At 43.3% G+C, this 57,671-nt stretch carries 47 protein-coding genes and 1 pseudogene (2 of these 48 cut by a window edge); 32 read left to right on the forward strand and 16 right to left on the reverse strand.

Going from position 1 to position 57,671, the window contains the following annotated elements:
• Nucleotides 1-269, reverse strand: a pseudogene (locus QNH28_RS03590) (IS110 family RNA-guided transposase); it reaches 972 nt to the left of the window's first position.
• A 430-nt stretch (nucleotides 270-699) separates the two neighbouring features.
• On the opposite strand from QNH28_RS03590, the gene QNH28_RS03595 reads away from it, so the two are divergent.
• The 5 genes from QNH28_RS03595 (at nucleotide 700) to QNH28_RS03615 (ending at nucleotide 7,917) form a co-directional block, all read left to right on the forward strand.
• Nucleotides 700-1,386 (forward strand): nuclease-related domain-containing protein, encoded by a 687-nt coding sequence (locus QNH28_RS03595; protein ID WP_283910199.1) that lies wholly within the window; start codon nucleotides 700-702, stop codon nucleotides 1,384-1,386.
• Nucleotides 1,387-1,432: 46 nt separating this feature from the next.
• Nucleotides 1,433-3,622 (forward strand): McrB family protein, encoded by a 2,190-nt coding sequence (locus QNH28_RS03600; protein ID WP_283910200.1) that lies wholly within the window; start codon nucleotides 1,433-1,435, stop codon nucleotides 3,620-3,622.
• Nucleotides 3,594-6,008, forward strand: coding sequence for a restriction endonuclease-like protein (locus QNH28_RS03605; RefSeq protein ID WP_283910201.1), 2,415 nt, complete (start codon nucleotides 3,594-3,596; stop codon nucleotides 6,006-6,008). The genes QNH28_RS03600 and QNH28_RS03605 overlap by 29 nt, the downstream gene beginning before the upstream one ends.
• Nucleotides 6,009-6,485: 477 nt before the next feature.
• Nucleotides 6,486-7,064, forward strand: coding sequence for a sigma-70 family RNA polymerase sigma factor (locus QNH28_RS03610; protein ID WP_283910202.1), 579 nt, complete (start codon nucleotides 6,486-6,488; stop codon nucleotides 7,062-7,064).
• On the forward strand, nucleotides 7,057-7,917 hold the full coding sequence (locus QNH28_RS03615) for a hypothetical protein (protein ID WP_283910203.1): 861 nt from the start codon (nucleotides 7,057-7,059) through the stop codon (nucleotides 7,915-7,917). Before QNH28_RS03610 ends, QNH28_RS03615 begins: the two co-directional genes overlap by 8 nt.
• A 75-nt stretch (nucleotides 7,918-7,992) precedes the next feature.
• Here the strand turns inward: QNH28_RS03615 and QNH28_RS03620 are convergent, their stop codons facing one another.
• Nucleotides 7,993-8,532, reverse strand: coding sequence for a PadR family transcriptional regulator (locus QNH28_RS03620; protein WP_283910204.1), 540 nt, complete (start codon nucleotides 8,530-8,532; stop codon nucleotides 7,993-7,995).
• Nucleotides 8,533-8,578: 46 nt separating this feature from the next.
• Nucleotides 8,579-9,766: a YhgE/Pip domain-containing protein gene (locus QNH28_RS03625; RefSeq protein WP_283910205.1), complete on the reverse strand. Its 1,188-nt coding sequence runs from the start codon at nucleotides 9,764-9,766 to the stop codon at nucleotides 8,579-8,581.
• Between the two features lie 169 nt (nucleotides 9,767-9,935).
• On the opposite strand from QNH28_RS03625, the gene QNH28_RS03630 reads away from it, so the two are divergent.
• Nucleotides 9,936-11,060, forward strand: a complete 1,125-nt coding sequence (locus QNH28_RS03630; RefSeq protein ID WP_283910206.1) for an NAD(P)/FAD-dependent oxidoreductase — start codon at nucleotides 9,936-9,938, stop codon at nucleotides 11,058-11,060.
• Between the two features lie 170 nt (nucleotides 11,061-11,230).
• Here QNH28_RS03630 and QNH28_RS03635 read toward each other — a convergent pair whose 3' ends face one another.
• Nucleotides 11,231-11,683: an Lrp/AsnC family transcriptional regulator gene (locus QNH28_RS03635; protein WP_283910207.1), complete on the reverse strand. Its 453-nt coding sequence runs from the start codon at nucleotides 11,681-11,683 to the stop codon at nucleotides 11,231-11,233.
• 249 nt (nucleotides 11,684-11,932) lie between these two features.
• Between QNH28_RS03635 and QNH28_RS03640 the strand changes: the two genes are divergently transcribed.
• The 4 genes from QNH28_RS03640 (at nucleotide 11,933) to QNH28_RS03655 (ending at nucleotide 18,153) form a co-directional block, all read left to right on the forward strand.
• Nucleotides 11,933-13,465 (forward strand): MFS transporter, encoded by a 1,533-nt coding sequence (locus QNH28_RS03640; protein ID WP_283910208.1) that lies wholly within the window; start codon nucleotides 11,933-11,935, stop codon nucleotides 13,463-13,465.
• A gap of 204 nt (nucleotides 13,466-13,669) precedes the next feature.
• Complete coding sequence (locus QNH28_RS03645; protein ID WP_076300262.1) at nucleotides 13,670-14,836, forward strand: DUF4317 domain-containing protein; 1,167 nt, start codon at nucleotides 13,670-13,672, stop codon at nucleotides 14,834-14,836.
• A gap of 472 nt (nucleotides 14,837-15,308) precedes the next feature.
• The gene (locus QNH28_RS03650) at nucleotides 15,309-17,225 is read left to right on the forward strand and encodes a hypothetical protein (RefSeq protein ID WP_283910209.1); all 1,917 of its coding nucleotides are present in this window, start codon (nucleotides 15,309-15,311) and stop codon (nucleotides 17,223-17,225) included.
• Nucleotides 17,226-17,430: 205 nt separating this feature from the next.
• Complete coding sequence (locus QNH28_RS03655; protein ID WP_283910210.1) at nucleotides 17,431-18,153, forward strand: MBL fold metallo-hydrolase; 723 nt, start codon at nucleotides 17,431-17,433, stop codon at nucleotides 18,151-18,153.
• Nucleotides 18,154-18,170: 17 nt separating this feature from the next.
• On the opposite strand, the gene QNH28_RS03660 is transcribed toward QNH28_RS03655, so the two are convergent.
• On the reverse strand, nucleotides 18,171-19,112 hold the full coding sequence (locus tag QNH28_RS03660; RefSeq protein WP_283910211.1) for an AraC family transcriptional regulator: 942 nt from the start codon (nucleotides 19,110-19,112) through the stop codon (nucleotides 18,171-18,173).
• A 405-nt stretch (nucleotides 19,113-19,517) separates the two neighbouring features.
• On the opposite strand from QNH28_RS03660, the gene QNH28_RS03665 reads away from it, so the two are divergent.
• Both QNH28_RS03665 and gnpA read left to right on the forward strand, forming a co-directional pair.
• Nucleotides 19,518-20,537 (forward strand): glycoside hydrolase family 88/105 protein, encoded by a 1,020-nt coding sequence (locus tag QNH28_RS03665; protein ID WP_283910212.1) that lies wholly within the window; start codon nucleotides 19,518-19,520, stop codon nucleotides 20,535-20,537.
• 12 nt (nucleotides 20,538-20,549) lie between these two features.
• Nucleotides 20,550-22,712 (forward strand): 1,3-beta-galactosyl-N-acetylhexosamine phosphorylase, encoded by a 2,163-nt coding sequence (gene gnpA, locus QNH28_RS03670; RefSeq protein WP_283910213.1) that lies wholly within the window; start codon nucleotides 20,550-20,552, stop codon nucleotides 22,710-22,712.
• A gap of 137 nt (nucleotides 22,713-22,849) precedes the next feature.
• Here gnpA and QNH28_RS03675 read toward each other — a convergent pair whose 3' ends face one another.
• A complete protein-coding gene (locus QNH28_RS03675) occupies nucleotides 22,850-24,646 on the reverse strand; it encodes a flagellin N-terminal helical domain-containing protein (protein ID WP_349655056.1) in 1,797 nt (598 codons plus the stop codon).
• A 243-nt stretch (nucleotides 24,647-24,889) separates the two neighbouring features.
• Here QNH28_RS03675 and QNH28_RS03680 point away from each other — a divergent pair, with 243 nt between their 5' ends.
• The 8 genes from QNH28_RS03680 to QNH28_RS03715 all read left to right on the forward strand — a co-directional run bounded on the left by QNH28_RS03680 (nucleotide 24,890) and on the right by QNH28_RS03715 (nucleotide 34,523).
• Nucleotides 24,890-25,630, forward strand: a complete 741-nt coding sequence (locus QNH28_RS03680) for a hypothetical protein (protein WP_283910215.1) — start codon at nucleotides 24,890-24,892, stop codon at nucleotides 25,628-25,630.
• A gap of 133 nt (nucleotides 25,631-25,763) precedes the next feature.
• Entirely contained in the window at nucleotides 25,764-26,669 is a 906-nt protein-coding gene (locus QNH28_RS03685) for a GNAT family N-acetyltransferase (protein ID WP_283910216.1), read from the forward strand.
• 156 nt (nucleotides 26,670-26,825) lie between these two features.
• Nucleotides 26,826-27,212 carry a VOC family protein gene (locus QNH28_RS03690; protein WP_283912042.1) on the forward strand — a complete coding sequence of 129 codons (387 nt, stop codon included), beginning with the start codon at nucleotides 26,826-26,828 and terminating at the stop codon, nucleotides 27,210-27,212.
• Nucleotides 27,213-27,249: 37 nt separating this feature from the next.
• Nucleotides 27,250-28,122, forward strand: a complete 873-nt coding sequence (locus QNH28_RS03695) for an aminoglycoside phosphotransferase family protein (protein ID WP_283910217.1) — start codon at nucleotides 27,250-27,252, stop codon at nucleotides 28,120-28,122.
• 171 nt (nucleotides 28,123-28,293) lie between these two features.
• Nucleotides 28,294-29,850 (forward strand): glycosyltransferase family 39 protein, encoded by a 1,557-nt coding sequence (locus QNH28_RS03700; protein WP_283910218.1) that lies wholly within the window; start codon nucleotides 28,294-28,296, stop codon nucleotides 29,848-29,850.
• Between the two features lie 31 nt (nucleotides 29,851-29,881).
• Nucleotides 29,882-30,130, forward strand: a complete 249-nt coding sequence (locus tag QNH28_RS03705; protein ID WP_283910219.1) for a hypothetical protein — start codon at nucleotides 29,882-29,884, stop codon at nucleotides 30,128-30,130.
• 103 nt (nucleotides 30,131-30,233) lie between these two features.
• Nucleotides 30,234-30,986 (forward strand): peroxide stress protein YaaA, encoded by a 753-nt coding sequence (gene yaaA / locus QNH28_RS03710; protein ID WP_283910220.1) that lies wholly within the window; start codon nucleotides 30,234-30,236, stop codon nucleotides 30,984-30,986.
• Between the two features lie 171 nt (nucleotides 30,987-31,157).
• Nucleotides 31,158-34,523, forward strand: coding sequence for a HEAT repeat domain-containing protein (locus QNH28_RS03715; RefSeq protein WP_283910221.1), 3,366 nt, complete (start codon nucleotides 31,158-31,160; stop codon nucleotides 34,521-34,523).
• A gap of 80 nt (nucleotides 34,524-34,603) precedes the next feature.
• On the opposite strand, the gene QNH28_RS03720 is transcribed toward QNH28_RS03715, so the two are convergent.
• Both QNH28_RS03720 and QNH28_RS03725 read right to left on the reverse strand, forming a co-directional pair.
• Nucleotides 34,604-36,379 (reverse strand): ABC transporter ATP-binding protein, encoded by a 1,776-nt coding sequence (locus tag QNH28_RS03720; protein WP_283910222.1) that lies wholly within the window; start codon nucleotides 36,377-36,379, stop codon nucleotides 34,604-34,606.
• Nucleotides 36,366-38,141 (reverse strand): ABC transporter ATP-binding protein, encoded by a 1,776-nt coding sequence (locus QNH28_RS03725; protein WP_283910223.1) that lies wholly within the window; start codon nucleotides 38,139-38,141, stop codon nucleotides 36,366-36,368. Before QNH28_RS03725 ends, QNH28_RS03720 begins: the two co-directional genes overlap by 14 nt.
• A gap of 274 nt (nucleotides 38,142-38,415) precedes the next feature.
• On the opposite strand from QNH28_RS03725, the gene QNH28_RS03730 reads away from it, so the two are divergent.
• Entirely contained in the window at nucleotides 38,416-39,117 is a 702-nt protein-coding gene (locus QNH28_RS03730) for an ABC transporter ATP-binding protein (protein ID WP_042184895.1), read from the forward strand.
• A gap of 13 nt (nucleotides 39,118-39,130) precedes the next feature.
• Nucleotides 39,131-41,776, forward strand: a complete 2,646-nt coding sequence (locus QNH28_RS03735) for an ABC transporter permease (protein WP_283910224.1) — start codon at nucleotides 39,131-39,133, stop codon at nucleotides 41,774-41,776.
• A 376-nt stretch (nucleotides 41,777-42,152) separates the two neighbouring features.
• On the opposite strand, the gene QNH28_RS03740 is transcribed toward QNH28_RS03735, so the two are convergent.
• From QNH28_RS03740 to QNH28_RS03750, 3 genes are all read right to left on the reverse strand, one after another.
• Nucleotides 42,153-42,599, reverse strand: a complete 447-nt coding sequence (locus QNH28_RS03740) for a GNAT family N-acetyltransferase (RefSeq protein WP_283910225.1) — start codon at nucleotides 42,597-42,599, stop codon at nucleotides 42,153-42,155.
• Nucleotides 42,600-42,619: 20 nt separating this feature from the next.
• Complete coding sequence (locus QNH28_RS03745) at nucleotides 42,620-43,612, reverse strand: DUF4003 family protein (RefSeq protein WP_283910226.1); 993 nt, start codon at nucleotides 43,610-43,612, stop codon at nucleotides 42,620-42,622.
• 84 nt (nucleotides 43,613-43,696) lie between these two features.
• Nucleotides 43,697-44,263 carry a TetR/AcrR family transcriptional regulator gene (locus QNH28_RS03750; protein WP_283910227.1) on the reverse strand — a complete coding sequence of 189 codons (567 nt, stop codon included), beginning with the start codon at nucleotides 44,261-44,263 and terminating at the stop codon, nucleotides 43,697-43,699.
• Nucleotides 44,264-44,459: 196 nt separating this feature from the next.
• Here QNH28_RS03750 and lpdA point away from each other — a divergent pair, with 196 nt between their 5' ends.
• The 3 genes from lpdA to QNH28_RS03765 are packed head-to-tail and all read left to right on the forward strand — an operon-like array spanning nucleotide 44,460 to nucleotide 47,627.
• Nucleotides 44,460-45,854, forward strand: coding sequence for a dihydrolipoyl dehydrogenase (gene lpdA / locus QNH28_RS03755; protein ID WP_283910228.1), 1,395 nt, complete (start codon nucleotides 44,460-44,462; stop codon nucleotides 45,852-45,854).
• Nucleotides 45,851-46,483 carry a biotin/lipoyl-containing protein gene (locus QNH28_RS03760; RefSeq protein WP_283910229.1) on the forward strand — a complete coding sequence of 211 codons (633 nt, stop codon included), beginning with the start codon at nucleotides 45,851-45,853 and terminating at the stop codon, nucleotides 46,481-46,483. Before lpdA ends, QNH28_RS03760 begins: the two co-directional genes overlap by 4 nt.
• Nucleotides 46,467-47,627 (forward strand): ABC transporter permease, encoded by a 1,161-nt coding sequence (locus QNH28_RS03765; RefSeq protein WP_283910230.1) that lies wholly within the window; start codon nucleotides 46,467-46,469, stop codon nucleotides 47,625-47,627. The genes QNH28_RS03760 and QNH28_RS03765 overlap by 17 nt, the downstream gene beginning before the upstream one ends.
• A gap of 1 nt (nucleotide 47,628) precedes the next feature.
• Here QNH28_RS03765 and QNH28_RS03770 read toward each other — a convergent pair whose 3' ends face one another.
• Complete coding sequence (locus QNH28_RS03770; RefSeq protein ID WP_283910231.1) at nucleotides 47,629-48,252, reverse strand: NAD(P)H-dependent oxidoreductase; 624 nt, start codon at nucleotides 48,250-48,252, stop codon at nucleotides 47,629-47,631.
• A 168-nt stretch (nucleotides 48,253-48,420) separates the two neighbouring features.
• Between QNH28_RS03770 and QNH28_RS03775 the strand changes: the two genes are divergently transcribed.
• Nucleotides 48,421-49,095 carry a MarR family transcriptional regulator gene (locus QNH28_RS03775; protein ID WP_283910232.1) on the forward strand — a complete coding sequence of 225 codons (675 nt, stop codon included), beginning with the start codon at nucleotides 48,421-48,423 and terminating at the stop codon, nucleotides 49,093-49,095.
• 2 nt (nucleotides 49,096-49,097) lie between these two features.
• Here QNH28_RS03775 and QNH28_RS03780 read toward each other — a convergent pair whose 3' ends face one another.
• The 3 genes from QNH28_RS03780 to QNH28_RS03790 all read right to left on the reverse strand — a co-directional run bounded on the left by QNH28_RS03780 (nucleotide 49,098) and on the right by QNH28_RS03790 (nucleotide 51,579).
• The gene (locus QNH28_RS03780) at nucleotides 49,098-50,411 is read right to left on the reverse strand and encodes a purine/pyrimidine permease (RefSeq protein ID WP_283910233.1); all 1,314 of its coding nucleotides are present in this window, start codon (nucleotides 50,409-50,411) and stop codon (nucleotides 49,098-49,100) included.
• Nucleotides 50,412-50,511: 100 nt separating this feature from the next.
• On the reverse strand, nucleotides 50,512-50,955 hold the full coding sequence (gene cynS, locus QNH28_RS03785; RefSeq protein WP_283910234.1) for a cyanase: 444 nt from the start codon (nucleotides 50,953-50,955) through the stop codon (nucleotides 50,512-50,514).
• Nucleotides 50,956-50,994: 39 nt separating this feature from the next.
• The gene (locus QNH28_RS03790; protein ID WP_283910235.1) at nucleotides 50,995-51,579 is read right to left on the reverse strand and encodes a beta-class carbonic anhydrase; all 585 of its coding nucleotides are present in this window, start codon (nucleotides 51,577-51,579) and stop codon (nucleotides 50,995-50,997) included.
• A gap of 138 nt (nucleotides 51,580-51,717) precedes the next feature.
• On the opposite strand from QNH28_RS03790, the gene QNH28_RS03795 reads away from it, so the two are divergent.
• The gene (locus QNH28_RS03795) at nucleotides 51,718-52,155 is read left to right on the forward strand and encodes an Lrp/AsnC family transcriptional regulator (protein WP_042124175.1); all 438 of its coding nucleotides are present in this window, start codon (nucleotides 51,718-51,720) and stop codon (nucleotides 52,153-52,155) included.
• A gap of 48 nt (nucleotides 52,156-52,203) precedes the next feature.
• Here the strand turns inward: QNH28_RS03795 and QNH28_RS03800 are convergent, their stop codons facing one another.
• Nucleotides 52,204-53,142: a helix-turn-helix transcriptional regulator gene (locus tag QNH28_RS03800; protein WP_283910236.1), complete on the reverse strand. Its 939-nt coding sequence runs from the start codon at nucleotides 53,140-53,142 to the stop codon at nucleotides 52,204-52,206.
• 96 nt (nucleotides 53,143-53,238) lie between these two features.
• Here QNH28_RS03800 and QNH28_RS03805 point away from each other — a divergent pair, with 96 nt between their 5' ends.
• The 5 genes from QNH28_RS03805 to QNH28_RS03825 form a co-directional block, all read left to right on the forward strand.
• Entirely contained in the window at nucleotides 53,239-53,688 is a 450-nt protein-coding gene (locus QNH28_RS03805; protein WP_283910237.1) for a VOC family protein, read from the forward strand.
• A gap of 198 nt (nucleotides 53,689-53,886) precedes the next feature.
• Nucleotides 53,887-54,468, forward strand: coding sequence for a TetR/AcrR family transcriptional regulator (locus tag QNH28_RS03810; protein ID WP_042184917.1), 582 nt, complete (start codon nucleotides 53,887-53,889; stop codon nucleotides 54,466-54,468).
• Between the two features lie 37 nt (nucleotides 54,469-54,505).
• Nucleotides 54,506-55,816 (forward strand): cytosine permease, encoded by a 1,311-nt coding sequence (locus QNH28_RS03815; RefSeq protein WP_076286137.1) that lies wholly within the window; start codon nucleotides 54,506-54,508, stop codon nucleotides 55,814-55,816.
• Nucleotides 55,817-55,820: 4 nt separating this feature from the next.
• Nucleotides 55,821-56,933 carry an S-methyl thiohydantoin desulfurase family protein gene (locus QNH28_RS03820; protein ID WP_481858352.1) on the forward strand — a complete coding sequence of 371 codons (1,113 nt, stop codon included), beginning with the start codon at nucleotides 55,821-55,823 and terminating at the stop codon, nucleotides 56,931-56,933.
• Nucleotides 56,933-57,671, forward strand: the start of a protein-coding gene (locus tag QNH28_RS03825) for a hydantoinase/oxoprolinase N-terminal domain-containing protein (RefSeq protein ID WP_283910238.1). It continues 842 nt past the right edge of the window; only the first 739 of its 1,581 coding nucleotides appear in the window; its start codon is at nucleotides 56,933-56,935; the stop codon falls past the right edge of the window. Before QNH28_RS03820 ends, QNH28_RS03825 begins: the two co-directional genes overlap by 1 nt.

Consider the following 57,671-nt stretch of genomic DNA (forward strand, 5'->3'; position numbering starts at 1 on the left):
ATACGCTGAGCGTTGGCCAATCTGATCTCGCAAGATTCCTCGAGTACATGGTAAACAGGTTTCCAATAAACTCCCGTGCTTTCCATAGCCACGTGAGTGCAAGAAGCAGTTTGAAGCCAGGCCGCAAGTTCATGTAAGCCCTTGGACATGGTTGAAAAGGTGCGAATATCTTTGTGGGGACGATCTTGGAGATTACCAGTTAAGAGGCAGGCCACGACCGTATCCCGGTGGACGTCGAGTCCACAGCAGTGTTCTAAAATAGCTTCCATAGAAATAACCCTCCAAACGAAAAGTATGGAGGGACAGAGTAGGCTGCTGAGAAAGTAAGGATTTTTTTACACGTGCTCATCCGAAGATGGCGACAATGGGTTGTACTCATGACCAGCCGTAGACGGTTTTTTGTACGGGGTTATACCACCATTAAAGACCTCGTGTTTCTTCTGTCCCTCTATTCATAGAATAGACAGAAATAGCTGGATTAAGACATAGATGGCAACGAGCGAATAACATTTTCATTCTGGGATGTGAGCCGATGGCTCATGAAAGTTTTTTGTATATATGTTTGGATTTTTTGCTTTTTTTGATGCTGTTCATTTAAAAAGCGAGCAGGCCTCCATTCATAATCTGAATAAAGGTAAACCTTCCCATTTTGTCGAATAACCATACATATTGTAAATCTATATCAGACGAGGTTTTGCTATGTTTAGAGCGCTAAAGTCCTTCTTTAGAAAATCCGACACTAAGCCACCACAGGCAGTGCGCAAGACACAAACTCCCAAGTCGAAACCGAAGGTTGCTTCCACACGAATTGGAGAGTTAGGTGAGCATAAAATCAATATTCAACTCGACCAGTTACCTAAGGAGTGTAAATCATTAAGCGATCTAATGCTCCCTAATCCCAAGTCTCGAACAGGTTACACCCAGATTTATCATATCGTTATTTCCCCGTATTGCTTATTTGTCATTGAGACGAAAAACTACAATGGAGAAATTAAAGGTGGGCGAACGGATCAACAATGGTCAGTGAGCAATCGTTACAAGATGTATAATCCGCTGAAGCAAAACTATGGACATATTAAGGCCATCGAAAGTCTGATTCAAGGTATAGCTGCAGTGAAGTTCATTTCTATGGTTTCATTCACGATGAGATGTCGGTTCAGTATTGATCCGGATCTTCGGAAAATCCACTCGGACGAACTGGTTGTCTATGATGTGGAACTAAGTGAGTTTATCTCTAGGAAGCTGATCAGTTTAAAAACAGGAACTCCTGAACCTTCTATCTCTCCGGCGCAAATACAAACGATTTATGAGCATTTGCTTCAGGCCAATATAACCGATGCGGAGATTCGCAAGCTTCACGTACAGAGAATAAAGCAAAAAAACTAGAAGTACCTGTAAGTTACCTATCATTGGACTAAGGGAGTTAACATAAATGATCAAACAACTACGAAGCTGGTGGAAGGATACAGAGATTACTAACCTAATTGGTCGGAAAAAGGTGGACTTTTCCATTTTTCGTGATGGCACTCATATTCCAGTTGAGTTTCATCCAGATTTTTTGGAAGCTAACCAAGGTCAACAGCCTAGTTTAGGTGAAGGGCGAAAAGTTAAGCTGATCCATGAAGATCGGAACTATGAAGCCACACTATTTAAAATTGATCAAGTATCTGCTAGTCGGGAAGCTCTTCAACTCCGTTATAACGGAAATCAAACGTTGAAGAATTTGTTAATTGAAACCTTCTCGCATTCATATTCCTACATTATGCAAAAGAGAACGAACCAACAAGCAGATGATGCGAAGAGACCTCAGGTTGTTGTTCCTGAAGATCAAGCTGAATACATAGATTTCTTTGCCACAGGAGTTCCTTTCGAATACCGTTTAGAGTTTATAACGTTTAAGTCGAAGCCTAATGTTTGGTGGGTGAATCAGGGAACGACTATTCAAGCGGAGAAGGAGGAGGGGATTCTGTGGGCGCCCCTACTGAATTCGCAAGGCCGAAAGCTATATCATTGGGAGACGATGAAGGATGTTAAACAAGGAGATATCATCCTCCATTATTCAAATAAAGCTATTCGTTATGTAAGCCAGGTAACAGATGCTGCGGTGGAAGCACCCAAGCCAGGCTCTATGGCCAATACGAACTGGCAAGAGGATGGCCGTTTGGTTCGAACAGAGTATGTGGAACTCATTCCGCCCATTATGCTACAACAGTTTAATCAGCAAATTATGCAAGTGAGCTTAACCCAAGGTCCGCTTCATTCTGGAGGCGGAGTTAATCAAGGATATTTGTTTCGCTTTTCAAGACAAGGACTTCAAGTGCTTCAATCGCTAACTCCAGAGGTCACTTGGCCTGATTTTACCATTCTAGATCAAGATGAGGCCGCCTCCAATACGGAGAGCCCGCATGAGGTGATTCCTATTCTACCACCATCAGATTCTAGTATTACAACATTGCTCCACCAAATCCAATCCCACATCCGCCGCAAAGGCTTCTTCTTCCCTGAGCACCTTATTGAAAACTTTTACCTCTCGCTTAAGACTAAGCCTTTTGTCATTCTGGCAGGTATATCGGGAACAGGAAAGACTCGGTTGGTGAAGCTGTTTGCAGAAGCTCTTGGTGCAACGGGGATTAACGGTCAGTTTACCTTGATCCCAGTGCGGCCAGATTGGAGTGATCCTGCGGATCTGATGGGGTACAAAGATCTTTCGGGCAGGTTCAAACCGGGTCCGCTCACGGAAGTATTAGTAGAGGCGCGGAATCAGGAGAATCAGCATAAGCCTTATTTTATCTGTATGGATGAGATGAATCTGGCGCGGGTAGAGCATTATTTCAGTGACCTATTAAGTGTGCTGGAAACACAGGACTGGCAGGAGGGGAGGATCCAAACACAGGATCTCATATCTTCTACTATGCTGGAAGCACCTGAGGATCAAGTGAAGTTTGGCAGCCTGGGTATCCCGGAGAATGTGTTCTTAATCGGGACTGTGAACATGGACGAAACGACACATCCTTTTAGCAAAAAGGTACTAGACCGAGCCAACACACTAGAATTCAATTACATCAATCTGCAACAGTATCCGGATTTGGGTGAGCAGGTAGAGAACAATGATAGTTCTGACGCCAGCAAACTAAATCATTTATTTCTTCGTTCTGATTATTTGCAGCTAGTGGATGCCTATGATACCAACAAAGAGCTTGTTGTACGGACGACAGAGAGATTGGTTAAGATCAATGCCTTGCTTGAGGATATCCACGCTCATGTAGGTTTTCGGGTACGGGATGCGATTTGCTTCTATATGATCTATAACGAACGGTACAAGCTGATGAGTGAAGAAGAAGCTTTTGACTGGCAACTGCTGCAAAAGATACTGCCGCGTATTCAAGGGAGCCATTCTTCGGTTCGCCGGGTATTGTTGAACTTGATGAAAGGGGCTCTTGGTACCGGATCTGGTGTTACAGTAGACTTCCAAGCTTTTATGGATGATGCTTCTCCACTCTACCTGAAATGGGCTGCTGGCCAAACTCCACCTACGGCCAAACATCCACAAAGTGCTCGAAAATTGGCTTTTATGCTTAGGAGGTTAGAGGAAGATGGATTTACCTCTTACTGGCTCTCTTAATCAGACGGTAGAATTGCTCCGTGTAGAAACGGAGCTCTTTACGCTTTTTCTTCAAGGACGGCCTTATCATCCTACTGTGGAGACATTGCAGCTTCATCGTTCTTCAGGTCAGGAATGGGTGAGTGCGCAGCTAGGGATTTTTTGCTCCGAACGGCTTGGTAATGTTCAGATTAAAGTCTTTTCCCCTGATGCCCATGGGATGGTGGACTGGCAGCAGAGGGAGTCTGCTTTTCCTTGTTTTTATGAGACACAGTCGTATGAGCTGGTGATTCAGAAGAAGACCGCTGCTAACCTATCTTTTTATCATGAAAATGTGCTGCTTCGGCAAGCGATTAAGCCCCTAGGTGAGTCTATTCTTGCGGGTGTGCTGAACTTTGGGAATGAGGTCGGTTTGACGGAATGGGAGATCCGCAGTTCGGGACAGGCTTTACTGCGGGTAGAGATGGAGATCTTCCCCTCTAAAATGGATTACAAGCTGGATTACCAGAATATTTTAAATGAAGTGAATGAGCAGATTTATAATTTGGCCTTTGATTTTTTGCGCAAAACCTACCAACTAACAGGCTTGCGGGAAACGCAGCATCAGAGCTTAACTGAGTTCTTCACAATACTACAGCATGTCTTTAGACAGCTCTTGGATGCTGTTGAGCGGATTAACAAAAATCCTAATTACGCTCTGCTTCAGGACCGCCGACTAGTGGACGCCAATCGGGTCAAAAAGGCCGGAAGAGAGAACATCCGCGAGCTCGCGAAGCATCCTGAACGATTAAGAGAAGACATGAACCATGGATTCTTGAGCATCGGCAGCCGAAATTACACAGCCACACATTTAATGGAGACACGAAGACGCCTCGCCTATGATACTAATGAGAACCGGTTCATCCGCTGGATGCTGGAACGCATTCATGGAAAGCTGAAAGAGCTCAAGAGTCGCTGGAAGATTAAAAACCGAACCCCAGATCCATTACTAATAAAAAGGATAGACACCATGCTCACTCAGCTAGAGCGGGTGCTCAAAATGGATTTCTTGCGTGAGGCTGGAGTACTGAAGCAAATGTCCGTTACGCTGGTGCTGCAGATGGCCCCTGGATACCGCGAAGTCTATCGCTGTTATCTAATGCTGCTTAAAGGCCTGTCCATCCAAAGCGATCTGTTTCGCTTATCCATGAAGGATGTCGCTCGGCTCTATGAGTACTGGTGCTTCTTAAAGCTGAATCAGCTCCTGGGGCAGAAGTATAAACTGGTGAAGCAGGATATTATTAAGGTGAATCGGAACGGTATTTTTGTTACACTTGACCGCTCGCAGAGCGCTAAGATGGTGTACGAGAATCCAGTTAACGGAGAGCAGTTCATCCTGTATTATAATGCGATTCCTAGCTCGGATAGGACCCCGACGCTCAGTCAGCGTCCGGATAATGTACTGACACTGAAGAAGAAGGATGCTGGCAAAATCAAAGAGTATAAGTATGTCTTCGATGCAAAGTACCGGTTAAATCCTGCTTATGAGGGGACTTCCTATCATCAGAAATATGGACAACCTGGACCGGAAGAGGATGACATCAACACGATGCACCGCTATCGGGACGCCATAGTGTATCAGGAGAAAGATTCGGGGGAATACGAACGAAGTATGTTCGGTGCCTATGTGTTATTTCCCTATCCGGATGAGGAGCGGTATAAGACCCACCAATTTTACAAAAGCATCGAGCTATTGAATATTGGCGCTTTGCCATTCCTACCGAATTCTACAAGCCTGGTGGAGCAATTCTTGGATGAGATTATTCAGGATAGTCCGGAAAAGGCTTATGAACGATCTACTCGTCCACGCGGTACGAAAGAATACTATGCCAACCAACTCGCGGGTAAAAATGTTCTTGTCGGCTCTGTTCGTGGCCCCAAACAAGTGGAGGTGGCCAGGCAGCATTCTTTTTACCATGTACCTGTGGAGAACCTTGCAAGCCAGAAGATAATAACCCAAATCGAATATGTAGCGATGTGCCAATCCAGAAGAAAATTCATCGATCCTGCAAAGACAGGGATTCATTGGGTGGGTAAAGTGGTAGATTGGGAAGTGGTGAAACGAAAGGAAATAAAGGAGATTGTCCCTGAGCCTCATAAGGAAGAGAAAGATTATGTTAGATTCACTGTCGAGGAATGGATACCTTTAAAGCCTCACATTGCTTTAGGGGGACAGGGAATAAATACAGTCCTTTACACAAGCAAATATGTCCTAGACCGAGCGCTGGAAATCGCGGAGCTTCGCTTGGAAACGGAGGAAGATCTTCGTGAATGGCGTGAGAAGCGCCGAAAGGGCAGAGTGAAGGTGAAGGTGGATCATGAGCAGTTTGTGGATTTAGGAAAGGTTGTGGAAGTTCGGAATATTTAAAGTTAGTGAAAATGAAGTAAGGTTATTGTCCTGCCATTTATCAAGCATCCCGCTGGATAATGGCAGGATTTTTAAATTGGGCAAATACAAAACATCCTGTTAATAGACGGTACTTGGAATGAACATGTTATGATAACAGTTATATAGAAAGAGATCACATGGAAAAGCTTATAGATGCACTGGATGTACAAGTGTTTTGTATAGATTCTGAAAGTCTTGAAGTACATAGTTATGAAATCATTGAATTATAGCGCTGAGATTCTCCCCTTCTCTCCCACACATATATCCACCCCGCAACTCAAGTATCGATGCTTTCGCGGATTGTGATCTTTCACCTGTTTCCCACCCTCCCACAATTATCAAAACATTTGTTAATGGTTTGGGCTTTTCTACGTATTAACTTATGTAAGTTTCTTCACAACAAATTGCGCAATTTGTTTAGCTTTTCGATGAAGGTGAGGTGGAAGGAGGGTGAAGATGGAAGTTATCCAAGGTACTGCGGACCGTTACAAGAATATCGAAAGATCACGTGGTGCCATGATGTCAAACGAGGAATTTACCCGGATGTACGATACGTACTACAAACGTGTTTACAAATATATTAGTTATCGTATTAATAACCACCACGTGTCGGAGGACATTTGTAGTCAGGTGTTTGAGACGGTGATGTGTAAGTATTACAGCTTTTCAGAAGAAAAATCGAATTTTGAGGTTTGGCTGTTTGCCATTGTAAGGAACGCTGTGACGGATTACTTCCGGGGGCAGAAGAAAAGAAGCTACACCTCACTAGATTCTTTGCTGGAGCTCATATTTCCCAAGCCGTCTCCGGAGGAACTGGCGATTCGTGAGGATAATAATCAAGCACTGTTTAAGGCGCTCTCCAAGCTGCGTGAGAAGGAACGTAATATCATTGCAATGAAATATGGGGCTGGGCTGAAAAATTCCGAAGTCGCACAGATCATGGGCGTCAGTGAGTCCAATATTGGTGTCGTATTGCATAGAAGTCTGAAGAAACTGCATATTTCCTTAAAAGCAGGAGGATTCAACCATGAATAAGAAAAATGATGATCTCACAAAATTCAGCAAAACCATAGAGCTGCTTGAGAATGTTGAACAGGATAACACTGCCGCCAAGGAAAGAATTTATAACCGTTTAGTATACAAGCTGGACCATGGAGCTCTTGAACTCAAATCAGAGAAAAAGGACGGGATAACGATGAAAAAAAGTAGCTGGAGAAATGCAATAGTGATTGGTAGTGCAGTAATTTGTCTAGGTGGAGCATTCTCTGCAACCTCCTATGCACAGGATATGTTCCAATCGATCATGGCAAAGTTTGAAGTAGGAAATCTCGAAATCACGCAATACGATAAGGAAATCCCTTCGGCTGCACAGTCAATGACTCCATCTGAAGAGGGGAAAGGCGGGGAGAATGTTGCCATTGAATTGCCGGTTGCAGCTAAGTTGAGCCTGGATGAAGCACGTGCGGAGCTTGGAATGAACTTCCCGGCACCAACCTGGATGGCAGACTATGAGTTTGTGAATGTTGTTCTTCAGGGGACCAGCATGGTTGAAGTGCAGTATAACTCCGGGGATAAAGCTGTCAATTTCCTAATTTCCAAGGGCGGCGACAATGGGATCAGTACTACGGAAGAAGTGAAGACAGAAGTAATTAACGGGACTAAAGTTTATTTTGCAAATGGAATTGTGATTTGGGAAAAAGATGGCTTTACCGTTGAACTGTATGCTCAAGAAGACTTTGACAAAGCTACACTTGGGAAGATCATCGGTAGTTTTAGCATCGGTGCTCCTGTGCAGTCCTTAGGGACTGAAGAAGTGAAAGAGAATTTACAGAAGAATGAAGGAGTAGTTGCAGCTCCAGCTTCTGTTCCGGTTGTAGATTCAAAATAAGATGGTCTACTTAGGGTAGAGATGCCCGTAGATACACATAAAGAAGACGCTAGGGGATTACCCTGAGCGTCTTCTTTATATCGTTTTCGTTTTCAGTTTTTCTAAAAGATCTTTCCACCAGTGAATAGATTGCTCTAGTTGAGAAACGTAGTAGCTTTCCATGAAATCTACGACTTCACGAGTGGAGCTAACTACATCTATTTGATGGTAAATTTGATTTAATTGATCTTTTCTTATCAGTGACTGTTCAATTTTCTTCTCGATAATAGGGATCACTTTATCAGTCTCTACAAAACGAAGATTCACAAGAGCGACAATCATCTCTGAAATAGATTCTGCATTTTCTATTACCTTATAAATTTTGAGCGGAAGTTCTTTACGCCCTTTATCAGTAATGGAAAACACCTGTTTGTCTGGGCGATGTTCTTCTTTGATAATCTCTACCTGTTCAACTAAGCCCTGTTTCGAAAGAGATTCAAAGTGATAATATAGCTTGCTTTCAGATAGATTGAGCAATTTATCAAAAGGAATAGGGGTGGATAGTTCTTTTTTTAATTTATAAGGATAATTATTTTCATCCATTAACTTACTTAAGATATAAATTTGAATTGACATCACAGAACCCACTCCTAATTGTTGGCTAAACTCTATCTTACCAAACCTAGGCGGTTATTTCAGCTGTATTTTTAACTTCAACGGGCAGTATAGCTTCTTTAGTCACAGGGACAGGTTTATGAACAAACCGGACGATTACAATGTTAATCATCATAGCCCCGGCAAATACGCCTGCTAATCCCCATAAGAAGGGTGCTGGACTGATGGAACCAAACATTTGTGCCAAATAAGCTTGTACAGAATAATACATCGGTGTGATGCGGCCGAACCAATCATATGGTGTATACATCATATCACGAGGCATGGTAGCACCATTGGCGATGGTTTGCATGAGCAGGATTGGAATATTTAAGACCATACCGCCTTCGCCAACTAGGAAGACCATAATCGCACATACGTTAAATGCAGCCATATACATTAGAATTTGCTGAGCACCAACTGGTAACAGTAAGGATAGGTCTACATCTGCAATAGAGAATGCTATGGCTAAAGCAACGACTGTTGATAATACAGCGATTAATAAAGCTGTTAATTGAACGAACATAAACAGTTTTGTCTTGCTCGCTTTCCCGCGGTTCGCTTTAAAAGAAGCAACTAATTGCATGGATGCAATCATTGCCCCAACATAACCAGCCATAGTTAAGAACATAGGTAGCATGTTGTTGTGCATGCCGTCCGGAACATCATTGATGACAACATAATTCCCGACATAACTATTTTCAATTTGTGTAGCCATTGCGGTTGCTTGTTCTTCTGGTACGTTAAAGTTCATTAACACACCTTTTGCGGTTTGCTCTGAGAAGTTCGCGCTTAATTGTTTGTTAATTTCTCCTACAACAGAAGACATGGCTGAAGATACCATGGTGGCAGAAGCTTCGTTGACTGTGAAATCAATACTAGCGGATACCTTACCGCTTTGAACGTTGGCGGAAAATTCTTCTGGAATATGGACAACTAGAGCTAACTTATTATGCTCTAATTCATCCATCGCCTTTTTATTCGACACATCGGTTTTTATCGTTTTGAATGGTAAGCTCTCCGAAAATTGACTCGAAATCTGAGCCCCATATTGACCTGCATCATCATTGACGATAGCAATTTTTAAATCATCCATGTTCCCTGGAAGTGCTGTATACCCTGGTAAGAAAATACCAAGCATCGCAATGGCATAGAACACACCCATAAAAATAGAACCAATGGCTCCTTTGGACTTCAAAAACTGTGAAAACTTCAACTGTATACCTTCTTTCTTCTGAATAACACTTTTATTTTAGTACTCTAATTAAAGTACTTTTAACTGAGTGAGATTTATAGTATGATAATTCATTAGAAATGTCAAATTTAAGATACAATGGGTAAGTAGTGAATGATTAAAAAAATGAATAACTGAAGGGACTTCGGACATGAACAAGGTTATTGTAATTGGTGCAGGGATATTAGGGGCTTCAGCAGCTTATCAGCTAAGTAAGTTAGGTGCTGAGGTCATCATTATAGATCGTAAGGATGTTGGACAAGCAACGGATGCAGCAGCAGGGATTATTTGTCCATGGTTGTCTCAACGCAGAAACAAAGCATGGTATCGTCTTGCTAAAGCGGGAGCAAGCTTTTATCCGGCACTTATTCAAGAGTTGGAAGAGGCCGGAGAAGCGAAGACTGGATACGCAAAAGTAGGAGCGATATGTATTCATGATGATCTGAAAAAATTACATGCGATGAAAGAAAGAGCGGAGCTTCGCAGAGAGGACGCCCCTGAAATAGGTGAGCTTACGATGCTGACGGATCTTGAAGCACAAGAGAAGTTTCCCTTATTATCGGAAGGTTATCATGCGCTGCATGTATCGGGTGCAGCAAGAGTGGATGGACGTGAATTACGTGATGCTTTGCTAAGGGCGGCACAACGTAACGGTGCGCAAATGATTGAGGGAGATGCAATTCTTGAGCATGATGATCATGAAATTAAAGGGGTTCGCGTAGGAGAACAGACATTCACAGCTGATGAGGTGATTGTGTGCGCAGGGGCTTGGTCCAATGTGGTGCTTCATCCGCTCGGGATCATGCTCCAGGTGCGTTATCAGAAGGCTCAAATTATGCACTTGAAGCTTGCTGAACAAGCGAGTACAGAGCAATGGCCTGTGGTAATGCCGCCTACAGATCAATATATCCTTGCATTTGCGGATCAAAATATCGTAGTAGGTGCTACTCACGAAAATGATGTTGTGGGTTATGATACCTCTGTAACCGCAGGTGGAATGCAAGAAATTTTAAATAAAGGTCTTCAAACGGCTTCCGGTCTTGCAGATTGCAGCCTAAATGAAATAAGAGTAGGCTTCCGTCCATTTACAGCAGATTTTCTTCCCGTGTTGGGCAGGGTTCAAGGATGGAATAAACTAATTGTTGCTAATGGACTAGGTTCATCGGGATTAACGATGGGACCCTTTCTTGGTGAGCAGCTATCCAAGCTAGCCATGGATCAACAGGTTGATATTCCGCTTGAAGATTATGCATTAGAGCATGCGATAAATGAGTAGTGAAAAAAGGAAGGTCAGCGATTCGATCCGCTAAGTGCCACCATACGTATTCCTCAAAACGACAGAGATGTCGTTTTTATTTTTTTCTAACTAAACATATATTCCTGCTTATTGTAAGACGCTCTCAAAAAAGCTATTTCTCTGCAAACTTGGTGCCCTTCTGTTTGGCATTAGTCAACTCTAGATGCCTCTTCGAGAGAATGAATGAGAAATCTATGATCGATCGGTGAAGACATAACAATCAGGATCGTATAGGTTCCATACTTATCACATTGATTGCCAAACTCTTCAAGAGCATGTGTAGATTCGGTCACTACTTTTAATAAATAGCTGTGTTCTCCACTTATACGGTGGCACTCGGCAACTTGGGGAGATGCATGGACGAAATCAAGAAATGCCAGGCAGTCTCTAGTCCGAAACAACATATAGGCTGCCGCATTTTTTCCGATTTTTTCAGGGGAGATGATGGTGCGATATTCCTCAATGATTCCTTTCTCTTCCATTCTTCTAACTCGTTCCGTTACAGCAGGTTGGGACAGACCTACGCATTTCCCCAGTTCTGTCATTGAAATCCTCGCTTGATTTTGAAGATAGAAGAGAATTTGTTTGTCTACATGATCCACTTTGGATGCCCTCCTTTAGATTTAAGGTAATTCATTAAAACTCCTTTAATTACTTTGTTAAATCATCATAATTGATTGATTTTAATATGTAAAATGAATAATTTACATTATATAATATGACTCTCACCAAAATGATGATCTACACTTGAAAAGTTAGAGAGGATGGCTACCATTGAGAAAGTTTGATTTAAATAAGGTAGGTACAGAAGATTTACAGGCACGTATTGATGAGTCTGGAGGAAACTCCCAATGAGGCTCTCCCACTCCCGCAATAATATAATCACATTAGCTGCTATATGTTTGTCCGCATTGATGTTTGGCCTCGAAATTTCCAGTGTGCCTGTGATACTCCCTACCCTGGAAAAGGTATTGCACGGCAACCTCAAGGATATGCAATGGATTATGAACGCCTACACCATTGCCTGTGCGACAGTTCTGATGGCTGTTGGAACGCTGGCTGATCGGTATGGAAGGAGGCGTATTTTTATTATCAGCCTCATCTTGTTCGGTATTACATCTTTGATTTGTGGCTTGGCGCAAAGCACATCGGTTCTGATCGTCAGCCGGTTTCTTCAAGGCGTGGGTGCTGGCGCGATGCAGATTTGCCAGATAGCCATTCTTTCACATCGGTTTCAGGAAGGAGAAGAACGCAGCAAAGCCTTTAGCACATGGGGGATCGTGTTCGGTATCGGTCTCGGTTTTGGACCTATCATTGGCGGTATGATAGTGGCTGTATTGAACTGGCATTGGGTTTTTCTGGTCCATGTCCCACTGACCATTTTTACTTTGATCCTTGTCTTCAGCGGCGTGGAGGAGTCCAGCGATCCACAGGCGAAAAAGCTGGACATTATCGGCATCGTCACGCTTTCGTTGACGGTTTTTGGCCTGGTCTATTTTATCACACAAGGGTCGGAACTTGGCTTTACCAGTACAGCATCCATCAGCACCCTTGTTGCAGTGGCGATAAGTTTCATTGTATTTCTATTTGCGGAGAAGCACAGTGCCCATCCAATGTTCGACTTTTCCGTATTCAAGATACGTAATTTTTCTGGTGCTCTCCTTGGCTCCATCGGGATGAATTTCAGTTTTTGGCCATTCATGATCTATCTTCCGATTTATTTCCAGAGCGGGCTTGGTTACGGCATCGTAATCGCCGGGTTGTCTGTTCTGGCTTATGCACTGCCCACCCTGGTAATTCCGCCTCTGGCAGAGCGATTTTCGCTCCGCTATCAACCGCGCATAGTTATCCCATTGGGTCTATTCGTTATCGGCTGGGGCTTCATTTTGATGAAGTATGGCAGCGGCGGCGATCACGCCAGCTGGTTGACTATGCTCCCCGGCTCTCTGTTGGCTGGTATTGGGCTGGGATTAACCAACACGCCTGTGACCAACACGACTACCGGCTCGGTACCTAGTACCCGTGCAGGCATGGCTTCCGGCATAGACATGAGTGCCAGATTAATCAGCCTAGCCATCAACATCGCCGTAATGGGCTTCATTTTACAGGAAGGCATCTTTTCTTATTTGAAGAGGGCTCTCCCTGAGACTGTCGATGCATTACAATTGCGATCTTTGGCCGAAAAAACAGCTGCCGGAAACACTTCGTCTCTCCATCAGGGTTTTCCAGAACTATCCTCACTGGATGCATCCGGAGCTATCGTCCATGCATCACTTGTACACGGCTTTGGTTTGGTGATGCTCTATGGCGGTATTGGTGTCTGGGTTTTGGCCGCGATCAGTTTTATTATTTTTGGATCCAAGAGAGCATTGTTGCATAAGTAGAGGGTCAAAACTATCGCGCCCACAGGCGATTCGTGAGTCTGAACTGATTAAACCGCCTAGTATTATGACGTAAAGTGCGTTGCATTATTGCTTTGGAACGGTACTGAAAAGAAGTAACCTATAAAAACCCCTTCTAGCGAAGGTTTTTTTTATCCTTTATACTGAAAAGACCAATTTATCTTCCTAGGAGTTGTCTAACGAATCATGATAAAGAAAGAAGTCGCGCATATACGCAAGCAATTTAAGCTAGATCACGATTTAATGAATATTTACGATATTCTCAACGTGTATATTATGAAGGAAAGCAACGAGATCTATCATTGGGAGCGCCTGCCGTTTGGAATGGTGGATAGAGAGAAGCAGGAGCTGTATATGGGCAATTTCAAAAAGCTCTTGACCGGCGAACTGGATCAGAAATTGTTCGAGTTGAAGTTTCAGGCGGAAGCGGAGGAACCAGCGCAGGTGATGCTTCACCAAGCTTTGGTGACAGGGGATCCAGATGAATGGCAGGACCTGATGCTGCTGTTGGTGGACAGAATGATGGCGGATACTCATTATGAACGGGATACGGTGATCACTTTCGTTCGCGGACAGTATTACCGCCCGACCAAAGATAGAAACGATGAAGCCGAGGAAAGTGAGAAAAACGAAATGTTCGCGCATCCGTTTATTCTATGCAGCGTGAATTCCACGGAGAAGCAACGGAAAGCTCTCTTATTTGATTATGTGGAAAGGGAATTTAAGTACAATGTCATTGTAGATCCGATCGTCAAGTTAAGTACGCCGGAGCAGGGCTTCTTTTACCCAAGCGTGACGGATAATTATTCCGATGTGAACCGCATTCTATATTGTACGGGAAAATCGAACTTTCCAGATCCGCATTTCATCGAGCAGGTCTTGAACGCCGAAAGATCCGTGACGGCACTGGAAGAGAGAGCTATTTTCGAAGACATTGTGAAGGAAGTGGCGGGCGAACAACTTGACGCGACCACCATTGCTCAGTTGTACGAGGAAATCCATCAGGTCATCGAAACCAATCAAGATGAAGAAGAACCTCCTAAGCTCGACTATAGAGATGTAGAACGTGTGCTGAAGGTAAGCGGGGTTGAAGACGTGACGATGGAAAAAGTGGAACGTGCGTTTGAAACCATCGTAGACGACAAGCACTATGAAATGAAGGCAAGTAGTGTGATGCCGAAATTCACTACAAAATCGATAAAGATCGAAACAAAGGTAGCTACGATTTCGGTCAGTCCGCAGGATTTGAAATATGTGAAGCAAGTGAATTATCAAGGTAGACGTTGCATTTTGATTGAGGTTGACGAAGATGCTGTGATCGAAGGATTTACACTCACTACAGAAACACTTTAGATTTTTTAATAGCGGGCTATCCTTAAAGTCTTTTATCAAGACTTGGGATAGCCCTTTTTGTATCAAATATGGTACTTAAAGATATAGTTGATATATTCTTTTGCACTAGTATTAATTTCTTCATCGCTGGCTTGAAATGAAGTTCCAAGCGTTGTAGCCTTTGAATAGGTTTGCGCGTCATTTGAATCAAACTGATTTTACAGAATTGTTATCAAACTATTAAAAAAAAGTAGGGTTGTTCAAATCCCATGGTATAGCCAATGAAAGCGTTTCTATTGATTTTGCGACCGTTATCCCCGAAAGAAATTGGCATTATTTAGTGCTTGAAGTTCCTCTGATTTGGATATTTTATTTAGTTATTGTTTTATTTCAATAGGATAATGTTACCTTACCGTCACTCTGTCCTATGTTTCTAGGAATATAATGAGATTGTATTCGACACCAACCTTTATAAACCATCGGAGGAAACACAATGAAAATTAAGAAAACATTATCCGTTGCATTATGTGTAGCAGCAGTCGCATCTTTCTCATCTCAAGCAATGGCCAATCCTGTCACAACGCCAACCAGTTCAACCGTAGCATCATCCACTAATCAAGTTGGACAAAAATTTACACTAGCTGGTGTTAAAACGAACGCCAATACAGTATTGATAGCAACAAGCACGGTTGATCTTGATTTGGATGGCGTGAAGGACACTTTATATCTCATCGGTGACAAAAATGAATCTCCTGATTTCGACAACATTAATCTCATCGTTGTAAACGGCAAAACAAACAAAGTGTTAAACGCAGGGATTAAAGACTTTGGTGGTTTGAACGCGAAAATCAGCTATGTGAGTGATTTCAATAATGACCATGCACTTGATGTGATGATTACTGCGTACTCCGGTGGTAACCAAGGTTCTACCAATGCTAGAATCGTAACTTTCAAGAATGATACCCCTTCTATTATTCTGGGTGGGGATTTGAAGGTAAAAGGCGAACGTGCATTATTCAGAACATTAGAAGCAGTCGATGTGGAAAATGATGGCGTGAACGAACTGCTTGGAATCAGAATCCTCCATGGTGAAGCTACTTCAGTGGTAAAAGGCTATGAAAAAGTATGGTTTGCGTACAAAAACGGCGAATTCCAAGTTAGCAAAACAGAAACTACTAAAGAAGACCCATTTAAACAACCTGCACTTGGTGAACTGACTGTTGGCCAACCTTTCGCATTGCAAGGTGTTAACACAACAGATAAGACTGTTCTTATCAGAAAACAAGTTAACGATGTTAATAAAGACGGTGTCCAAGATAAAATCTATCTGATCGGTGACAAAGCAGATGAGCTTGGTTATGTAAGCAACATCAACCTGGTTGTTGTCGATGGCAAAACAAACACATTGAAGGATGCAAAAATCAGCGGTTTCGATGGCTTTAAACCAGAAATTCAATGGATTGGTGATTTCAACGGGGACAAAGCAAATGATGTAATGTTTACAGCATTCTCCGGTGGTAACAATGGTACAACAGATGCTTACATATTGTCTTTCACAGGTGATAAGGTACAACCACTTTTGAGTGTAAAACCTGTTGTGGATGGTAAACCAGCATTTTTCAATACTTTAGAGCAAGTAGATCTTAATAAAGATGGTGTATATGATCTGGTAGGGACTAGAAAAATTCGCGGTGACGCTGAAGCTATAGTTCTAGGTGAGGAAAAAACAACATTCACATTCAAAGACGGTGCTTTCAAGGTTGTGGGTACAGAAACCATTAAATCCGATAGCAAACCAGCGACTACACCATCAACTACAACAAGTGATTTCACCGTTGGCAAACGTTTTGAGCTTAAGGGGATTACAACAACAGCAAAAACAATCCTGCTTGCGAAACAACAAGTGGATGTAACTGGTAATGATGTTGCGGATAATGTCTTACTGATTGGTAACAAGGATGCCGCAAATGGTGGACTGGTTACAGATATCAACATCATCGTTATTGAAGGAAAAACTAAAAAAGTGATCAACAGTAATCTCAAAGGCTTCACGGGTTACCAGCCAAAAATTAACTTCGTTGGAGATTTCAACGGAGATAAATCTAAAGATGTCATGATTACTGTATACTCTGGCGGTAACAACGGCAGCACTAATGCTTACGTAGTATCCTTCAAAGATAGTGGTGTGAAAGTTCTTCTTAACGAGTACGTGAAAGTGAATGGCAAACGTTCACTCTACAATACAATGAAAGCATCTGATGTAGATAAAAATGGAGTCTATGAGATTGTTGCAACAAAAACGATTCATGGTGAAGCTACTTCCGTAATTAAAGGCGAAGAAACCGCTGTTCTTGCTTACAAAAATGGAGCATTTCAAGTTCGTTCGACAACTATGAAGAATTCGAAATAATCTTATAGCAAAAACCTAATTGTGAGGGAGTCTCCTAGTAGCCATAAAAAAGTGGCTACCGGGGGACTCTCTTTTTTGGAGTTGGATTGACTTGTGCTCTTGGTGAGAACGCCTAAAACTAAACTCTCCCTTGCTCAATGAGCTATCCGGATTCATTATTAAATTACAAAATGACCCGCTGTTCTAAAGGAGAGAAAACAATCTTATGGAACTGAAAAAAATAAATGAATCTATTTATTATTCAGAAAATGTTAGAGAAACAGACAGACCTGTTTTGGGATATGTTGTAGGTGAGAACTTTTCAATTATGATTGATTGTGGCAATTCAAAATCGCATTTTGATGCCTTTATAAAGGGTTTGGATGATCACAATCTACCACGTCCCAAATATGCTTTGATTACGCACTGGCATTGGGATCATACCTTTGGCATGCATGCTTTTGAGGGGGAATCCATAGTATCTTCAGCAACGAATGAGGTACTAAAACGATTGAAAGCGTGGAAATGGGATGAAGAGTCCGTTGTAAAACGTTTAGAGACAAAAGAAGAAATAGAATTCGCCTATAACTGTATGAAAAAAGAATATGATACGTTCGATAAGATTTCGGTCAGCACAGGATCGATTATTTTCGAGGATTCTTTAACATTGGATTTAGGGGGCATCACTTGCCAAATCCTCAAGGTAGGAGGGCCGCATGAAGCAGACTCTTGTGTTGTATATGTTAAAGAAGCGGAGGTTTTATTTGCAGGTGATGCACATAGTGGAGATTATTATCATGGAGAAGGTAAAATTGATCCCATAAAAATGAAGGAATATGTTGAGTTTTTAAAAAATCTTTCATTCACTACGTATATCCCAGGGCACGACGCCCCTATGAGCAAGGAGCAAATCATTCATGTGTTAAGTAGATTTTGTGAAGTGAAGTAAACAGGGACTCCCTTTCCCTATACCCACCCCGTAAACTCCAATATAGATGCTTTTGCAGATTGGGCTTCGGAATGTGCGGCTTTACGCCATTGTTTGGGAGATTCGCCCATAAGCTTGGAGAAACATCGGTTGAAGCTGGAAATGGACTGAAAGCCGACTTGTTCAGAGATGGAGAGGATGGAAGCATCCGTGCTTTTTAACTGCTTGCAGGCCTCTTCAATGCGGGTACTGTTTAGGAAATCTAGAGGTGCGGTCCCCATGATCTCATGGAATTTTCTGCGAAAATGAGTGGTGCTTAGATGGCACAGATCAGCCAGATCATCAATGGTGATAGGTGTCATATAGTTTTTGGTGATGTACTCCAGAACCGGAGAGATGACAAAATCACCTTTCAGGTTATGCTCTATTTCTTGCTCTGCCAAAGGTTCATTCCGGGAATGGATTCTAAGCAGTTCTATATAAAGGGATAATAATAAGCCGTAGGCGCTTTCCTGATAGTAAGGATTTTTGTGCTTCAATTCCTCTACGACCGATGTCGCAAGGGTATAAACCTTGGGATGTTCCTCCTTGTTCAAAATACAATTCATTCCCTTGATCGCCCACAAATTTGGCTCGAAGTCACTATAAGCGCTTTTGAATGAATGCTGAAAAAGGTCCTCTGGCGAAAAAAAGATATAAGACCAAAGACTAGCTTCATTTGGCGAACTATACGTGGTATGAGGCAGATACCTAGGGATGAAGGTCACATCTCCGGCTTTAAAGGGTACGGATTCACCTTTGATCTCCATGATGCCGCTATCCGAATGACAAATGCCAATCTCTAAATGGTTATGGAAATGGAGATGTTCACTTTTGATATCGGAAATCTTCCAACGTTCACCGCTTAACAGTAGAATAGGGAAGTTTATCGGCAAGCTGTAGTGGCGGTATTCAATGACGGGCTTCTTTTTTCTGGGCATATTCTCAATACTCCCATTCTTATTACGTAGGTTGAGTAGATTATAGGTTAAAGTGATTTCAAGTTCAACAATATAGATGTACTTTACAACTTGAGGAAAGGGAAAGAAGCGGTGGAGGGGAATTTTGGAACTGTAGGAGCGTTAGCGTCCGCCTTTGTCTCCGGATTTCAACCGCTAATAGCGGTACAAATCAAGAAATCTGGAGACAACAGCGGCCGGAAGTCCAACATTCCCCGGAATTGCGACTGACCCTGTACTCTTAATGGTTGAAATTGCACAGTTTAGTTATGAATATGCTTAGAATCAGACCATTTTACTCCTTACAATAGAGTTAGTAAAGCGTTTACATAGGACGGACAGCTCTCAGCGCCAATGGGGGCGTGTGCGAAAGAGAGGAGAATCAAGATGCTTCAATTAACTTATGACAGAGAAGAGATTCTAAGCGTCATCGACAAAGTAGTTAGAAAAACAATGACGATGGATTTAACATGGGACTGGCCTTGTGGTGTGGCTTATTATGGGGTATCCAGAGCTTATAAAACGACAGGTAATAAAGAGTATCTGGATATGCTTGTCGAGTGGGCAGATGAATATATCGAGCTGGGCCTGCCGGACTGGACGGTAAACACCTGTGCCATGGGCCATATGCTGATCACCTTGTATGAAGAAACAGGCAATCAGAAATATTGGGATATTGTAATGAGCAAGGTGGATTATCTGCAGAACCATGCGCTCAGATTCGGAGATCATGTGTTGCAGCATACCGTATCCGTCTCTAATGATTTTCCAGAGCAGGCATGGGCAGATACATTGTTTATGGCGGCATTTTTTCTGCTCCGTGTTGGAAGCAAATTAAACGATCAGGAAATGATCCAAGATGCCTTGAATCAATATTACTGGCATATTAAATATCTGCAAGACCCTAGCAGCGGCCTCTGGTACCATGGCTACAATAATGTGAAGCAGGATCACATGTCCGGATTATATTGGGGTAGAGCAAATGCTTGGGGCGCATATACCATGTCGCAAGTCAAAAAGCTTTTGAAGGAATGGTATTTGTATCCGCAGTGTATGGACGTGGAGTGTTCGCTGCGCGATCAATTGGCGGCACTTAAGCTTGTGCAAACGGAGAACGGCCTGTGGCGGACCGTACTGGATGACGAAGAATCCTATGAAGAAGTATCTGCCTCTTGTGGGATAGCGGCTGCAATGATCAATAACGGCAATCCGCTGCATACCAAATATGTGCAAAAGGCCCTGAAGGGTGTCCTAAGCAATATCAGCGAGGATGGACGTGTACTGGGAGTATCGGGCGGAACAGCGGTTATGAAGGACCGGGAAGGCTATCGCAATATTCCAAAAGACTGGATTCAAGGCTGGGGCCAAGGCTTAGCACTGTCTTTTCTGTCCGATATGCTTAAATAGGAGGGATCCAAGTTGTCCAAGCAAACAACGGGGGCCTTTACACTACCGGGCGAATCCGGTTATGAGGCACTGACCTTAGAGTTAGCTGAACGGTGGGGTGCCGATGTCATCCGTGACAGTGACGGTACACAGTTGTCCGATGAGATTATCAACGCAGGATACGGCATTTATTCTACAATCTGTATCATCAGAGATCATAACGAATGGGCTTCTCAAAACCCTGATAAGCTACAGCAGAGCTTTTTAATAACCAATCCTAAGGTAGCGGTCGAAGATTATTTATCGATCTATTTAATGGAAGATTTTTTCGCTGAACAATTCCGAGTGAATGACTCCAAAGAGGCGTTTAAATACTGGCAGGTTTTTGACCGAACGACCGGCAATGAGATTCCAAAGGAACAGTGGAATTATGAACGGGAATCAGGAAATGTAGTCATTACTGGAATTGCGCCTTGGCACAAATATACGGTCAGCTTCATGGTCTACCGGATTTGGGAAGAGATCTCCATGTACAATCACACCACGAATCACTGGGAAAAAGAACATCTGATGCAGATTGACCCCATCTATGTTGAAACGCAAAAGTATCTGCTCAACTGGATCGAAGATTGGTGTCAGCATCATAAGGAAACAACGGTTGTTCGGTTTACATCCCTATTTTATAATTTCGCCTGGATCTGGGGCAGCAATGAGCGTAACCGCCATTTGTTCTCGGACTGGGGTTCATATGATTTTACCGTAAGCGCTAGAGCACTTGATCTGTTTGCTCAAAAATATGGGTATTCGCTCACGGCCGAGGATTTTGTGAATGGTGGAAAATATCGTGTCAGTCATATCCCGGCGCAGCAGCGCAAGCTGGACTGGATGGCATTTATCAATGATTTTGTCATCGAATTTAGTAAGAAATTAATTGATATTGTGCATGGACACGACAAGCTGGCATATGTCTTCTATGATGACAGTTGGGTTGGCATGGAGCCTTACAATGATCGTTTCGAGGAGTTTGGCTTCGACGGGATGATTAAATGTGTGTTCTCAGGGTTCGAGGCAAGAATGTGTTCAGGTGTAAAAGTAGATACCCATGAGATTCGGCTGCATCCCTACTTATTTCCGGTTGGGTTAGGTGGACTGCCTACCTTTAAGGAGGGAGGGAACCCTACATTAGATGCCAAAAAATATTGGATTAATATCCGGCGTGCTCTACTCAGAGAGCCTATAGATCGAATTGGATTGGGCGGATATTTGCATCTTGTAGAGCCTTATCCGGATTTTTGTGATTATATCGAAAAGATTGCGGGTGAATTCAGAGAAATTAAAGAGCTGCATCATAAAGGTAAACCGTATCATATAAAGACGAAGGTAGCCATTCTGCACGCTTGGGGTAAATTGAGATCGTGGACCTTGTCCGGGCATTTCCATGAAACGTATATGCATGATTTGATTCATATCAACGAGGCTTTATCCGGATTGCCGATTCAAGTACAGTTCATTGATTTTGAGGATATCCGTCAGGGAATTTTAAAAGATTATGATGTGGTGATCAATGCCGGATCTGCTGGTTCAGCATGGAGTGGTGGAGAACACTGGAGGGACAACAAGTGCGTGGATCTACTGACAAAATGGGTCTATGAAGGTGGTACTTTTATAGGTGTGAATCAGCCTTCGGCGCTTGAAGGGTATGACAGCTTTTTCAGAATGGCACATGTGCTCGGTCTGGATGAAGATACAGGCTCCAGAGTAGCGCATGGAAAATGGACATATGAAGTGAAGGATGAGTTTGGTTTAGTGCCTGCTGGGGCTAGCATAACACCCAAAAATAACATTTATCTTACCGATGGAGCAGCAGCGGTTGTGAATGAAACGGATGGGCTGATCACTCTATCCACGCATGACTTTGGTAAAGGAAAGGGGATCTACCTTCCTTCTTTCACATTCAGTTTTGAAAATACAAGGTTGCTGCTGAATTTGATTCGGTTTGCGGGTAATGAGTTCACGGAGACCAAGTACATTACGGATAACTTATATACAGAGTGTGCTTATTATCCAGAAAGCAAAATCCTCGTGATGATTAACAATAGCGATCAGCTTCAAAAAACTACGATTCATACGGAATATGGACAGCAAACCCTGGAATTAGATCCTTTTGACACGATGATTAAAATGATTGGGGATTAATAATATCGGCATAGGAACGGAAAAACCATTCATGGTTATAACATTTAAAAGCTCAAGCTGCGGCTAACCTGCCGATGCTTGAGCTTTTTGCTGTAAAGCGAATATGCTATACGTTGAGTTTGCAGTCTATTTTAATACTAATTTAGGAGTTGCAATACAGCTTGAGGATTCTGATTTGCTTGTGCCAGCATTGCTTGGGCAGCTTGAGTTAATATGTTGGTTTTTGTGAAATTCATCATTTCTTTAGCTATGTCCGCATCACGGATACGTGATTCTGCCGAAGCTAAGTTCTCTGCAGAGTTTTTCACATTGTTCAATGTGTGCTCCATACGGTTTTGTAATGCACCATACATCCCTCTATAGTTTATTACTTTTCCTATGGCTTTATCTATTTGAGCTAATGTCTTATCAGGTATACCGGGTGGCAATATTCCCATATTTGCAATGCCCAATCCTTGAGAGGTTACATTGAACAGGGGGATGATGATTGTTTGATTATGATTAGCCCCTGCTTGAATATCGAGACTTGGTGGAACATAGTCAATATCCTTTATATCCGTTTTCACTGTTGTTTCAATATGCTTAGTTTCTACTAGTTCATGTGTTAGTTCAAATACATCAAGATTTAATGAAAACGGACCATAATTGAAGCCCAATGTTACACTCGTACCAGAGGGTATAGTGAGTTGCCAATCAAAATTTATTTGTGGTTGACCTGCTGCCGGATTATTAATCGTAAGCTCTGTAGGCGCCAGAAATCCAAGTGAATCATCAAATTTTAAGCCAGCGTTGGCATCTGATCCCGTTAGGTTAAATGAACTTCCTGAAGGTGGATTTATTATGGTATTTCCGGTAGCTAACGGATTTCCTCCTGCATCAGTGATAACTGAATTTATTGGAGGGGCGATTATATTATCTAGTTTAATATTGGCATCGGTTGGATCCATATTATTAATTACATATTTGATTTCCATGGAGTTATCAGCCAGTACAGTCCTATGTCTCATAATTGATAGGTTTGTGCCGGGGAACCACATATGATCCCAGGCAGGATCTGATCCTGAACCACTGCGAGATGTATACTCGATGGGTCTGAAACTTCCATTAACTTCAATATTTTCGTGCATTGAACCGTATACATCACCAAGATCTTTGGGTCCAAAACTGGTTTTATTCATTCCAACAGAGAACCAGTAGGCAGGTGTAGCATATTGTGGATCGTTTGATGCTGTTAACGTTTCATAAACAGTATTATTTATGTCCGTCTTAGTTGTTGTTTCAATATCAATATTATATTCATTATAGCCTGCTCTTCCATCTGGAGAGGCGATTGGAGAAATATTATTGGTATTTGAATATGTATTGGTCGTTACTGATGTATCTGAACTACTAATTACATGTCTTGTTTCTGCTGATGTTCCTTGAGGTTTGTAGACTATACTGTTAGTTACTCTAGTAGTTGGTGGCGGGTCACTGATAGTATAGGCTGTATTACTGCTCGATCGATCAGCAAGTATCGTATAATCATCTCTAGCCAACAAGTTAATTGAATTAAATTCTGTTCTCCTTGAAAGGCTGTCTATTTCTTGGGTAAGTTGTTGTATTTCAGCCTCAATCTGTTGCCTGTCGTTATCCGTATTCGTATCATTTAGACCCTGAATAATCAATTCCCTTTGTCTTTGTAATATATCATTTATCTCTTGTAGGCCGCCCTCTGCTGTTTGAAGGAGTGAAGCGCCGTCCTGTATATTTCTGGATGCCTGATCCAGTCCTCTAATTTGTCCCCTCATTTTTTCAGATATTGACAATCCTGCAGCATCATCAGAAGCTTTATTGATGCGTAAGCCTGATGATAGATTTTCCATACTACTAGAACCAGCTTTAGCATTTTTCCGTAACAAGTTATTTGTATTTAGAGCAGACAAATTGTGCATTATTATCATAATTGATACCTCTAGGAGAAATAATGTGAATTCCCATACATATTATCACAATAATAGATATTGCGTCCATGAATGCATTAAAGCAGCTTTGCAGAATGAATCGGCTTATTTTTTTTTGGATTTTTTTAAATCCTTACTATATTTGAAAAGTTTTATTTATATGAAGACCCGGGTTAGCCATTCCGAAATTAGATAATCCCTATCCGATGAAACTCTAGGAGGTGTTTTTTTATTATGAAAAAAGGAAAGAGCATGCTCTCAAAGATGAACCTTATTAATGAGGTAGGCGCTTACGTTAATACAATCGATCAATTGTATAAATCTAGCATCCTTAATCGTAGAGGTAAGACAACGAATGGCGAATTATTCACAGAAGTAATTGCTGAAGAATTGTTGAGATTGGATATAAAAAATCGGCTGAAAGAGATCAATGAAGTAGTTAGAGAGAGTGGGTATCGTGTGATCACGCATGACGGGGTTGTTACTACCGGGCACAAGGAAGAGGATTCTAATCGAAAAGAAGAGAGAGTTGCTATTCAATTATTTAACTTAAGTCAAAGTGGAAAAATATTTAATGGTATTGGAAGGATTATGGACTATCAAGTCCCTTTGAAAAATAGTAGTGCGGATAAGGGACTAGGTAAGATTGATTTAATTTCTTTGGTGGATGATTGTATGGTTCTGATCGAATTTAAAATTAATGAAAATAGAGAAACCCTCTTAAGATGTGTGCTTGAAATCGCTACATATTATCAGGTGCTGTCAAAGTCCAAGTTTTTGAATAGTTATTCGAATGAATTTGGATCACCTAAACGCATAAAGAAAGCGGTTTTGATCGTTATAGATTCCTTACATTATAAGGAAATGTTGGAACTTCGTAATGGGGAAAGAAGGCACTTGGAAAAGCTTATGGATACGCTGGAAGTCCAAGTGTTTTGTATGGATCCTGTAAGCTTCGAAGTGCAGACTCTATAAAAATATGTTCACAATATCTTTCGCAATTATGAATATAACTAAACTCTCCCTTGCTGAGCATAGCCTGCCTCATCCATTATTTAACTAAGAAATGATTTGCAGCGCCATAAAAGATTGGAGACGATGTTTATTCATGAGGGACTTTGTAATCCGAAATCCGAAGGATGAAGATGCGGAGCAAATTGAAAGCATGGACTTTGTTCTAAAAATGCTATATCTGTACCATGGAGATCTGGATAAGCGAAATATGTTCTGTGCAGTGAGTGGCGACGGAGAGGTTCTGGCCGTTGCTCATCTGATGGAGCATGATACTTTTCATGCGGTTGGACATGATAAAGACCCAAACTTCAAACGATATCTTAATTACGAAATTATATTTGCAGAGAACGCAGAGGATGAAGGTATCAAAGCTGCACTGATTGAAGCATTAATCGGACGGGTCAAAGAAATTAAAGCTGGGTATCAAGAGAAACGCATTATCATGGCTCAATATCTCGACACAGATGATCTCGAAGAGTTGAGCTTCTGTCTAGCGCGTGGATTTACGATTTGCGATACGATTGTCGTATATAAATATGACTTGAGTAGGGAGATTCCTAAGTATCCTTTACCAGAAGGGGTTCTGGTGAAGCCAACTGCACTGAACAATAGTGAAGCTCAGGAACAATATCGTCAAGCTGAACTTGCTTCCTTTGACGGTGTGGCTTGGAGCTTGAATCACTTGGGATGGATGCAGGGATCTCCCGAAATCGTTAATTTCTGCGCGTTTCATGGCGATCAATTGATCGGCAACACCTCAACCTGGAGAATCACCGACGAGAGAAGTGCAACGGAGAATGTATTCGTCATTCCTGAATGGCAGAAAAAAGGTGTCGCTCGTAACATCATCTGCACCGCACTGAATTATCTAAAGCAGCAGGGCAAAACAATCGCTACTTTGGGCACGCATGGAGATAATAAGAAAGCTATTAGGCTATATACTCAGATCGGTTATGAGTTGTGCTGTTCAAGATTTACCGTTGGCTATGAAATCGATTAAGTAAGTTACTAGTTGAACAGCGATTGCTTGCTACTAAGCTCTGTAGAGTTTCTACAGAGCTTTTTATTATTGTTATAATTCATTTCAATATTTTACCGCCTATGTTACTATGTCTACGATCATAAAAGGAATAATTTAGAAGATTGGGTGGATTTAATGGAAATCGGTGCTGTAACTTTGATTGTAAAAGACATGGAAAAGATGGTCACATTCTATCGGGACGTCATGAATATGGCTATAGAATGGGATGGTGGCGTATTTACCGGGGTTCAGCTAAAGAGTGGTGTATTTTTTAATTTGTGTCAGCGGGATGCGCTGAGTATTTCAGGACTAGGTTATCCCAATGGGTTGAATGGGACAATGGAAGTCTCATTTGGCGTTCTCTCACCTGAAGAGGTCGACAAGGAATTTGAGCGTCTGGTGAAGGCAGGTGCAACTCCTATAAAAGAACCTATTTCACAGCCCTATGGGTTGCGTGAAGCTGTTGTGGCTGACCCAGAAGGCAATTTGCTTGAGATCGTAGCTGGCATTCCACAAGAATAATTGGATATATACAATCACCAGAAAGGAAGAATTGCTCTTGAGAACCTCTATAACTAATGTAAACTGGCTTGAACACCATGAAATCATGGATGAGCTACTCTATCATGAAGCCAGCTTAACCACGCATCCGATGGATGATGGCTTTGAAGCTGAGGTTCTAAAGATCAACCTAGATCAGGAAAGCTATGTCTTGAAAACATGGAGTAAGAGCTCCAAACCAGATGTTCAGCTTCAATACCGTTTATTGGAAGTCCTGTCCGAACGAGGGGTAGCCGTCTCTAAACCAGTGGGTTGGGGAATCAATCCGGATGGGAATAAGGTGTTGTTAACAAGCTTTGACGGAACGCCAATTCATAAAGTGAATAATAAGACAATGAAGGAGCTCGCGAGCATTTTAGCCAGAATTCATCAAATAGATATCGCTGAGCTGGAACATATACAACTACCTAAGTACGATTTCATCGACTACTTTTTTCCTGAAGTGAGAGAGCATACAGACCTTAATCAAGCTGTGATTTCTCTAGTGGAGCAAACGCCTATGAAACAAGATCGTATCATTCATGGAGATTTTCATTTAGGAAATATAGTAGAGGAACAACAGCGATTTACCGTCATCGATTGGACGAACGGCCAGTTGGGAGACCCTAGATATGATTTTGCATGGTCACTTATTCTGCTGAAAGTCCACATCTCCGAGCGTTACGCTGATATGTTCCGTTCTGCTTATCTATTGGAGAATTTTATGGAGCAGGAAGAGCTTGAGGTCTTCGAAGCATGGGCTTGTCTTAGATGGATCTTGCTGAATAGACGAGGTAGTACACCCAAAGGGCCTAATGTAACGAAGAGGGTAAAGAGCATACTAGGAAGTAATCGCTTCCTGAAAGATTTGGATTTCCAAGGGTTTAAATGAACTTCATCTTAAAAAGAATTACAATACAGACCGCAACCCTTTGCGAGGGCGGCGGTCTATTTACGTTTGTTCGCTGCTTTCATTCAATATTCAGTTTGGGTGTTTATAATGCTTTTTATGAATCGGGGGATGTACTTGTGTAGGACTTCAACTGTGTAAAGGAGGTTTTCCATGGTAAGGGCAATTCAAAAAACATTGTATCTCATACTGGCATGCTTCATAGGACTGTTTATCGCTTCCTCCTTTTTTATCCGGGCGAAATATAATTATTTCGTATATGGGGACACGCCCGTTTTGGAGAAGCAACAGCTCGGCCTTTTTATTCTAGGGATTGTGGTGGTGCTGGCGTTAAGCGTTATTTTGTATAAAATATGCCTGAAGCTTAATCAGTACAGTTGGAAAATCGTCATTCCTGTCACATTTCTATGTTCTTTTGCCATTCAGCTCGTGATCATTTTTCTATCTCCTCGCTTGCCGACGGATGATTCGCAGACGGTGCTTTCACTGGCACTTGATATGCTGTACAGGAATGATTATTCATCTTTTGACACGACGGGTTATCTGCATATGTTCCCGTTTAACTTCTCGATTGTTGTGTACTTAAAGACGTTGCTACAGTTATTTCCGGATAATTACTTGGTGATCAAAGTATTCAATATTCTATTTACACTCTTAACCTCGTTAATGATTTACCTGCTGTATAAAGAGCTCAAGGGTAAGTCTAAGGATCATGATTATGGCATTCTCGTGTTTGCCGCTACCTATATCCCTTCTTTGTTTATGAGTAATTTAATTTATAACGATGTGATCGCGACTGCCTTTCTGACAAGTGCTTTATATTTTGCCGTGAAATTTATCAAAAGAAAGTCCTTAAAGGATATTGTCTTCGCAGCCATCTTCCTGGCAGTCGGCAACTATTTCCGAAGTATCGGTGTTATTTTTCTGATTGCTGTGGTAGTCAGTCTTTTGTTCAACATGCGTGCGATCGGGGTGAAAAAGGCTCTAAGCGCGTTGTTTATTACGGCTTTATTGTTTAATGTTCCAGGTTGGACGCAAAATGCTGTGCTGCAGGCGACGAATGTCGTAGATGAACCGATTAACGAAAATTCCGCACCGGTCCATATGTGGCTGAATATGGGGATCAATCTGGAGACGTTTGGATTCTGGGATAACAGGGAGAGCTACGCTATCTATCAGCAGGATGCAAATTATAATAAGGCAGAAAGTACGCAGCTATTTAAAAAGGAAATCAGCCATAAACTCTCTGAGGCGAGCCTAAGCGACGTAGTGAAAATGTATTATAAAAAAATCGTTTGGACCTGGACAGAAGGAACCTACCAGATGGAACGATATGGACTTGGGAATGATGGATCATCCAGTAACGGTGGAAGAATGGGCTTTGTCATGGACCATTATAGCTACACTAATGCTGCTACGGATCTATTTAAGGGGGATTCGAGCTACCGCAGCGGGCTACTGTGGTTGCTGTATGTCCTGAATTTTCTGATGTATGTTTGTATACTCGTTTGCTTAATCGGTGGAATAAGAGCCAAAAGATTTGAAGAGACCTCTTTGATTCTTGTGGTGCTGGGCTTTATCGGATTTTATCTACTATGGGAGATTAAGTCTCGATATATTTACCCGGTATATCCGCTGCTGATCGTGTTATCCTACATGGGTTTTAAAGATGTATATGATTATATGTTAAAAAGATATTTTCCACGTTGACCATGTTTGCTCGGAAAGAGGGGGTTCAAAGATGCGGATCAAGCGATATCTCGCTTTGCTCATAGTAGTGCTTAGTTGTTCCATGGTGCTCGTCTCCTGTGATGCCATTACCGCGCAGAAGATATCAAGTACAGATTCTGGTTCAAAGGCGAACGGGGGACAGGGCTTTAACGGTGGTCGGGGTAAAGATGGAGGTAGCTCTCCCGGCATGAATGGCGGGACAAGAAGAAACGGCAACCCAGATACGGATGGCGGTGGCGCACAAAGTGGGCGGCAGTGAATAAATTTCATCAACTTGCCCCAAGCCTACGAAGATTAAGTATGATAGGATAAGGTTACATTTAAATTCCCCGCGGGGGTAAGAAAAGAGAAAAGGGAGCATCATGAGAATCATTATATCACCTGCCAAGAAGATGAAGATGGATACTGATTTTATGGATTGCCGCCATATGCCGCAATTTATAAGTGAATCCCAGACGCTTCTGGCCTTATTACAAAAGTTGGATTATGAAGAAGCCAAATCGCTATGGAAATGCAATGATGCCATCGCCACGCTGAATGTGGAACGGATTCGGGATATGGATGTATCACGGAATCTTACACCGGCTATCTTTTCTTATGAGGGTATCCAGTACCAGTACATGGCACCTGGGGTACTTCAAATGGAGGAGCTGGAATATCTTCAGCAGCATTTACGGATATTGTCCGGGTTCTATGGTATTGTCCGGCCGTTTGACGGCGTTGTTCCGTACAGGCTGGAGATGCAGGCTAAGCTTAGCGGACCAGGTTTCAGCTCTATCTACGAGTTCTGGAACAGGAAGCTGGCGGATGAGCTATTTTCGGAGAGTGACATCATTCTGAATCTGGCCTCCAAGGAATACAGCAAGTGCATCTCTCCGTATGTTGGCGGAAACGTTCGAATGATTAGCTGTGTATTCGGGCAGGAAATCGGCGGTAAGATCGTTGAGAGAGCGACTTTGGTTAAAATGGCCAGAGGTGAAATGGTACATTTCATGGCTGAGCGGCAAATCACCTGTGTGGAGGGTATCAAAGCCTTCGACGGGTTTGATTTCAGCTTTGCTGATGAGCTGTCGGATGAGAGTACGTATGTGTTTATACAAAAAAAGAATGAATAGAGTAAGTAGTACTACGGGTAATCTTGGAGGTGGTTGAACAACCAGCTTCAGGGTTACCTTTATTTTTGATTAGCGAAACTATATGGGGAATTCTAGTTTTTTAAAGGGGATAGATTGCGGTATAGAGAATAAAGTCCGGATGGAATAAGAACAGGTGAAAGAGGAGGGCTTATGATTTTTAAAAGAGATCCATTGGACAAACAGAGCTTACTTAAAGAATTGGATTCACTAGGCTATTCCGACAGAGTCAAAAAAGTAGCGATATTAGGCCGTGATCATCTTGGATCTGTCCAGTACTCCCAATTACTAGCCTCCTTGCTGGAGGATGGCGTTTATGAAGCACGACTTGCCTTAATTGGTGCCATTGCAACACATGATGCCCCTATTATTCTGTCAGCCCTGCGGCATCCCATGGCAAGTATCAGAAATACGGCTGCGGGTCTTTTGGCAAAGGTGGCTTCAGATGCTGATATTGAACGTGAGCTCCCCGATTTATCATATGATTGCCGCCGTAAGCTGCTGCACAGTATTTCACAGATTAACCGTCAGGAATTGGCGGAACGTTTATTACCTGTGGTGTACGACCGATGGGGAGCGGAGGAGGCAGCGATTGTACTGCAGGCCTGTTACTCGGAAACAGTTAGTAAGTGGCTTGCTGATATAGGATATGCCATAAAAGACTGGAAGAAACTAGCCAGCAGGCATCTTGACGTAGTAGCGGAATATTTTGAAACAACGCTAGAAAGCACACCACTCAGGGAAAAGGGATATGTCTGGTGGAGGTTCTCATCAGCTATGGAGATTCTATGCAATCTGAAGGCAGATCTGGTACTTGCATGTGCGATGAATCATGGACCCGAGGGTATCATACATCCTGCGTTAAAGGAACAACTTGGCACGCTAGTACGCCAAAATCCGAATATGGTGTATCAGCTGCTGACACGAACGGAGTCGCGGAGCGATCTGATTTCTTATGGTGTGCCTGAAGGGGTACTACAAAGAAAAAAATATTTATCCATGAATCAATGGATTGAGATAGCGAAATTACTCGCAGATCACCCAATGCATTTAGCGAAGTTGCTGCATAATATTGCACCTTCCAACCGCCAAGTGATTTTTGATGCCGTGTATGAAGAAGATAAACGCCAAGACCATGTTTTTCCGGAAAGATTACTTTATGTATTACCGCATGCCTTGCGTGACAAGGAAGCCACCCGGATGCTTGGCCTTCGTGAAATCAATGATGACCGGGAGAGAACAATCAGACTCACCGCTTGCCGTTCGATTCTTCATTCAAGAGCGGGGCTTGAACAAGCAACAAAGGTATCCAGTTCAGAAGAACGTTCCACGGCGCTTATGCAACTGATCAGAAGTACGGTTCTGTCGAGACAGGGTATGCATGAGACTTTGGTATTTTTGGGCCGGATTAGAAATGAGCAAGATCCTGTTCGAGGTTTTGTGTTTAAGGAGCTTTCAGAAAGTCCTGCATCTGTGTTCACCGATGCCCATGTACAAGAACTTACTATGCTTGTTGATAGTGTTATAGATGCCAGAGATACTTCATATGGTACGAAGTTTTCCGTTCAACAACTGGCATTTGCTATTCTCCGGCATAACGCATTAAATCCTCACAGTGAGTTGTTCAAGTTCTCTTTAAATACGATCCGGAAACTGGCCCAGCAGAACGGACAGCTTTCACTTCCATCATTGGAGAAGAATTTACCCCAAGGAGTAAAAGAGGTCATCTTTGATGAAATCTATACATTAGCTGTACAGGGCAACAAAAGAGAAGACTACAATCTGGTGCTTAGCCTGGCTAGCTCATTTGGTAAAAGAGGTTACGGCATCATAAAACTTCAGAATCTGTTAAAGGAAGCAACGAGGGCAAAGGCAGATTCTACAGCCATACAAGCGGCCAGATACTGGCTTGCGCCTCGTACAACACGTGATGCCAGAGTTAAGGAATTATTAGCTTTAGATAAATCGTATATTACGATCCATGAAGTATTCCAGCATCTGCATCTGAAGCGTCAAGAATGGCTCGATCCTTTTATTTCAGGGGCTGTCATTAAGGGCAAGTTCCTATCAGGCAAAACTATCTATCTTGTGCCGGCCGCGGATGGATTCCACAGATGGCTGCCACGTCAGCAACAAGCATTAAGTGCCTTATTAGAAAAAATTGCATACGATGCCAAACGTAATCTTTGGGAGCGTGCAAGAGTTATTAAGATCATGGCAAGCATGCCTGATCTCGGTTCGGATAGGTTACTTGGGCTTATGCAGGATAAGGAAGTAACTGTAGTAGAAGCTGCACTTCATGCCTTTTCACTTATGGAAGAACCGGAGAAGGCACTTCCCATTCTGCTGGAGAATCTGGATGGGGACCGGGCACGTGTAGCCATGTACTCGATACCCAGATGCATCCGCAGGGTGAATCCGGTGTTACTGGTTACCATGCTGAAAGAGCTTCTGAATCGGGATAAGCTGAAGATCACTGTCAGAAAAGAGGCCATCCGCTTACTGGGTGCTTATAGAAGCGATGACAGCATTCCGCTATTGATGAACGAGTTCGAGAAACCAAATGCACACAAGGATGTAATCATTGCCATAGGGCATGCTGCAAAACAGCTTTTAGATGATGAGCGCGCTTGGGAGATTTTAAGTGCAATGGCTGCTTCATCAGAAAGTGATATCGCAAGAAGCTTGTTATCCCAACAGCCTAATGATCTTCCGCTAGACTATAGACTTCGCTATTTAAAATTAATCATTGAAATCGGAAATCATCCGGATGGGTTTGTCGGCAAGTATGCTTTCAGTTCTATGATGTGGTGGACCAATGGAAATGAAGGCATTGTTGCAGCTGCCACCGCTCAGGCTATTATGGATTTGGAAGACAGCAACAGATGGGAATTTGCCATGAACACGCTGATACAAACCTGCCGCGATGGTAAGATCAATGAGGTTGTAATCGGCGTTTGTCAGAAATTAGCTAGTGCGGCGATAAGGGATGAATGGAATGCAACTACCAGTAGAGATTTGCCTCATCGGCAACGTCTCCTGAAACTCATCAACCAGCTGAACGCTTTGCCAACAATCACCCGGGTGCACCTTAAACCTTTGTATACGGGATTGATTGAGTGTCTAACATCGGATGAGACTTTACAGCAAGTTGTGATGAGGCTTTATATAGCAATAATAGACTGGAATAATGTGAAGGAATCCGCCGCTTATTTGAATCAGATGGTTAACTGTATTTCAAATCAGCCGCAGCTGTTGAGCGATGCCTACAAGCAGGTTGCGTATAATTTAAAAGACAGCACAGGCTACTGGAGTCCGGAGACTTTATTGGATATTGTAGATGTGCTAGGGTCTGAGGGGAGTTACGAATCTCAGTATATTGGACTTTCGTTGCTTGAGGTTGCCGGAAGTGCTCTACTCTGGAGTCCAGAGTCTGCAGAGCGTTTGAGGGTGTACAGAAATCACACGAATATTGCGGTTCGCTCACTTGCGCTAAATATTTGGACGGTGATAGATTAGTTTTCATATTTTTAATAAAATATAAACACCAAAAAAGCTCAGGCTACAATTCGACCTGAGCTTTTTTGGTGTTTATTCAATTAAGCTTCCATCTTCTGCGCCGTATAAAGGCGGTGGTAAAGACCTTTTTGTGCGATAAGCTCATCATGTGAGCCGCTTTCTGCGATGCCTTTGTTAGATACATACATAATGCGGTCGCAGTTTTTTACGGTGGACAGGCGGTGCGCGATAATGAATGAGGTACGTCCTTTAAGGAGCTCATTCAGACCTTTTTGCAGCAAACGCTCAGTCTTCGCATCGATCGATGAAGTGGCTTCATCTAATATGAGAATTCTCGGATCAGCCAAAAGCGTTCTTGCGAACGAGATGAGCTGCCGCTGTCCCTGAGACAGCTTGGAGCCACGCTCGTTGACCTCTGTCAGGTAGCCTTGATCGAATTCACGGATGAATTCGTCGGCGCAAACAGCTTTCGCGGCAGCGATCACTTCTTCCTCGGTGGCATCGAGTTTACCGTAACGAATATTGTCCAAGATCGTACCGGAGAAGATGAAGCTGTCTTGTAGCATAATCCCCATCTGGCTGCGCAGGGACTTCAGCGTAACCTGCGAGATATCCTGATCGTCTATAAGAATCTTACCGCTTGAAATATTATAGAAGCGCGAGATCAGATTGACGACTGTAGTTTTGCCTGCACCTGTTGGTCCCACTAGAGCGATGCTTTCTCCCGCTTTGATCTTAAAGGAGATATTCTCTAGAATATTGAGTCCTGGGTCATAGGCAAAGGTCACATCGTCGAAAGTGACATGGCCCTCTACAGGTCGCAGTGTCTTCGCATCCGGAATATCACTTACGGTAACGGGCTCATCCAGCGTCTCGAAGATACGCTCGAGATAGGCAACGGCGTTGATGAAGTTATTGTACAGGTTCGAAAGATTCAGAATCGGCTGCCAGAAGCGGGCAGCGTAGCTGCTCATCGCCAGAATGACGCCGAGGGTCATGTCTTGTGGACTCAGTGTTAGTAGGCCTACAAGGAAAATCAATGATGTAACGATCGTAGACAAGTTGTCTACGGAGAACGGAATAAGTAAGTTGTAACGTTGAGCCTTCATCCATTCTGTACGGAAATTACCCGCGAGACGTGTGAAGATTCCTTCGTTGCGTTGTTCCCGGGAGAACATTTGCGTCACACCAATACCGCTGATACTTTCTTGCAAATAGGCGTTCAGGTTGGAGCTTTTATTGGATACTGCTTGCCAAGCCCGGCGTTGCCGAGTTTTGATCAGCATCATGATGACAAAGAATACTGGCAGCCCTGCAAGGATGACAAATGATAGACGCACATCAACAGCGAACATGAAGGCTGCGATAAAGAGCAAATTCACGATTTCTAGAATAAAGTTGATAATACCATTGGATAACACATCTGAAACGGCGTTAACGTAGTTTACGACCCGGATGAGAATCTTGCCCTGCGGACGGTCGTCATAATACTTGAAGGGCAACTCTTGCAGATGCTTAAACAAATCTGTTCGGATGTCAAAAATAATATCCTGCCCAACACTCGTCATGATACGTGAACGAATGGTAGCCAGATAAACGCTGACCACAATGGTCAGAAGCATCAGTCCAGCCCAGCCCAGTAGCGCAAGCTTCGCTTTTGCCGGAATGGTCACGTCGATCACATGCTGCATGATCAGTGGAGCTGATAGTGAAATGGCCGCTGAAAGTGCACTGAGGATAAATGCAACAATCATTGGCGTTTTCTTTCGTTTGATGTATACCATCGCACGCCGGAAGTGTTTTATATTAAACGGCGATTCCAGATTCTCATCGACGTCGAATTTATTCCTTGCCACTTGCGGTCACCTGCCTTCCAATACCCTCGTTCTGCAGTTTAAACACATCGTAGTAGTAGCCTCGTTTCGCTAGCAGTTCGGCGTGGGTGCCTTCCTCAACCAGCTTCCCGTTATCCAGAATGAGAATACGGTCAGCCTGCGCGGTCGTAGATACACGCTGCGCGATAATAATCTTCGTGCAAGGATAATCCAGCTCGCGTAGACTTTTCTGAATATGCTCCTCCGTCTCAAGATCGACAGCAGAGGTCGTATCATCCAGAATGAGGATCGGACGGCGAACTGCCAAAGCACGTGCTAAAGCGATACGCTGTTTTTGACCTCCAGATAAGCCGACTCCTCGTTCTCCGACAACGGTATCATAACCTTCAGGCATTTTGGTAATGAAGTCGTGTGCGGCTGCGAGCTCGGCAAAGCTTATCGCATCCTCTTCCGGAAGATCAGGATCACCATAGGCGATGTTTCCATCGATAGTATCAGAGAACAAGAGCACATCTTGGGTCGCCATGCCGATATTATCGCGCAGCTCATCGAGCTCCAGCTTTCGGACATCAACGCCGTCGACGAGTACACGTCCTTCGGCTACGTCATAGAAGCGAGGAATCAGGTTGATGATGGTTGTTTTGCCTGATCCGGTCGAGCCCATGATCGCTATGGTTTCACCAGGTTCAACGGTAAAGCTAACATCGTCAAGTACGATAGCGCTGTCATATTTGAAGCGGACATGATCGAACTCAATACGGCCTTCGTAACGGCGTTTGTTAGTAGACGTATGCTCGTTTACGATATTAGGCTTTGCGTAATAGATATCAATGATTTTGGACAAGCTCGCAAAAAAGCGCTGAATGTCGTTGATAATAATCCCAATGTTGCGCATAGGGTTGGATATAGCCCAGATCAGTGAAGAGAAAGCTGTAAATTCACCGAAGGTGATTCGGCCGTTCATAAGGAATAAACCACCTGCCAGCATTAGAATGACGTTGAAGCCCTGAGCGAAGGATTCCAGATAAGGAAAGTAATCAAGCCATACAAGAGCGGCCTTTTTGTTCGCTGTAGAATAATTGACATTCTTCTCCGTGAATTTTTGCACCTCGAACTCTTCGCGGGCAAAAGCCTTAACCACACGGTTGCCTGAAATATTCTCCTGAGTAGTCGTGTTAAGCTGGGAGAGCCGCTCACGCAGGTCAATATACATAGGACGGACGCGTTTAGCGAATATGTAAGCCACGATAAAAATGGGCGGTGACAGGATTAGCATCCACAGCGTTAGCTGAGCATCTATGGTGAAAAAATAGATAACAGCAGCAATGAAGATCGTTAGCGATTCAATGATCGTTTTGAAAATCCATGCCATCGAGTGCCGAACCATATCCAGATCCCCGGTCATCTTGGTCATAAGATCGCCGGTACGGTTACGGTCGTAATATTCTCTGTCCTGTCCCTGAATCTTGTTGTACAAAAAAATCCGGATGTTGTACATCATGTTTTGCGAGGATTTTTCGTACTGCATAGTTGTAAAATAAGCAAGTCCTGTACGCAGTAGAGAAAATCCAATCATGCCGAGGCAGAGCATAATCAATAATTGCCGTTCTTGTGTAAGATTCTGCAGCGCATTGTCACCTGCTATAAACGTATCGACAATGCGCTGACTGATGTAAGGGTTTACAATCGTAAGACTTGAACCCACTACCGAGAGGCAGAGCGCTAGAATGTACCGTGTCCGGTTGCCCTCTAAGTTCTGCCATAGCCATTTCAGTTCGAACATCTGATCACCTGTTTCTGATTGTTCTTGTTTTTTCACTCTTGCCTGAAAAGAGTGAATAAAACAAAGTGATTATAACATTATCAATTGACTAAGTATCGTTTACGGTAAAATTTCCTTGTTACATTATTGTTACAAAAAAATGAACTTATTAATGATGTGAATTTATCCTTGAGTAATGAGGGTTTGCCATTCGGGCTTGGGCGTTCTAATTATGATAAACTGAAACAATGTAAAGTGATTAGGCTTGGTTTGGATAGAGACAGGAGGATGGAGAATGAGCTTTGTTGCTGTCAAAAATGAGTACAAGCGTTACAAAATGGGTGAAAGTGTGATCGTTGCCAACGACGGAATTGATTTTGAGATAAATAAAGGTGAGTTTGCAGTGATTGTCGGCCCCAGCGGTGCGGGCAAATCGACGGTGCTTAATATTCTTGGCGGGATGGATTCTGCTGACGAAGGCCAGGTCATTGTGGACGGTACGGACATTGCCAAGTTCAGTGCCAAAGAGTTGACGGGCTACCGCCGCAATGACGTGGGTTTTGTGTTCCAGTTCTATAACTTAGTGCCGAATCTTACCACACTGGAGAATGTTGAGCTTGCTTCTCAGATTTCCCCGCGTGCACTAGATGCGCGTAAGGTGTTGGAGGATGTGGGATTAGGTGCACGGCTGGATAATTTTCCGGCTCAGCTGTCTGGTGGTGAGCAGCAACGTGTCGCTATCGCCAGAGCGCTAGCTAAACAGCCGAAGCTGCTCCTTTGCGATGAGCCAACAGGTGCGCTAGATTACAATACTGGTAAGCAAGTGCTTAAGCTGCTTCAGGATACCTGCCGTAACACAGGCACTACGGTCATCGTAATCACGCATAATTTGGCGATTGCGCCAATGGCAGACCGGGTTATTGAGATTAATAATGCTAAGGTACGGAAGATGGTAACCAATCCTTCGCCAGTATCCGTTGAAGATATCGAATGGTAAGGAGAAGTCACCTATGAAAAAGCGTGCGTTATGGAAAGATATTTTTCGTGAAATTAGGCACACTAAGGCCCGATTTATTTCGATTTTTGCAATCATTATGCTGGGCGTTAGTTTCTTTTCTGGCATCAAGTCAGCCGGTCCAGATATGCTGGATACAGCCGGAACCTTTTACCAAGAGACGAGACTAATGGATCTGAAGGTGCAGACCAACTATGGTCTGACCGAAGATAACATAGATCTGCTGAGCGATGTACCGGGGATCGATGAGGTCCAGCCGGGTTATAGCGCGGATGTGTTCAGTGGTGATAATGCTTTGATTCTCAAGGTCCATTCCTACAATAGAGATAAACCTCTTAACCAGTACAGTATGATTGAAGGACGTCTTCCGGAGGATTCCGGAGAAATCGTATTGGATGACAAGCTGGCTGGAAAGTATGCGCTGGGCGACAAAATAACGTTCAGCGGAGCTGGAACAGATGCGGAGTTGTCAAACAACTTTGAGACATTGAATTATACTGTCGTGGGCTTTGTGCGAAGTCCTCAATTTATTGAGAAGAGTACCCGGGGCACCAGCGGAATTGGTAAAGGGACGGCGGATGCATTCGCAGCGATCCCAGAGTCGGATTTTAAGCTCCCGGTCTATACGGAAGCCTATCTATCCTTCAAGGATACAACCGGAGTGAAGGCTTATTCACCAGAGTATGAGGGATTGATCGAACAGCATACCAAGTCAGTAGAGCAGGCGATGTCCAGTGTGCCGGAAGCTCGGCTTGCGGAGATGCGCGCGGAAGGCGAGAAAGAGCTGTCCAGTGGACGAGGCAAGGTGGCCGCCGTCGAGAAGCAGCTCGCCGATTTAAAGCGCCAGCCAGAAGTGGTGCAGCAGGGACAAGCTGCAAACATGAAAGCCATTGCTGATGGGCTGGTCTCTGCCAAGGCGGAACTGGCTGCAGGGGAGCAAAAGCTTGCAGAACTAGGGCTCCCGAAGGTCTATGTCACTGACCGCAGTGCCAATCCGGGATATGCCGAATATAAAGACAACGCTGATCGGTTGTCGGCAATTGCGAGTGCGTTCCCGGTATTCTTTTTCCTGATTGCTGCGCTGGTCAGCTTGACGACTATGACTCGAATGGTCGAGGAGCATCGTTTGCAGATCGGGACACTTAAAGCGCTTGGGTATGGCAACCGTGACATTATGGCCAAATTTTTGGTTTATGGTACGCTTGCCAGCTTGACGGCTTCGGTTGCGGGGCTTGTGCTCGGTTTTACCATGTTTCCAACCATTATCTATAATGCGTACAGTTCGCTTTATAATCTGCCGGATCTTATCAAAAGCTTCTATCCGTCGTATTCCATCATTTCCATTATAGTAGCGCTTATCTGCACTACATTGACGGCTTGGATTGCCGCACGTGTAGAGCTGCGTAGCAATGCTTCTGTGTTAATGCGTCCGAAGGCGCCAAAGAGCGGGCAGCGGATTCTACTGGAGAGAGTTACATTTGTATGGAAACGGTTGAGCTTTGTTCAAAAGGTTACTGCACGGAATTTATTCCGCTATAAGCAGCGGATGTTCATGACTGTGTTCGGCGTGGCCGGCTGTACGGCGCTGATTCTGACCGGGTTTGGTCTTAAAGACTCGATCGGCAGCATTGCCCCCCAGCAGTTCGGCACGATTATGAAATATGATGCACTTGTAGCGCTGCATGAAGATGCGTCTGCTGATGCGCGGGATGCCTACGAGCAATTGATCACTGGCGAGTCCACTATAACTGGATCACTAAGTGTGGCACAGGAAACGATGAAAGCGCACAGCAGTGGTGTAAATGATCAGGATGTGCATATGTTCATCCCTGCATCTGTTGATGCGATATCCGATTATGTGGAGCTGCGGGATCGAGTGAGTGGAGAAAAACGCACGCTTTCGGACGAGGGCGCTATAATCTCGGAGAAGCTGGCTAAATTATACGGGCTTGAGCCCGGCGACCAGTTGAATGTGGTGGACAAGGATAACGAGACATTCAAGATTAAGGTCATAGGGATTACAGAGAACTATGTAATGCACTATGTTTATATGACACCTGCGTATTATTCTTCCGTATTTGGACAAGAACCGGTGTTCAACACAGAGCTGCTGAAGTATACCACGCACGATAAAGCATGGGAGGACAAGTTCGGCGAGAAGCTAACGGACAATGAGGGAGTGGCCGCGGTCAGCTTTTCCAGCAACGTAGGTACTGCCTTTGATGACACCATGAAGAGTATGGATGTTGTAACCTTGGTACTCATTGTATCAGCTGCTGCTTTGGCTTTTGTCGTCCTCTACAATTTGACCAATATTAATGTCTCTGAGCGGATCAGGGAACTATCAACCATCAAGGTATTGGGATTTTATGATAAGGAAGTAACGTTGTATATTTACCGCGAGAATATGCTGCTAAGCCTACTTGGTATTGTAGCCGGATCGGGTCTTGGCATTATATTGCACAGCTTCGTCTTGAATACAGCTGAGCTGGATGCGACGATGTTCGCGCCGATTATTAAGTGGCCAAGCTATGTGTATGCCGCACTCTTAACACTGCTGTTCTCAGGCATAGTCATGGCTTTCATGCATATTAAGCTCAAACGGATTCATATGATTGAGGCATTAAAGTCGGTAGAATAGCATCTAGAATACCAAACGTCGCTGATTGGATCACATTCTCACGTACAATGCTGCTATCGGACACAGATGATCTTATTTGCAGTATTTTCCGCTAATGGAGATGTCAACGGACCGCATAGCCGCTATTGGCATGAAAAATACCCTAAATGAATACCTTTTGGTGAAATAGCTTCATTGGAGTCCGAAACGCTGATAAAGAAGCTAGAAATTCGCAAATAACGTCATCTGGGTCCGCAACCCGCGGGGAACGATGATTACGTGGTGTAGGTGATCTACACACTAATACACAAAAGAACAGAGCAGTGATTCTCCATTACCAGGAGAATCGCTACTCTGTTCTTTTTTTGCAATTAGAAGTTTCATTCATAAGTAAAATCTACTTTCGGTTCATATGCAGGATAGGAAAAGGATTCCCCTGTTCATCTAGCGGAGAACGCTCAAAAACTTGAAAACCCATATGCTCATAGAATCCTAAGGCCTGCGGATTTTGTTCATTTACATCAACGTAGCGTACGTTCAGTGTCTGTATAGCATAAGCAACGAGCGATTTACCAATTCCTTTTCCCATTGCAGCAGGTTCTACGAACAGCATTTCAATCTTGTTATCCTGAACCCCTATGAAGCCTAGCGGCTGATCATGATCATCTATAAAAGCAAGCAGATGACTTATATGCTCCATCCCCTGTAAAACCAGTGGGTGCAACGCAGCAATGTCCTGTTCAGATAAGAATAGATGCGTATGGCGCACAGATGAATCCCAAATATTCAGTAGGCGGTATAAACATTCTTCATTTCTATTGGTGATGAGTTGTATCGAGTCCATGTCTTCCCTCGCTATACATATTAATTGGAAGAAGAAGCTATAGCCGCAGTAGATGCGGCTGCAGCAGCCCCAGCAAGAGCAGCTTGCTGTGCGATCACAATATTGGTGATACTGGTGGAGAGCATCGAGGTTACGATCCCATTTTGTACATCCTCCACATATTTAAAGGCTACCAGCGCAGCGGACAGCAGTAGCAATTCCTGCTTTACAATGGACCAGTTGCCAAAGCCTTTTTTGGTACGTAGTAATTCGTAGGTCTCCGAGACTTCCGTAACCATGTCCTTATTGTTGGATGGGAGCAAGGATAGCACGCCCAGCGAGGAAAGTGTAAATTCCTTATCTAACCGGATGCCTTCTGCACGGAACGCATCTCGTAAAGCCAGTACACGGTCCGCTGCTTCTGGAGCTTCTTTTCCAAGAACCAACACTTGTGTTAGAGCTTGCACGCTGTTCCCCGACATAAATTCAGGCTTTAGTGTAGTGTAAAGCTGCTCCATTCGGTCAATGCCGCTGTCCACTTCGATATCGGAAAGGCCGAGCATAGCAGAGAAGATATAATCATCGTGTCCAGTGAGAAAACGGTGTTTCGCTTTCATGCTATCGTAAAACATTTTTGCACGTTCTACCGTACGCTGATACTGATCTGTTGTCGTATTTGCAGCAATTTGGTAAGCGGCCACAACGAGATAATCAGAGGCTCTGAATTTGAGGTCCTTCATTAAGTCATACACGGTGAGCGTGTTTGCAAGCTGTTGTTCCTTGTCAGCAGAAAGAGAGAGCAGCGTAGCGATGCTGATTGCCGAGTTCCCCCTAAACGAAGAAAACATTCCGGTGTTTTCCTTAATAAGCTCGTGGCTCGCACGAATCGCATCCTCATCTGCACTTTTATTCTCGGCTGTATATAGTAATCCCGCCAAACGGCTAACCATAACATTTTGCCAAGGAAAAGCCTTTTTGATCTTCTGCGCGTTCTCTGCGAACAATTCAACCCTTGCTGTATACTGCTCGTTCATTGGACACACCCCTCATTTACCTTTTATTTCATATTATTACGAAGATTCTTTGCTGAGGATTCATTTGATGGCGTGTTTTTTATATTAGGTCCTAATCAGCTCTTTGGCAGACTGTTTGCCTGCCATGAGGAGGTTGTCGCTCAGTTCAGGATTATTTACAGTTCTTGCAAGAATAAGAGAGCCAACCATGGTACTAAACAGTGCGCTACCTTTGGATGTGTCGATTCCAGCCAGAGTGGAGATGAAGGTAACCATCCGCTCTAGTTCCTGCGTGAATACCTGCCGAACTTCTTCAGAGGAACGGGCTATTTCGGCAGAAAGGGCAGGAATAATGCAGCCCATCTCTGTTTTGTCGCGGTGATACGGACTTAAATAATAGTCAATGACAGCATTGATTTTGGGATTCCGCTCTTCCTGGGCAGCAACTTCCTGCAGAAGTGCGATGGTATCGCTGATGGCATACCGGCAGGCTTCGGCGACCAGCTGTTCTTTGTTATCAAAATGTGAATAGAACCCGCCATGCGTCAGTCCGGCTCCCTTCATAATGAATGGAACACTTACATCGTGAATACCATGAGAGCGAAAAGCCTGGGCAGCACTTTCAACAATCTTATTCCGTACTTTTATTTTATGGCCTTTGGGATAGGGCATTATAATCACTCCGTAGCATCATAATTCTACTTTTAAAATATTATAATCATCATAATAAAACCTGTCAATTTAGCGTTTCTGAGCATTGTTAGCTTATGAAAGGATAAACACGGTTGTTGACGGCTTTAAAATATGATGGTTATAATATATTGCGATCATCATATTTTGAAAAAATATATACAGGAGGGATCGGGAGATGAGTAAGTTTGAATCCGTAGAAACGTTGGTTATTGGATCAGGCCCGGGAGGGTATGTGGCGGCGCTGCGAGCTGCACAGCTTGGGATGAAGACAGCCATTGTTGAACGCAATCAGCTTGGTGGAGTATGCACAAATGTTGGGTGTATTCCCTCCAAAGCATTGATTGCAGAATCCCATCGTTACGAGTTGCTCAAACTGTTCAACTCTGTAGATGCGGCAGCGTCATTTAAGAATGCTCAGGAGTTCAAGCAGGGGATTGTGAATAAGCAGGCAGGCGGAGTCAGCTATTTATTAAAGACGGCAGGAGTAAGTATTCTGGAAGGAGAGGCAAGGTTGGTTGATGAGCATACGGCTATTATCAGTCAGTCTGGGCAGGAGAAAACCCTTTCTTTTAAAAACGCCATCCTGGCTACAGGATCTCGTCCGATTGAGCTGCAAGCCTTTCCGGTTGGGGGACGTGTTTTGTCTTCCACAGAAGCACTGTCGCTGCCAGAGATTCCAAATAGCCTAGTAGTTATAGGTGGGGGATATATAGGTGTTGAGCTGGGGCAAATGTATGCCAAATTTGGAACAAAGGTAACGATTCTGGAGGGAGGAGATCAAGTGCTGCCTGGATTTGAGCCGGAGCTTGTGAGCCCTGTTGGAAGGCAGTTGAAAGCTGATGGGATTAAGATGATTACCGGAGCGACAGCTGTGAACGTAGTGCAGAGTCCGGATGCCATTACACTACATTATTTAAAAAATCAGGAGCAACAGCATGTGACAGCGGAATATGTGTTAGTCACTGTCGGCAGAAAAGCAAATACAGACGGCAATTTAGGGCTGGACCGTATAGGTTTGCCAGTGACGAGCAGGGGTTTAATTGAGACAGATGAACAGTGTAGAACGGCTATCCGGAATATTTTTGCAATTGGAGATATTACGTCAGGTCCAGCCCTTGCTCACAAAGCGTCCTATGAAGCCAAGATTGCGGCAGAAGCCATTGCAGGTCTTCCCTCCGAGGTTGATTATAGAGCCATTCCGCTTGTTGTTTTTTCTGATCCGGAGCTGGCCAGTGTTGGCTTAAGTGAAACAGAAGCAAAGGCAAAAGGCATCCCGCTGGTTATTGGCAAATCTACCTTTGGGATTAATGGGAGAGCATTGGCTTTGAGGCGAACTGAAGGTTTCGTCAAAATTGTAGCGGACCCGACCTCGGGAATTGTTATTGGTGCCCAAATTGTTGGAGTAGAAGCCTCCACACTGGTATCGGAGCTTGCCCTTGCTATTGAGATGGGAGCAACTGTAGAGGACTTGGCGATGACCATTTACCCTCATCCTACATTGGGAGAAGTGATTATGGAGGCTGCTGAAAATGTGGTTAGAAAAATGGTAAAGGGAGAGAGTGGAAAATGAAGATAAAAGCAGGTTTATATATAGGAATTGCTATTGTGTTGATCGTTGGTGGGGCGCTTCTTGCTGTAAAAGGAAAGGATGCTGTCAGTCAGGCTGAGAGCAGGAAACAAGGGATTCTTGATGCGGAGCAAAAGACTATATTTTATCAGAACAGTCCAGGTGCAATTGTTGAGGTCGGTGTGGCTGTAGGTGATTCTATTAAGCAGGGAGAGGTACTGTTCAAGGTTAAATCCGCTGAAGAAGGAGAAATAGTTGTACTCGCGCCGGAGGACGGATCGGTCAACAGGATTGTTGTAAAGCCGGGAGATCAAGTACAGCAAGGAATGCCAATGGCGGTTTTGCAAAAAAACAACTTTTATACAGACCTCTACATACAGGAAAGTGAAATTCAAAAGCTAGAGGTGAATCAAAGTATTGGCGTTCATTTTCCGTATTTGGACCATCCAGCCGAGGTGACGGGTATCGTTACTTCCATCGCAGCCGCCCCTCAATTTGCAAGCTTACGCATGTCACGTGAAAAAGGGCAAGCTGATTTAAGCATGTTTCTTGTCCGTATAGCTATGGATGCGAATGCTGAGTTGCTTCCGGGGATGACAGCGGAGGTGAAGCTCGATGAAATCACTGATTGACGAGTGGAAGTACGTGGCGGGCAGTAAGTATTTACGCCTGATTTTTATTGGTCCGCTTATCGCGGCTATATTTTTTGGCTTGATGTTCTCGAAGAATCAAATCAGCGAATCGCATGTTGTAGTCATTGATGAGGATCACAGCTCGTATTCACGACAGCTGATCTCTAAAATAAATGCTTCTCCATATATGAAGGTAACCAATGTATACTCCAGTCGCCTGAATCCAGAAACATTATTGGCAAATGAGCAGGCTGTCGCGGTCATCACCCTTCCCAAAGCGTTAGAGCAACATCAGCAGCAGGGGATATCAACGAATATCGGCATCTTCATGGATAACACCATGCCATCAGGGCTAACCGGCATCCGAACTGCGATTCAGGAAGTCATCCAGACGGAAAATATGACTCTTTCTATGACCCGTCTCCTTCAAAAGGGGATGGATGCCGAAACCTCTAAAGGGCTTGCTTCGCCGTTGTCCCTGCAGCAGCGGATGTTGTTTAATCCGACCACAAGTTATGTGAGCTTTATGGTCATTGGATTTGTGAATATTGTGGTGCTGATGATTACAACAAGCGCAGCTGGCTCGATTGTCCCTCGCTTGCGGCTGGAAGGGAAGCTCTTTGCAAACGGCAAGTCGCCTTTGCAGATTTGGATGCGTAGCGTACCTTACGCTGTCTTGACCACCCTTTCGCTGCTCCTATGTTATGGCTTATTAAAGCAGGTAGGGGGAATGCGCTTTGAAGCAGAGCCTTATCTGTTTGTCATTCCGCTGCTGCTGTATGCTTTTGCCTTGTCACTTATGGGCCTACTGATTGGCTATACTGCCAAAGACGTATCCAAAGTTAATTTACGAACCAATTTCGTATTGTATCCGTCGTTTCTGGCCACTGGAATCCAACTGAGTCCATTAGCGTTTCCGGAGTTTTTTCAAATTTCCGCATGGGTATTACCGATGAACTGGCTGAATCGCCTCATACGCGGGATGGCTTATCGGGATGGGGCGCTAACAGCCTACAGTCAGGAGCTGGGAGCACTGCTGATCATTATTGGCGTTGTATCCTTATTCATCGGATTGCTGGTGATCAGGGAAGCGAAGAAACCCGAGGTTCAGCTCTCGAAATCAGTCCCAGCTTCAGTAATCTAATCTACTCTAGTCGTGCAAAACGTTGTTCTGTGTTATTAAGATGCTTCACCCGCTCTTCTAAGCTGCGATCTGACATCCCGGCATAATTATACCAACGGAGGTTCTTCCGTATTCCCATTTTGCGAAAGGTTCCTCTGAACAGGATTTTGGTGATGGGGTTGCCAAAAATCCAGCGATAAAAGAAGTCGGGAGTGTTCATAACGGTCAGCAGGGATACTCCTTTAAGATTCGTGAGCAAGCACTTGAAGGGCCGTCCAGGTTTGATTTCTTCGTAGACAATGCCTTTTGCAAATACCTTATCAAGAAAGCCTTTGGTAAGAGCGGGCATGGCCTCCCACCAAATGGGGAATAGGAAGACGATATGATCTGCTGCCATAAGCCGCTGCTGATAATTGACGACTAGAGGGTCAATAGTTTTCTTTTGTCGCCAAGCAGCAAGTTCTTCGTACGACATGACTGGATTAAATCCATCGGCATGCAAATCGATAAGATCGATCGAATGGCCTTTAGTGGTAAGACCTCGCATCACGGAGGCTAGCAGGGCTGCGGAATAGCTTCGCTGATGTGGGACATTCTCGGATGCTGATGCTCCGTAGGGATGATCAAAAATAATTAAGACATTCATATAAATACCTTCTCTTCGTTTTATTGTTTCCTAGAAATTAAATATTAACTACGGAAATAATAATACATTTTAAGTTTCCTTGTTGTCAATATTATTTCTAGGAAACTTTATTTTTGAGCGGTGTCTTGTTAAAATGATCATAAGATGAATTTACGAGGAGACTTAACAGTGACACATTCTTTCGAGAACCTACCGAATAAGGATATTTTGATAAAAAAACTGATAGAGATGATTCCTCAATTACAAAAGCGATTTCAATCAGAGGATGATGAAGAAAAGGAATGGCTGCTCCAGAACTGTAGTAATCCCCTTATCATTGATTTCCTCCAAGACTCCACAGTCATGATGCTGCATGTAATAGATGCGATTGGACAGCTAGAGCCGGTGAATGGCACTACCATTTCGAAGCATTTCGGAATTCCGAAAGGCAGCGTGTCCAAAATCACTAGAAAATTAGTGCAGCAGCAAATTATTCGCACGGAGTTTCTCCCCGACAATAAAAAAGAAGTGCTGTTTCTTACAACACCTCTGGGAAAAGAAATATTCGTTTTGCATCAAGCTCTACATCATCAGATGAATAAAGGGATAAATCGGTTTCTTCAGAGATACAACGCAGATGAATTGTTATTCCTAATCCAAGCGTTCGAAGATACTTTGGAAGCCTCATGGGTTCATTCGGAATCGGTTGCTGAAGAAGAACTATTAAATGCTGGAGAATCTCTTGAGGGAATGGACAACGATGAAATGAGTCAAATCGTAGACATGCTTAACCAATTGGATACACGCAACCTTAAAAAGGCTAAGGTGATTCTCCAAGATGTATTTTTCACCTCTTTTGAGTAGCTTTATATTTTTTGATATTGGCTTATTTTCTTATCACCTTTCCACAATTGCTCTAAAAGCATGGCCAGTATAGTGCCGACAAGCAGACCATTACTGCAAATATATCGAAGTGTGGAAGGAAGACTCTGAAATACCGCTGGAGGCAAAAACATAAGTCCGATGCTCACCAACAACGTTATTCCTAGTATCGTTAATCGGCGATGATCAAGCTGTTCCCGCAACAAGGATTGGAATGCAATCCCTATGATTTGTACAAAAGTAGCTAGAAGTGCTGCACTGGCTACTGGCGCTGGAAGTAACGCTAGCACATTGACAACAGACGGCATAAGCGCGATTACGGTTAGTAACAGACAGGCCATAAGAAATGGCCGAATTCGCTTTTGCCCCGTTAATTTCATAAAGCCCGCCGAGGCTGGCAATGGAACAACGCCTATCGTTGAGAATAAGGCGGCTAGTATATGAGAGATCCCTCCCGTCCAAATCCCTCGACTTAATGCTGTTTTTTCATCTTTCGGTCCAACCGGAACTACTTGTTTTACAGCGGAAATGGAAGAAATTGTATTGGATACTAACAGAAACGTAAACAACAGTGAGGTAATTACGATCCCTAGATCAAATTGAGGTACTCCCCAAGCAAAAATTTGAGGGAACTTCAAGATGGGAGTTGAAGCTGCAAATGTTGGCCCCACTTTCCCGAATGCTACAAATAATGCCGAACCCAAGCCGATTCCAATCAGTACGGCGTAACTACTAATCCATCCTCTTCCTTTAATAGAGAGAAAAATAACAAGTCCAAAAATAAAAAAGGATATGAGTGCTGCCATAACATCTGGTTCGGCGCTTGTTCCCTGTAATCCAAGCATGCCCTTGACTAATACACCACTTAATTGCAAGGCGAGAATGAACAAAAATGAACCCGAAACTAAGGGTGTAAATAAAAATTGAAGCCTATAAACTAGCCCTGTAGTTCCTAATACGAAGAGAAGAAGACCGGCTACGATTAATCCTCCTTCTAGAATTTGTAATGTGTGCATCTGATCTAACCCTTGAATGAAGGCTAAGTTGCCTAATATGACAAAGATACTTACCCATGATCCCGCAGGTCCATCTGCAATAGGGTATTTATGTCCGAAGCATCCCTGAATAAACGAACTGATTCCTACAACGAAAAATGTCCGTTGCATTAAGGTTGAAATTTGTTCAAACGACAATTGAAAAATACCTCCAATGACAATGGGCAGAGCCACTGCATTGGCTAGCAAAAAAATAAACCATTGTACAGTACTGAGACTATTAGTAACACGTTTGTTCTCCATATCAACTCACCTTTACTATTGTTAACTATACAATCTATACGGAAAATGAAAGCCACCTTTCGATTTGAAATCGTTAAAAGGTGGCTTGCTTCTTAATCTATTACCATTTGCGATATGGCAAAAACTTTCCGTTCATCGTCAGAATGATGCGGTCACCGTTCGGATCTTCTTGCTTTTGTACATCGAATTGGAAATCGATTGCGCTCATGATACCTTCGCCAAGCTTCTCCAAAACAAGTTCTCTAATCGTTGGACCGTATACAAGCAGCATTTCGTATAGGCGATACAATCCTGGATCTGTAGGCGGCATATCGATGACATCGCCACGGTGTGGGATTTGTGTGAGTGCTTGAACCACTTGTTCGTCGAGTTCAAGCAATTTCCCCATTTTATCTGCTTCATTACGCGTCATTGTCGCTTGGCCCAACAGTGCAGTTACAACCCAGCTCTCTGAATGCTCACTTTCCTTTGCGATTTCGCCCCAAGTTAATCCTTTTGCAAATTTAGCGTCCAATATCTGTTGTGTCGCTTCTTTTCTATTCATATTTCATTGCTCCCTTTAGTTTAGTATAATGAGTATCGCTTAGTGCTTGTCGTGGCCTGTTACTTGTTCATATCCATTTACAATCAGATCGAGTTTACCAGTGTCTGGTGCTATCACCAGACCATGAACAGCTACCTCTTTCGGAATGAGCGGATGATTTCGTACCAGATCTATGTTTCCTTTAATCGAATCTACGACATTCGTAAAGCCGAACAACCATTTATGAAGATCGATACCTGCATATTCAAGTGAAGAAAGAATTTCTGGTGTCGCGACTCCGCGATCCATTATTTTTTGAAGTGTTCCTTCAGGGTTACTTTGACTCATGCCACAATTGTGGTGACCGATGATATAAATTTCTTCCGCATTCAGTTCGTAGACAGCCGTTACGATACTGCGCATGATGCTTCCAAATGCATGGGTAATCGTTCCACCTGCTGTTTTGATGACTTTGGCATCCCCATTGTGTATATTTAGAGCTTTAGGCAGCAGCTCAATCAGTCGAGCATCCATGCACGTTACGATAATCATGCGTTTTTTAGGAAACTTCGTTCCCTCATAAGGTAGATACTCCTTGTCTTCTACGAACTGATCGTTATACTCCAAAATTTCTTGTAATAGCATTCTTGGGCCTCCTTTGAAGTGTTTTAGTTATCACTGTTTCAATGGCTACTAACTAGTGAATCAGGATATAACTAAGTATAGATATTCATGCTTAAATGCTGAATAAGTTGGCGAAACGCTATATGTCCATTTGCTTTCATGACGAAAGGATTGATTTTTATTTTTGATCATATCGATTTTGCGATACTAGCATTACTAAAAGAAAACTCCAGAATTCAGTGGAAGGATATCGGCCAAAAGATACATATGACCGGCCAAGCCGTCGGAAATCGCATTAGGCGTTTAGAAGATTTGGGGGTTATCGAGCAATATACGATCGTTACTAATAAAGCAAAGCTAGGTCTGTCTATCACAGCCTTTATTACATTTTTTGTGGAATCAGCCAATCATCCTTTATTCCAGAAGTTCGTGATGGCAGAGGATGCTATCACCGAAGTGCATCGAATTAGCGGAGAAGGATGTTATGTGTTAACCGGACATTTTGCTTCTAATGAGGAGCTTGAGGCATTTCTGGCTCAACTTTTGAATCATGGTAATTATCGAGTGAGTCTATCCATCGGAAAAATAAAATCTTAATCCATACAAAAAAAAGAGGGGCGTAGACCCCTCTTTTCTTTTTCCAATTTATAATTTTTGATAATGATGTAAGAGATTCTCTATTCTATTCTGAATCATTTGTTTCAAGCCTTCAGGCTTCACCGCTCTAACATATTGACCATATCTCATGAAATAATTAGCTAGAAATTCTTCTTCGCCTAGATTATAGAATCCCTTTATGACTGTTTTCGGGCCAGCTTCTATTTTCATAGAGGGATAATGCTCTTTATAAAAAATATCCTTAGCTTGCTCCGCAATCTCAACTTCAAAGTGAATGCTGTTCTCGGATTGATAAAATTCTAAGGAACGATTAAGAAGTTCTTCTATAGAATAGCGGGCTGTGCGTTCCTCTTCTTCAATGAAGGTTATTCGATCACATCTAAACACCCTATATGTATTCGTATTTAACTCTATTCCAGTAGCATACCATTGACCAAACTTCGCGGAAATTCTGAAGAATTGAACGGGGTAGCTTTTTGTCTGGTTATTTTTTGTGTATTCAATGTTACAGGCACATTCATTTAGAATACTTGCCAGGATTTTATCTAAAAAACGACTAACATGCTTATGCTGATACATTTCAAATTGCAGAACCTTTTTCATTTTATGAATGTGGTGGATTTGTGTACTCGATAGACAGTGCTCGAACTTTTCGTTTAGCTTGTTAACACTTAAATGAAAAGGTGTAGATTGATAAGATTCTAGCGTCAGCATAGCAAAGTACAGTGCATAGACTTCATCTATCGTGAAAATAATAGGGGATAACAATCTATTTTTTAAAAGTCCATAACGTCCGTGTCTGCCATGCTCTGAATAAATAGGCATTCCTAATTGTTCTAATGAACTAATATCACGTAGCGCTGTGCTTTTTGAAATATTGTATTTCTCCATAAGGTCACTTAGATTAAAAAACTCTCGTCCGTTTAAGTATCTCATCATGTCATTTAATCGTTCTGATTTCTTCATATATAAAGCTCCTTATTAAGGTGTCATGTTTTGATACCTTTTTATATGATAATAAGTTTAAGATCACATATCAAATTTACGAAGGAGATTTATACTATGAGTACAACACTAGAAGTAGCTATTTTCTTATCGATGAAGGGAAGAGCAAAGGAAGCTATAGAATTTTACAAAAAGCATTTTAATGCAGAGGAATTGTTACGTGTTACCTATCAACAACTAGCAGAACGTGACAGCTCCATACAGCTTACGGATGAAAATAAGGATTATATTACTCACTCTGTCTTGTTAATCGGCAAAACCAAACTAATGATCGCAGAAGAAACCATGAATCCAAGTGAAGAATATACAGTGGGTAATAACACTTCATTATGTATTCAAAGTGCTGACTTAGAGGAAATTGAACACTTCTATAGTAGCTTAATCACAGATGAGGGAGTAAAAGTCATTGTTCCTTTATCTAGTAATGTGTTTAGTAAAGCCTACGGTATCATTGAAGATCCCTTTGGTATTCAAATTCAACTAATGTTTGATGAAAGATTACATTAACCCAAGCACGTTTATGCATTTAAAGTAAACCCATTTCACCGCTCAGCTGATCATAATTCAGGAATTATCCTGACGTTGGTCGGCTTTTTTGCATGTATTGAGGTTTATTTTTTATGAAAACTATTGAATTATTATGCATAGAGATGTATAGTATTTTTTAATTAACGTTAATTAAGTAAGTAAGGGATGTGGAATGTCTTGACCAAAAACAAGTTGAAAGAAGTAGCGATGCGACTATTCGGAGAGAAGGGTTACGAGGGTACGGCTCTCTCTGAAATTACGAAGGAAGTTGGCGTGAAGACTCCGGCGATCTATGCCTTTTTTGAGAATAAAGAGGATTTGTTTATGACGGTCTTTCGTGAGGCTATGCAGTCCTATAACACTTATATTCAAGAGCTGTCGGAAGAACAGAAAGTACTGAGTGCGCAGGAAAGTCTACGAGGCATATTGTCTAGACAGTATGAGTTCTATCAGAAGAGTCCTGAAGCAAGCAAAATTGTGCTGAGGTATGTGGTCTTCCCACCGGCATTCTTAAAGGAAACGATTGAGGAAGCATTTCTAGAGTCCGACGCGATGCTGACGAAGATCATTGAACAATTCATCTCAAAAGGGATGGAAGAGGGCGTAATTCGCGATCAATCCGTGCAGCTTCTCACAGATGCTTTTCTCAACTTGATGGATGGATTAAGCATGCAGTATTTCTATTACACTTCTAAAGGAATTTATGAGCGTAAGCTAAACCATGCGTTTGAAATGTACTGGAAGGGTGCGTCCTCATAGCACTACAGAAGAAGATAACAACAAGGGGATGGGGAGAATGGCAGAAGTAAGTGAAGTAAAGGGGAACGAGCTTAGCTCGGGGGATTTTGAGAGAGAGCCGGTTCCAGCGCATTTGCGTAAAAAATGGCTATCTATGTCGCTCGTCTGGATCGCCATCGGGATTGACCTATCAGCGATGTTCTTGGGTGCTCAGCTTGGCAATGGAATGAATCTGACGGATTCACTCACAGCAACAATAATCGGTTCGTTAATCCTAGGGGTGATCGGAGCGTTATGTGCGTATGTAGGGGCGAAAACAGGGTTATCGACATCGATGATCTCTCGGTTTCTATTCGGAAATGTGGGTGCACGTGTCGTAGCGGTTATCCTCGGTATTTTCTCACTCGGTTGGTTTGGGGTGCAGGTCGGGTTCTTCGCTTCGAATATGCAGACTGCTTTTAGTCAATTATGGGATATTCATCTGTCCTTAGGGGTGCTTTCATTCATAGGTGGGCTTCTGATGATGTCGACAGCTATTTGGGGATATCAATCTATTGAACGACTAAGCACCTGGTCCGTACCATTGCTTATTTTGTTTATCGGAGTGGCTATTTATTCCGCGTTCCACACCAAAGGAGCTTCAGCCGTGTGGGAACCGATTAGCGGAGCAGCGATCCCGATGGGGACAGCGATCTCGCTTGTTATTGGTATCTTTATTGTCGGCACGGTGCTTTCACCGGATATCGCTCGTTGGGCGCGCACACCGAAGCATGCTATAACCGCGGCCTTTATCGGCTTTTTTGTGGGTAACAGCTTCATGACGATTGTAGCTATTTTCCTATCTCGAATTATGGACACAGATGATCTGACGAATATTTTCATTGCGCTAGGACTTGGTCTTCCAGCCATTATCGTCTTAACCCTTGCCCAATGGACGACAAACACGAACAATTTATATTCTGCTTCGCTAGGGTTCTCTGTCGTGTTCCAAAAGGTTCCGAAAAAGCTAATTACTATTGTAGCAGGTATCTTTGCTACGTTGCTTGCCGTACTTGGCATCTATGATAAGTTTTTATCTTTCCTAAATATTATTACGGTGTTTGTCTCTCCAATCGGGGGGATCTACACGTCCGAATTTTTGCTTGTAGATCGAAAGAAATTCACTTTTGAGGGTCTGGATCGCAACAAAAACTGGGTGATTCGCTCCTTAGCGGTATGGGTTGCAGCTACGTTGTTCGCTTTTATGACAACCGCAGCGCCAGATGGATTTGGATGGTTCCAAATCACGAGCGTACCGGCACTAGATGCGTTTATGTTCGCCTTTATCGTGCAGTGGATTGTCGGCAAAATCATGACTAAGAAGGGATAACATCATGAGAAATCACAAACTAACAGAATTAAATGAGCAAGCGGTGCAATACATTGCTGTAGGTGCAGCCGTTCTTGGAACAGGTGGGGGCGGTGACCCGCATATTGGTAAATTGATGGCGATGGAAGCCATTCGCAAATACGGTCCTGTTCGTGTAATAAGTCCGGAGGATCTGGAAGACGATGCTTTGGTTGTTCCTATATCCATGATTGGTGCACCTACGGTTATGAATGAGAAGATTCCTTCGATTCAGCAAATGATCAAGCCTTTGGATATGATTGAGAAAGAGCTTGGACGTAAGGTGAGCGCCATTATGCCGATTGAGGTCGGTGGCGGTAACTCATTGGTTCCTGTGATTACGGCTGCGGAACGCAATATTCCTATCGTAGATGCGGATGCCATGGGCCGTGCTTTTCCAGAATCGCAAATGGTGACATTCTACTTGGACGGTATTGACTGTAGTCCGATTACGATGGCAGATGAACGCGGCAACGGTGTACTTATGCATGCGATCGACGGTGTTTGGGAAGAGCGGATGGCGCGTGCGGTTACGATTCAAATGGGCGGATCGGCTTCGATTTGTGATTATCCGGTGACTGGAGCGCAGGTAAAGAAAAGTGCAATTCCGCATACCTTGACGCTTGCGTATGAAATCGGAAAAACATTGTTCGAATCTAAGGAATTGAAGCAGAATCCCATCGAAATGCTGTTGAAGCAGTTGAATGGATATGCTTTGTTCCAAGGGAAGGCAGTAGATATCCGTCGTCGTACAGAAGGCGGATTTACACGCGGTGAAGCGATCTTCGAAGGTACAGATGCTAAAAAGGGACGTACGATGACTTTGTTCTTCCAGAATGAGTTCCTTCTTGCCACAGAAGATGGACATTCAATTGCTATTACTCCTGACCTGATCTCTGTGCTTGACCAGGATACTGGTATGCCAATCACGACTGAGAATTTGAAATACGGTGCCCGGGTGAGTGTGGTTGGTTTCCCTTGTGATCCGAAATGGCGTTCACCAAAGGGCCTCGAGACGGTAGGTCCACAATATTTTGGCTATGATGCACCTTATGTTCCAATTGAACAATTGGCAGCAGAGAAAGGGGGAGCAGAGTAATGTCTCATACGAATGTAGACAACATGGAAGAAATATACCGCATTGGGATTGATGTCGGCGGGACCAATACAGATGCAGCCTTGCTCGACTCCAAGTTAAACACCATTCATACGATAAAAGTGCATACCACACGTGATGTGAATGAAGGCATTACTGAATCCATCCGTCGTTTGTTAGCAGAGAGTAGTGTGAATCCGGCGCAGATTCGTCATGCAATGCTCGGAACTACGCACTGTACGAATGCTATTGTAGAGCGCAAGCACTTGGGGAAAGTCGGCTTGATTCGAATCGGGGCACCGGCAACAACTGCGGTTCCTCCACTTGCGGATTGGGACGATACACTTAAGGCAACGGTTTGCCCACATGCTTATGTTGTTCATGGTGGATATGAATATGATGGCCGCACGATTGTTGAAATGGATGAAGAAGAGATTCTAGACTGCTTTTTGAAAATGAAGGGTGAAGTCGAAGCGGTTGCGATCTGTGGTGTGTTCTCCCCAGTGAATACCTCGCAGGAGAAACGTGTCGAAGAACTAGCAAAGCAAATACTTGGCACAGATATGCCTGTGACGTTGTCTCATGAGATTGGAAGTATTGGATTGCTCGAGCGTGAGAACGCGTCGTTGCTGAACGGCGCATTACTTAACGTCATTGCTGGAGTCGTAAAGGGCTTCGAAGAGGCGCTTCACACTTATGGAATTGACGCGAGCCTATACATCTGTCAGAACGATGGAACAC

It is taken from the genome of Paenibacillus sp. G2S3, from assembly GCF_030123105.1.
In the GTDB taxonomy this organism is placed as follows: Bacteria; Bacillota; Bacilli; order Paenibacillales; family Paenibacillaceae; genus Paenibacillus_AQ.

Coding starts and splice junctions, on each gene's coding strand:
- QNH28_RS03595 (WP_283910199.1), top strand. CDS start 700: ATGTTTAGAGCGCTAAAGTCCTTCTTTAGAAAATCCGACACTAAGCCA.
- QNH28_RS03600 (WP_283910200.1), top strand. CDS start 1,433: ATGATCAAACAACTACGAAGCTGGTGGAAGGATACAGAGATTACTAAC.
- QNH28_RS03605 (WP_283910201.1), top strand. CDS start 3,594: ATGGATTTACCTCTTACTGGCTCTCTTAATCAGACGGTAGAATTGCTC.
- QNH28_RS03610 (WP_283910202.1), top strand. CDS start 6,486: ATGGAAGTTATCCAAGGTACTGCGGACCGTTACAAGAATATCGAAAGA.
- QNH28_RS03615 (WP_283910203.1), top strand. CDS start 7,057: ATGAATAAGAAAAATGATGATCTCACAAAATTCAGCAAAACCATAGAG.
- QNH28_RS03620 (WP_283910204.1), bottom strand. CDS start 8,532: ATGTCAATTCAAATTTATATCTTAAGTAAGTTAATGGATGAAAATAAT.
- QNH28_RS03630 (WP_283910206.1), top strand. CDS start 9,936: ATGAACAAGGTTATTGTAATTGGTGCAGGGATATTAGGGGCTTCAGCA.
- QNH28_RS03640 (WP_283910208.1), top strand. CDS start 11,933: ATGAGGCTCTCCCACTCCCGCAATAATATAATCACATTAGCTGCTATA.
- QNH28_RS03645 (WP_076300262.1), top strand. CDS start 13,670: ATGATAAAGAAAGAAGTCGCGCATATACGCAAGCAATTTAAGCTAGAT.
- QNH28_RS03650 (WP_283910209.1), top strand. CDS start 15,309: ATGAAAATTAAGAAAACATTATCCGTTGCATTATGTGTAGCAGCAGTC.
- QNH28_RS03655 (WP_283910210.1), top strand. CDS start 17,431: ATGGAACTGAAAAAAATAAATGAATCTATTTATTATTCAGAAAATGTT.
- QNH28_RS03660 (WP_283910211.1), bottom strand. CDS start 19,112: ATGCCCAGAAAAAAGAAGCCCGTCATTGAATACCGCCACTACAGCTTG.
- QNH28_RS03665 (WP_283910212.1), top strand. CDS start 19,518: ATGCTTCAATTAACTTATGACAGAGAAGAGATTCTAAGCGTCATCGAC.
- QNH28_RS03675 (WP_349655056.1), bottom strand. CDS start 24,646: ATGCACAATTTGTCTGCTCTAAATACAAATAACTTGTTACGGAAAAAT.
- QNH28_RS03680 (WP_283910215.1), top strand. CDS start 24,890: ATGAAAAAAGGAAAGAGCATGCTCTCAAAGATGAACCTTATTAATGAG.
- QNH28_RS03685 (WP_283910216.1), top strand. CDS start 25,764: ATGAGGGACTTTGTAATCCGAAATCCGAAGGATGAAGATGCGGAGCAA.
- QNH28_RS03690 (WP_283912042.1), top strand. CDS start 26,826: ATGGAAATCGGTGCTGTAACTTTGATTGTAAAAGACATGGAAAAGATG.
- QNH28_RS03700 (WP_283910218.1), top strand. CDS start 28,294: ATGGTAAGGGCAATTCAAAAAACATTGTATCTCATACTGGCATGCTTC.
- QNH28_RS03705 (WP_283910219.1), top strand. CDS start 29,882: ATGCGGATCAAGCGATATCTCGCTTTGCTCATAGTAGTGCTTAGTTGT.
- yaaA (WP_283910220.1), top strand. CDS start 30,234: ATGAGAATCATTATATCACCTGCCAAGAAGATGAAGATGGATACTGAT.
- QNH28_RS03715 (WP_283910221.1), top strand. CDS start 31,158: ATGATTTTTAAAAGAGATCCATTGGACAAACAGAGCTTACTTAAAGAA.
- QNH28_RS03725 (WP_283910223.1), bottom strand. CDS start 38,141: ATGTTCGAACTGAAATGGCTATGGCAGAACTTAGAGGGCAACCGGACA.
- QNH28_RS03730 (WP_042184895.1), top strand. CDS start 38,416: ATGAGCTTTGTTGCTGTCAAAAATGAGTACAAGCGTTACAAAATGGGT.
- QNH28_RS03735 (WP_283910224.1), top strand. CDS start 39,131: ATGAAAAAGCGTGCGTTATGGAAAGATATTTTTCGTGAAATTAGGCAC.
- QNH28_RS03740 (WP_283910225.1), bottom strand. CDS start 42,599: ATGGACTCGATACAACTCATCACCAATAGAAATGAAGAATGTTTATAC.
- QNH28_RS03745 (WP_283910226.1), bottom strand. CDS start 43,612: ATGAACGAGCAGTATACAGCAAGGGTTGAATTGTTCGCAGAGAACGCG.
- QNH28_RS03750 (WP_283910227.1), bottom strand. CDS start 44,263: ATGCCCTATCCCAAAGGCCATAAAATAAAAGTACGGAATAAGATTGTT.
- lpdA (WP_283910228.1), top strand. CDS start 44,460: ATGAGTAAGTTTGAATCCGTAGAAACGTTGGTTATTGGATCAGGCCCG.
- QNH28_RS03760 (WP_283910229.1), top strand. CDS start 45,851: ATGAAGATAAAAGCAGGTTTATATATAGGAATTGCTATTGTGTTGATC.
- QNH28_RS03765 (WP_283910230.1), top strand. CDS start 46,467: ATGAAATCACTGATTGACGAGTGGAAGTACGTGGCGGGCAGTAAGTAT.
- QNH28_RS03770 (WP_283910231.1), bottom strand. CDS start 48,252: ATGAATGTCTTAATTATTTTTGATCATCCCTACGGAGCATCAGCATCC.
- QNH28_RS03780 (WP_283910233.1), bottom strand. CDS start 50,411: ATGGAGAACAAACGTGTTACTAATAGTCTCAGTACTGTACAATGGTTT.
- cynS (WP_283910234.1), bottom strand. CDS start 50,955: ATGAATAGAAAAGAAGCGACACAACAGATATTGGACGCTAAATTTGCA.
- QNH28_RS03790 (WP_283910235.1), bottom strand. CDS start 51,579: ATGCTATTACAAGAAATTTTGGAGTATAACGATCAGTTCGTAGAAGAC.
- QNH28_RS03795 (WP_042124175.1), top strand. CDS start 51,718: ATGACGAAAGGATTGATTTTTATTTTTGATCATATCGATTTTGCGATA.
- QNH28_RS03800 (WP_283910236.1), bottom strand. CDS start 53,142: ATGAAGAAATCAGAACGATTAAATGACATGATGAGATACTTAAACGGA.
- QNH28_RS03805 (WP_283910237.1), top strand. CDS start 53,239: ATGAGTACAACACTAGAAGTAGCTATTTTCTTATCGATGAAGGGAAGA.
- QNH28_RS03815 (WP_076286137.1), top strand. CDS start 54,506: ATGGCAGAAGTAAGTGAAGTAAAGGGGAACGAGCTTAGCTCGGGGGAT.
- QNH28_RS03820 (WP_481858352.1), top strand. CDS start 55,821: ATGAGAAATCACAAACTAACAGAATTAAATGAGCAAGCGGTGCAATAC.